At 69.0% G+C, this 57,142-nt stretch carries 51 protein-coding genes, 6 pseudogenes and 6 CRISPR repeat arrays (1 of these 63 cut by a window edge); of the genes and pseudogenes, 43 read left to right on the forward strand and 14 right to left on the reverse strand.

The window, feature by feature from the left end:
- The 3 genes and pseudogenes from ACFYW3_RS36920 to ACFYW3_RS36930 form a co-directional block, all read left to right on the forward strand.
- A pseudogene (locus tag ACFYW3_RS36920) lies at positions 1-93 on the forward strand (IS5/IS1182 family transposase); the annotation flags it as partial.
- 110 nt (positions 94-203) lie between these two features.
- A pseudogene (locus ACFYW3_RS36925) lies at positions 204-1,064 on the forward strand (IS5 family transposase).
- 367 nt (positions 1,065-1,431) lie between these two features.
- A complete protein-coding gene (locus ACFYW3_RS36930) occupies positions 1,432-2,031 on the forward strand; it encodes a hypothetical protein (protein ID WP_389388778.1) in 600 nt (199 codons plus the stop codon).
- Between the two features lie 413 nt (positions 2,032-2,444).
- On the opposite strand, the gene ACFYW3_RS36935 is transcribed toward ACFYW3_RS36930, so the two are convergent.
- Together ACFYW3_RS36935 and ACFYW3_RS36940 are read right to left on the reverse strand one after the other, a co-directional pair.
- Positions 2,445-2,702: a hypothetical protein gene (locus ACFYW3_RS36935; protein WP_389388727.1), complete on the reverse strand. Its 258-nt coding sequence runs from the start codon at positions 2,700-2,702 to the stop codon at positions 2,445-2,447.
- 267 nt (positions 2,703-2,969) lie between these two features.
- Positions 2,970-3,167, reverse strand: a complete 198-nt coding sequence (locus ACFYW3_RS36940; protein WP_389388728.1) for a hypothetical protein — start codon at positions 3,165-3,167, stop codon at positions 2,970-2,972.
- A gap of 604 nt (positions 3,168-3,771) precedes the next feature.
- On the opposite strand from ACFYW3_RS36940, the gene ACFYW3_RS36945 reads away from it, so the two are divergent.
- The 8 genes and pseudogenes from ACFYW3_RS36945 to ACFYW3_RS36980 all read left to right on the forward strand — a co-directional run bounded on the left by ACFYW3_RS36945 (position 3,772) and on the right by ACFYW3_RS36980 (position 13,477).
- Complete coding sequence (locus ACFYW3_RS36945) at positions 3,772-4,494, forward strand: hypothetical protein (protein WP_389388729.1); 723 nt, start codon at positions 3,772-3,774, stop codon at positions 4,492-4,494.
- The gene (locus tag ACFYW3_RS36950; protein WP_389388730.1) at positions 4,491-5,984 is read left to right on the forward strand and encodes a hypothetical protein; all 1,494 of its coding nucleotides are present in this window, start codon (positions 4,491-4,493) and stop codon (positions 5,982-5,984) included. The genes ACFYW3_RS36945 and ACFYW3_RS36950 overlap by 4 nt, the downstream gene beginning before the upstream one ends.
- Positions 5,985-6,077: 93 nt before the next feature.
- Positions 6,078-6,245, forward strand: a pseudogene (locus tag ACFYW3_RS36955) (IS256 family transposase); the annotation flags it as partial.
- Entirely contained in the window at positions 6,242-6,709 is a 468-nt protein-coding gene (locus ACFYW3_RS36960; RefSeq protein WP_389388731.1) for a GNAT family N-acetyltransferase, read from the forward strand. The pseudogene ACFYW3_RS36955 and the gene ACFYW3_RS36960, both read left to right, overlap by 4 nt.
- Positions 6,710-6,809: 100 nt before the next feature.
- Positions 6,810-8,242: direct repeats of the CRISPR family, unit length 24 nt; unit sequence CACCCCCGCATCGGCGGGGAGCAC.
- Between the two features lie 232 nt (positions 8,243-8,474).
- Positions 8,475-9,353 (forward strand): glycosyltransferase family 2 protein, encoded by an 879-nt coding sequence (locus ACFYW3_RS36965; protein WP_389388732.1) that lies wholly within the window; start codon positions 8,475-8,477, stop codon positions 9,351-9,353.
- 410 nt (positions 9,354-9,763) lie between these two features.
- Positions 9,764-10,271: a CRISPR direct-repeat array (repeat unit 29 nt; unit sequence CGGATCACCCCCGCGTCGGCGGGGAGCAC).
- A gap of 782 nt (positions 10,272-11,053) precedes the next feature.
- Positions 11,054-11,371 carry a hypothetical protein gene (locus tag ACFYW3_RS36970; protein WP_386936879.1) on the forward strand — a complete coding sequence of 106 codons (318 nt, stop codon included), beginning with the start codon at positions 11,054-11,056 and terminating at the stop codon, positions 11,369-11,371.
- Between the two features lie 112 nt (positions 11,372-11,483).
- A CRISPR array of direct repeats spans positions 11,484-12,548; the repeat unit is 29 nt; unit sequence CGGATCACCCCCGCGTCGGCGGGGAGCAC.
- Between the two features lie 264 nt (positions 12,549-12,812).
- On the forward strand, positions 12,813-13,079 hold the full coding sequence (locus tag ACFYW3_RS36975; protein ID WP_389388733.1) for a hypothetical protein: 267 nt from the start codon (positions 12,813-12,815) through the stop codon (positions 13,077-13,079).
- Complete coding sequence (locus ACFYW3_RS36980; RefSeq protein WP_389388734.1) at positions 13,079-13,477, forward strand: hypothetical protein; 399 nt, start codon at positions 13,079-13,081, stop codon at positions 13,475-13,477. The genes ACFYW3_RS36975 and ACFYW3_RS36980 overlap by 1 nt, the downstream gene beginning before the upstream one ends.
- An 87-nt stretch (positions 13,478-13,564) precedes the next feature.
- Positions 13,565-13,832: a CRISPR direct-repeat array (repeat unit 24 nt; unit sequence CACCCCCGCGTCGGCGGGGAGCAC).
- 22 nt (positions 13,833-13,854) lie between these two features.
- Here ACFYW3_RS36980 and ACFYW3_RS36985 read toward each other — a convergent pair.
- Positions 13,855-14,112: a hypothetical protein gene (locus ACFYW3_RS36985; RefSeq protein ID WP_389388735.1), complete on the reverse strand. Its 258-nt coding sequence runs from the start codon at positions 14,110-14,112 to the stop codon at positions 13,855-13,857.
- A 694-nt stretch (positions 14,113-14,806) separates the two neighbouring features.
- The gene (locus ACFYW3_RS36990) at positions 14,807-16,132 is read right to left on the reverse strand and encodes a helix-turn-helix transcriptional regulator (RefSeq protein ID WP_389388736.1); all 1,326 of its coding nucleotides are present in this window, start codon (positions 16,130-16,132) and stop codon (positions 14,807-14,809) included.
- A gap of 155 nt (positions 16,133-16,287) precedes the next feature.
- Between ACFYW3_RS36990 and ACFYW3_RS36995 the strand changes: the two genes are divergently transcribed.
- The 3 genes from ACFYW3_RS36995 to ACFYW3_RS37005 are packed head-to-tail and all read left to right on the forward strand — an operon-like array spanning position 16,288 to position 18,961.
- Positions 16,288-17,277: a Gfo/Idh/MocA family protein gene (locus ACFYW3_RS36995; protein WP_389388737.1), complete on the forward strand. Its 990-nt coding sequence runs from the start codon at positions 16,288-16,290 to the stop codon at positions 17,275-17,277.
- On the forward strand, positions 17,274-18,527 hold the full coding sequence (locus tag ACFYW3_RS37000; protein ID WP_389388738.1) for a DegT/DnrJ/EryC1/StrS family aminotransferase: 1,254 nt from the start codon (positions 17,274-17,276) through the stop codon (positions 18,525-18,527). The genes ACFYW3_RS36995 and ACFYW3_RS37000 overlap by 4 nt, the downstream gene beginning before the upstream one ends.
- Before the next feature lie 2 nt (positions 18,528-18,529).
- Positions 18,530-18,961 (forward strand): NUDIX hydrolase, encoded by a 432-nt coding sequence (locus ACFYW3_RS37005; protein ID WP_389388739.1) that lies wholly within the window; start codon positions 18,530-18,532, stop codon positions 18,959-18,961.
- Between the two features lie 325 nt (positions 18,962-19,286).
- Here the strand turns inward: ACFYW3_RS37005 and ACFYW3_RS37010 are convergent, their stop codons facing one another.
- A complete protein-coding gene (locus ACFYW3_RS37010; protein WP_389388740.1) occupies positions 19,287-19,811 on the reverse strand; it encodes a hypothetical protein in 525 nt (174 codons plus the stop codon).
- Between the two features lie 787 nt (positions 19,812-20,598).
- Positions 20,599-22,275: direct repeats of the CRISPR family, unit length 30 nt; unit sequence GCGGACCACCCCCGCGTCGGCGGGGAGAAC.
- 427 nt (positions 22,276-22,702) lie between these two features.
- Here ACFYW3_RS37010 and casA point away from each other — a divergent pair.
- From casA to cas2e, 10 genes and pseudogenes are all read left to right on the forward strand, one after another.
- Positions 22,703-24,199 carry a type I-E CRISPR-associated protein Cse1/CasA gene (gene casA, locus ACFYW3_RS37015; RefSeq protein WP_389388741.1) on the forward strand — a complete coding sequence of 499 codons (1,497 nt, stop codon included), beginning with the start codon at positions 22,703-22,705 and terminating at the stop codon, positions 24,197-24,199.
- The gene (gene casB, locus ACFYW3_RS37020) at positions 24,196-24,825 is read left to right on the forward strand and encodes a type I-E CRISPR-associated protein Cse2/CasB (RefSeq protein ID WP_389388742.1); all 630 of its coding nucleotides are present in this window, start codon (positions 24,196-24,198) and stop codon (positions 24,823-24,825) included. Before casA ends, casB begins: the two co-directional genes overlap by 4 nt.
- Complete coding sequence (locus ACFYW3_RS37025; RefSeq protein WP_389388743.1) at positions 24,822-26,075, forward strand: type I-E CRISPR-associated protein Cas7/Cse4/CasC; 1,254 nt, start codon at positions 24,822-24,824, stop codon at positions 26,073-26,075. The genes casB and ACFYW3_RS37025 overlap by 4 nt, the downstream gene beginning before the upstream one ends.
- Positions 26,072-26,821: a type I-E CRISPR-associated protein Cas5/CasD gene (cas5e, locus tag ACFYW3_RS37030; RefSeq protein ID WP_389388744.1), complete on the forward strand. Its 750-nt coding sequence runs from the start codon at positions 26,072-26,074 to the stop codon at positions 26,819-26,821. The genes ACFYW3_RS37025 and cas5e overlap by 4 nt, the downstream gene beginning before the upstream one ends.
- Complete coding sequence (gene cas6e, locus ACFYW3_RS37035) at positions 26,818-27,480, forward strand: type I-E CRISPR-associated protein Cas6/Cse3/CasE (RefSeq protein ID WP_389388745.1); 663 nt, start codon at positions 26,818-26,820, stop codon at positions 27,478-27,480. Before cas5e ends, cas6e (ACFYW3_RS37035) begins: the two co-directional genes overlap by 4 nt.
- An 84-nt stretch (positions 27,481-27,564) precedes the next feature.
- Positions 27,565-30,294 carry a CRISPR-associated helicase Cas3' gene (gene cas3 / locus ACFYW3_RS37040; RefSeq protein WP_389388746.1) on the forward strand — a complete coding sequence of 910 codons (2,730 nt, stop codon included), beginning with the start codon at positions 27,565-27,567 and terminating at the stop codon, positions 30,292-30,294.
- Positions 30,295-30,334: 40 nt separating this feature from the next.
- Positions 30,335-30,820, forward strand: coding sequence for a type I-E CRISPR-associated protein Cas5/CasD (locus ACFYW3_RS37045; RefSeq protein ID WP_389388747.1), 486 nt, complete (start codon positions 30,335-30,337; stop codon positions 30,818-30,820).
- Positions 30,817-31,464 carry a type I-E CRISPR-associated protein Cas6/Cse3/CasE gene (gene cas6e, locus ACFYW3_RS37050; protein WP_389388748.1) on the forward strand — a complete coding sequence of 216 codons (648 nt, stop codon included), beginning with the start codon at positions 30,817-30,819 and terminating at the stop codon, positions 31,462-31,464. The genes ACFYW3_RS37045 and cas6e (ACFYW3_RS37050) overlap by 4 nt, the downstream gene beginning before the upstream one ends.
- A gap of 59 nt (positions 31,465-31,523) precedes the next feature.
- Positions 31,524-32,457 (forward strand): annotated as a pseudogene (gene cas1e / locus ACFYW3_RS37055) (type I-E CRISPR-associated endonuclease Cas1e).
- Positions 32,458-32,528: 71 nt separating this feature from the next.
- Entirely contained in the window at positions 32,529-32,783 is a 255-nt protein-coding gene (gene cas2e / locus ACFYW3_RS37060) for a type I-E CRISPR-associated endoribonuclease Cas2e (RefSeq protein WP_389388780.1), read from the forward strand.
- A gap of 20 nt (positions 32,784-32,803) precedes the next feature.
- Positions 32,804-33,869: direct repeats of the CRISPR family, unit length 29 nt; unit sequence GTTCTCCCCGCCGACGCGGGGGTGGTTCG.
- Between the two features lie 274 nt (positions 33,870-34,143).
- On the opposite strand, the gene ACFYW3_RS37065 is transcribed toward cas2e, so the two are convergent.
- From ACFYW3_RS37065 to ACFYW3_RS37075, 3 genes are all read right to left on the reverse strand, one after another.
- The gene (locus ACFYW3_RS37065) at positions 34,144-34,305 is read right to left on the reverse strand and encodes a hypothetical protein (protein ID WP_389388749.1); all 162 of its coding nucleotides are present in this window, start codon (positions 34,303-34,305) and stop codon (positions 34,144-34,146) included.
- Positions 34,306-34,338: 33 nt separating this feature from the next.
- Positions 34,339-34,515, reverse strand: coding sequence for a hypothetical protein (locus ACFYW3_RS37070; protein WP_389388750.1), 177 nt, complete (start codon positions 34,513-34,515; stop codon positions 34,339-34,341).
- 566 nt (positions 34,516-35,081) lie between these two features.
- Positions 35,082-36,395, reverse strand: a complete 1,314-nt coding sequence (locus ACFYW3_RS37075; protein WP_389388751.1) for a hypothetical protein — start codon at positions 36,393-36,395, stop codon at positions 35,082-35,084.
- Positions 36,396-36,575: 180 nt separating this feature from the next.
- On the opposite strand from ACFYW3_RS37075, the gene ACFYW3_RS37080 reads away from it, so the two are divergent.
- Positions 36,576-36,863: a hypothetical protein gene (locus ACFYW3_RS37080; RefSeq protein ID WP_389388752.1), complete on the forward strand. Its 288-nt coding sequence runs from the start codon at positions 36,576-36,578 to the stop codon at positions 36,861-36,863.
- A gap of 84 nt (positions 36,864-36,947) precedes the next feature.
- On the opposite strand, the gene ACFYW3_RS37085 is transcribed toward ACFYW3_RS37080, so the two are convergent.
- Positions 36,948-37,670, reverse strand: coding sequence for a SpoIIE family protein phosphatase (locus tag ACFYW3_RS37085; RefSeq protein WP_389388753.1), 723 nt, complete (start codon positions 37,668-37,670; stop codon positions 36,948-36,950).
- 540 nt (positions 37,671-38,210) lie between these two features.
- On the opposite strand from ACFYW3_RS37085, the gene ACFYW3_RS37090 reads away from it, so the two are divergent.
- The 5 genes and pseudogenes from ACFYW3_RS37090 to ACFYW3_RS37110 all read left to right on the forward strand — a co-directional run.
- Positions 38,211-38,738: an RNA polymerase sigma factor gene (locus ACFYW3_RS37090; protein WP_389388754.1), complete on the forward strand. Its 528-nt coding sequence runs from the start codon at positions 38,211-38,213 to the stop codon at positions 38,736-38,738.
- Complete coding sequence (locus tag ACFYW3_RS37095; RefSeq protein ID WP_389388755.1) at positions 38,735-39,400, forward strand: hypothetical protein; 666 nt, start codon at positions 38,735-38,737, stop codon at positions 39,398-39,400. The genes ACFYW3_RS37090 and ACFYW3_RS37095 overlap by 4 nt, the downstream gene beginning before the upstream one ends.
- A gap of 94 nt (positions 39,401-39,494) precedes the next feature.
- Positions 39,495-39,665 (forward strand): hypothetical protein, encoded by a 171-nt coding sequence (locus ACFYW3_RS37100; protein ID WP_389388756.1) that lies wholly within the window; start codon positions 39,495-39,497, stop codon positions 39,663-39,665.
- A gap of 221 nt (positions 39,666-39,886) precedes the next feature.
- Positions 39,887-40,570 carry a hypothetical protein gene (locus ACFYW3_RS37105; RefSeq protein ID WP_389388757.1) on the forward strand — a complete coding sequence of 228 codons (684 nt, stop codon included), beginning with the start codon at positions 39,887-39,889 and terminating at the stop codon, positions 40,568-40,570.
- 272 nt (positions 40,571-40,842) lie between these two features.
- Positions 40,843-41,422: pseudogene (locus ACFYW3_RS37110) on the forward strand (Tn3 family transposase); the annotation flags it as partial.
- A 182-nt stretch (positions 41,423-41,604) separates the two neighbouring features.
- Here ACFYW3_RS37110 and ACFYW3_RS37115 read toward each other — a convergent pair.
- Positions 41,605-42,198 carry a TetR/AcrR family transcriptional regulator gene (locus ACFYW3_RS37115; protein WP_389388758.1) on the reverse strand — a complete coding sequence of 198 codons (594 nt, stop codon included), beginning with the start codon at positions 42,196-42,198 and terminating at the stop codon, positions 41,605-41,607.
- 155 nt (positions 42,199-42,353) lie between these two features.
- Here ACFYW3_RS37115 and ACFYW3_RS37120 point away from each other — a divergent pair, with 155 nt between their 5' ends.
- From ACFYW3_RS37120 to ACFYW3_RS37155, 8 genes and pseudogenes are all read left to right on the forward strand, one after another.
- A complete protein-coding gene (locus tag ACFYW3_RS37120; RefSeq protein WP_389388759.1) occupies positions 42,354-43,256 on the forward strand; it encodes an NADP-dependent oxidoreductase in 903 nt (300 codons plus the stop codon).
- A 91-nt stretch (positions 43,257-43,347) separates the two neighbouring features.
- Positions 43,348-43,536: pseudogene (locus ACFYW3_RS37125) on the forward strand (winged helix-turn-helix transcriptional regulator); the annotation flags it as partial.
- A gap of 88 nt (positions 43,537-43,624) precedes the next feature.
- On the forward strand, positions 43,625-44,416 hold the full coding sequence (locus ACFYW3_RS37130) for an alpha/beta fold hydrolase (protein ID WP_389388760.1): 792 nt from the start codon (positions 43,625-43,627) through the stop codon (positions 44,414-44,416).
- Positions 44,417-44,646: 230 nt separating this feature from the next.
- Positions 44,647-45,717 carry an alkene reductase gene (locus ACFYW3_RS37135; protein ID WP_389388781.1) on the forward strand — a complete coding sequence of 357 codons (1,071 nt, stop codon included), beginning with the start codon at positions 44,647-44,649 and terminating at the stop codon, positions 45,715-45,717.
- Positions 45,718-45,838: 121 nt separating this feature from the next.
- Complete coding sequence (locus ACFYW3_RS37140) at positions 45,839-46,189, forward strand: hypothetical protein (RefSeq protein ID WP_389388761.1); 351 nt, start codon at positions 45,839-45,841, stop codon at positions 46,187-46,189.
- 327 nt (positions 46,190-46,516) lie between these two features.
- Positions 46,517-46,774 carry a hypothetical protein gene (locus ACFYW3_RS37145; RefSeq protein WP_389388762.1) on the forward strand — a complete coding sequence of 86 codons (258 nt, stop codon included), beginning with the start codon at positions 46,517-46,519 and terminating at the stop codon, positions 46,772-46,774.
- Positions 46,775-46,963: 189 nt separating this feature from the next.
- Positions 46,964-47,434 (forward strand): hypothetical protein, encoded by a 471-nt coding sequence (locus ACFYW3_RS37150; protein ID WP_389388763.1) that lies wholly within the window; start codon positions 46,964-46,966, stop codon positions 47,432-47,434.
- 235 nt (positions 47,435-47,669) lie between these two features.
- Entirely contained in the window at positions 47,670-48,458 is a 789-nt protein-coding gene (locus ACFYW3_RS37155) for an SAM-dependent methyltransferase (protein WP_389388764.1), read from the forward strand.
- Here ACFYW3_RS37155 and ACFYW3_RS37160 read toward each other — a convergent pair.
- The 3 genes from ACFYW3_RS37160 to ACFYW3_RS37170 all read right to left on the reverse strand — a co-directional run bounded on the left by ACFYW3_RS37160 (position 48,455) and on the right by ACFYW3_RS37170 (position 50,784).
- Complete coding sequence (locus tag ACFYW3_RS37160) at positions 48,455-49,420, reverse strand: helix-turn-helix domain-containing protein (RefSeq protein ID WP_389388765.1); 966 nt, start codon at positions 49,418-49,420, stop codon at positions 48,455-48,457. The two genes, ACFYW3_RS37155 and ACFYW3_RS37160, sit on opposite strands and share 4 nt — an antisense overlap.
- An 82-nt stretch (positions 49,421-49,502) precedes the next feature.
- Positions 49,503-49,742 carry a DUF397 domain-containing protein gene (locus tag ACFYW3_RS37165; RefSeq protein WP_389388766.1) on the reverse strand — a complete coding sequence of 80 codons (240 nt, stop codon included), beginning with the start codon at positions 49,740-49,742 and terminating at the stop codon, positions 49,503-49,505.
- Positions 49,743-50,637: 895 nt separating this feature from the next.
- Positions 50,638-50,784 (reverse strand): hypothetical protein, encoded by a 147-nt coding sequence (locus ACFYW3_RS37170; RefSeq protein ID WP_389388767.1) that lies wholly within the window; start codon positions 50,782-50,784, stop codon positions 50,638-50,640.
- Positions 50,785-50,881: 97 nt separating this feature from the next.
- Between ACFYW3_RS37170 and ACFYW3_RS37175 the strand changes: the two genes are divergently transcribed.
- The 4 genes from ACFYW3_RS37175 (at position 50,882) to ACFYW3_RS37190 (ending at position 55,644) form a co-directional block, all read left to right on the forward strand.
- Positions 50,882-51,769, forward strand: a complete 888-nt coding sequence (locus ACFYW3_RS37175; protein WP_389388768.1) for a nucleic acid/nucleotide deaminase domain-containing protein — start codon at positions 50,882-50,884, stop codon at positions 51,767-51,769.
- Entirely contained in the window at positions 51,766-53,445 is a 1,680-nt protein-coding gene (locus tag ACFYW3_RS37180) for a hypothetical protein (RefSeq protein WP_389388769.1), read from the forward strand. The genes ACFYW3_RS37175 and ACFYW3_RS37180 overlap by 4 nt, the downstream gene beginning before the upstream one ends.
- Before the next feature lie 112 nt (positions 53,446-53,557).
- Entirely contained in the window at positions 53,558-55,072 is a 1,515-nt protein-coding gene (locus ACFYW3_RS37185) for a nucleic acid/nucleotide deaminase domain-containing protein (RefSeq protein WP_389388770.1), read from the forward strand.
- 17 nt (positions 55,073-55,089) lie between these two features.
- Positions 55,090-55,644, forward strand: coding sequence for an SUKH-4 family immunity protein (locus ACFYW3_RS37190; protein WP_389388771.1), 555 nt, complete (start codon positions 55,090-55,092; stop codon positions 55,642-55,644).
- 311 nt (positions 55,645-55,955) lie between these two features.
- Here ACFYW3_RS37190 and ACFYW3_RS37195 read toward each other — a convergent pair whose 3' ends face one another.
- Positions 55,956-56,264, reverse strand: a complete 309-nt coding sequence (locus ACFYW3_RS37195) for a hypothetical protein (protein WP_389388772.1) — start codon at positions 56,262-56,264, stop codon at positions 55,956-55,958.
- Between the two features lie 873 nt (positions 56,265-57,137).
- Here ACFYW3_RS37195 and ACFYW3_RS37200 point away from each other — a divergent pair.
- Positions 57,138-57,142: the 5' end (the start) of a helix-turn-helix transcriptional regulator gene (locus ACFYW3_RS37200; protein ID WP_389388773.1), read on the forward strand. Its footprint extends 259 nt past the window's final position; 5 of the gene's 264 nt are visible here — the first part of the coding sequence; it begins with the start codon at positions 57,138-57,140; its stop codon lies beyond the right edge, outside the window.

The raw sequence follows: 57,142 nt of genomic DNA on the forward strand, positions 1-57,142 counted from the left end.
AAGATCCTCCGCGACTGCCGCCTCAAAGGCGACGGCGTCCACCACGCCATGCTCGGCATCGCCCGACTGCACAACCTCGCCCTCGCCGGATAGACAAGAGGATCGCACCACGACTGAACCTGCCCACGGCGACTCAAAGATCATTTACGGGACAGCCCTTAGGTAGTGTCTTCAAAGGGTTCTGATGGGGGATCATGTGTTGCATGGTGCGTCGTCATGAGCTGTCGGATCTGGAGTGGGACGCGTTGTCCGCGTTGTTGCCGCGGTCGGCTTCGGGGCGGCCGCGGCTGGACGACCGGCGGGTGCTGAATGGGATCGTGTGGAAGCTGCGGACGGGGTCGGCGTGGCGTGATGTGCCGGAGCGGTACGGGTCCTGGCGGACTCTGTACACGCGTTTTCGCAGGTGGGCGCTGGACGGGACGTTCACGCGGATGCTGGCAGCGGTGCAGGCGGAGAAGGGCGCGTCCGGTGACATCGACTGGCTGGTGTCGGTCGACTCCACGGTCGCGCGGGCCCATCAGCATGCAGCGGGCGCCCGGAAAAAGGGGCGGAGCAGGGGGACGAAGTATGTGATCACGCCCTCGGACGATCCCGAGGCGGACTGACCACGAAAATCCACCTGGCCTGCGATGGTCGCGGCCGGCCTCTCGGCTTCGTCCTCACCGGCGGCAACGCAGCCGACTGCACCCACTTCGAGGAGGTCATGGACACCATCAGGGGCCTTCCGGGCCGGGCCCGGAAGGCCCCGAACCCGTCCGGACCACGTCCTGGGAGACAAGGGCTACAGCTCCCGCAAGATACGCGCCTACCTGCGCAAACGCGGGATCGGCCACACCATTCCCGAGCGCCGCGACCAGCGGGCCAACCGGTCCCGACGAGGCCGTGACGGAGGCAGACCGCGTGTCTTCGACAAGGAGCTCCACAAGAAGCGCAACGTCGTCGAACGCTGCTTCAACCGCCTCAAGCAGTACCGCGCGATCGCCACTCGCTACGACAAAACCCGCGAGTCCTACCAGGCAGCCGTCACCATCGCGTCCGTGTTCCTCTGGCTCAAACCCCTTTGAAGACACTGCCTAGTGGAGGGGTGGCGAGCACCACCCGGTAGGACGGTGATCATGTTGTCTCCTCTTGTACTGGCAACGGGAGGGATGGCTGCCCCTGTGGGCGTCTGCCACACCGGCCTGGTCCGCCTCAGGAGGCGGCTCGCGGGATGGTTCTCCTCCTGCGGCCACCGCTCTGGGAGCTGGCTCATCACTCGCTGACACGGCCTCGGCCTCCCCTGACAGGGTGCGTGACTTACGGGCAGTGGCGGGGCCAGAGCGTTCTCTTGCCTGCGACGCTGAGCCACGTTGGGTCGGCATCATGCCAGGTCACATGCCTTCAATACCCGCCTGACCTCAAGGGTTTCGGGAAGCTACTGTTCGAAGTGTGATGACCCCTGAGGGAATGAGACTGGGAGCAGAGGCCGCGCATCTGCTGGCCACCGCCGACTGCTGTGAGATAGCGCCCGGCCTGAGCGACGCCGAATTGCGGCGGATTGAAGAAGAGTACGGATTCGAGTTCGCCGACGACCACCGCGCCTTCCTGGCAGCCGGGTTGCCGGTGAGCCAGCCGCCCGAGGAAGGGGACACCTGGGGGAATCCGTGGCCTGACTGGCGTAGTGGCGATCCTGCGAAGCTGCGGGAGCAACTTGAATGGCCGGTCGAAGGCATCGTCGTGGCGGTCCAGCATGGCTACTGGCACCCAGGATGGGGACAGCGGCCAGCAGGTACAGATGATGCGGCCCGCGAGGCCAAGATGCTGCTGGCCCGGGTGCCCAAGCTCGTTCCCGTATACGCGCATCGATTCCTGCCCGCCGGCCACGGGTCCCACGGCCACCCAGTCCTGTCGATCTGGGGAACCGACATCATCTATTACGGTGCTGACCTGGGCGACTACATCAACCACGAATTCGACGACTTCAGCGCGCACACCCCTGACGATTGGAACCCGAGAGCGACTGTCGGGTTCTGGGAGGACTTCCTCTCATAACTCCTCCCAGCCGGCAGGCGCCGACCTGGGCAGACCCGTCATCGCGGTCTGGTGATGACGGGCATGCCCACGACGGTGCTGAGGAAACCGCCCTCTCAAGAGTCTGGCCCCGGCCGCGAGCAGACTGGGCACAAAGCAGGTACTCATCCAGACGCCCTCCGTGTCCTTCTTGTTGCCCAGGTTCGCGAACGGGCCATGGCGGTAGTCGGGTGGATTCGGGTCGCGACCTACGTGTCCATGGCGGCGAACACGCGTCCGCGAACCTGACGTTGCTCGACCATGAGGTGGGTCAAACGGAGTTGACCAGTCGCGGTGTTCCTGGCGAGTTTGCAGGTGTCCCAGAACGTTGTCATCCACTGCGGACGGCACCTGAGACGGCGGCGCGGCCTGGCGATGCGCCTCGATCACACGCCCTAGCCGTCCGGCGGCGTCCGGCGCTCCACCGGCACGACGGCCGGGGCCGGGGTCGGGGTGGCGGCCGCCGTGGCGGGGCTGCCCTTCACGGGCGCGGGCGCCTGGACGCGCAGGGTGCGTACGAGTCCGCCGGACACCGTGGCGTTGGCCGCCGCGATCAGCTTCGGCGCGCTCCAGCGCAGCTGCGTGCCGACGGCCGGAGCGTCGGGAACGACGTCCAGGCAGCCGCTCTCCACGTCGAAAGCCGTCGCCTTCACGCGTCCGGCGAGCTCGGGCGCGACGGCGGCGAGGATGGCGGCGAAACCGGGCGAGGACGCTTCCGCCGACGGCCGGGGCGACCATGCCGCGCTCGGTCATCACGATGCCGATCGCGTTGCCCAGCCCGAGCGGCGCGCGCCCATCCCGTCGTACGGCCGTGCCGGTACTCCGCTTCGGCTTCGGGCGGGTGGCACCCTCCTTCCTCGCCGCTTCCTGGGCCGCGAGCAGGGCCTGGCGCGCGAGGTCGACGCCGCTCAGCTCGGTGGTCATGCGATCACCATCCCGGCCGCGTCGCTACCGAGGGCGCGAGCGGCAAGTTCGAGCAACCGGTCCGACCACGGCGCGGCCGCGGCCTTCTCGGTGCACGCCGCCCGCTGCCCGCGCAGTTGCTCCAGCCGGGTCGCCAGCGGGCACTCGGCCACGCGTTTCCGGGCGGCGTCGGCGGCCTTCGTCCCGCCATCCACCGCTCCCTTTCCGCCGACCGCGTGTCCGCGCCCCGACCCTACGACGCGCCCCCGTCAGAGAGTTCAGCGGTTTCCCGGGCTCAGCGAACGAACCTCATGTCGACTCGGTGCGACGCACGATCTCCTCTCACAGCCCGTGTGTCCGTGAGCGGGGGCTTCTTGATCATTGAGGGACAGCCCTTAGGGGATATCACCGGCCTTTCCCGGATCGGCCGCATTTCGCCTCCACTCGGCGTCTCGGTTGCGGCACCATGGCGGTCCCCCGGGGTGCCGGGGCAAAAGGCTTGGGGGAGCCGTGACACGGATGCACAGCGAGCAGGAGCCCGAGAACAACCCCGGGAACGCAGCGGAGGCGGAAGCGGAGGCACTCGTCGCTGGCTCCGAACCGGAGCCTGCGCCCGAGGCCGGGGAGGAGTCCGGGGCCGGAGCAGGAGCTGAGGACGGGGCCGGCTCCGAACCGGAGCCTGCGCCCGAGGCCCCGGAGGATTCTGGGCCCGGGGCCGAGGCCGGGACCGGCTCGGAAACGGAGCCCGCCTTGGAGGCCGGAGGCGGCGGGGCGTTGAGCGGGCGGTGGTGGCGGGCTGTGGGGTTGGGAGCCGTCGGGATGGTGCTCAGTGCCGTGGTCGCCGCGGTCGTCTCGGCGTACCTCGACGTCTGGTCCGTACGCGAACCCCTCCCCGGAGCCCCGCGGATTACCGCCGGCTCCGAGGTCTGGTGGGACCTGATGCAGGACCGCCACCTGGTGCGGTCCGCGCCCGGCTCGGCGTACGACAAGGAGCCTGTGCCCCTCGGTGACGCCCAGGAGACCCTTGTCCGCATGGTCGACGAGGGTGGGACCGACGCCGGCATGATGCGGGTCCGTCTGATCCTCACCAACTTCACCCGTGCCCCCGCCACCATCACCTCCGTCCGGGCCCGCATCGAGCGCACGCGCCCCGCACCCGCCGGCCCGCTCTACTTCTGCGGTGGAGCCCAAGGGGGGTCCGAGGTCAGCCGGGTGCTCCTCGACCTGTCCACTCCGGAGCGGCCGGCCATGGAGCAGGACGCCGAGCGCCGCCTGACGGCGCAGTACCCGAGCACCAAGGTCCAGGTCGCGGCGCAGGGGGAGCCGGCCTACTTCGACATCGAGGTCAGGACGGGCAACGCGAAGGGCGCCTCCGCCTCCGCCCTCGCCTACGAGTTCGTACTCGACGTCACCTACACGCAGGGCGACCAGCTGCGGCACCTGCTCGTGGACAAGGCCGGGCGCCCGTTCGTCCTGGCCCAGGGGACCGACGACTGGAAGCAGGGATTCCACTGTGTCGGCTACAAGTGGAACGCTGCATGACGCCCGGGAGGGCGAGAGCCCGACGCCGCTCCACCGTCATCATGGCCGTCCTCGTCCTCGCCCTGTGTTCCGCCCTCACCGTCACGCTGCTGCGTTCGCCGGCCCCCGCCACCGGCCCGTTCGCGACCGGTGCCCCGCTGCTGGGGAACGAGGAGTCCTGGGTGGCCACGCTTCCGGAGCCCGGCCGGCGGCCTCCGGCCGAGCTGATGCGCGACGCGCTGGGGTGCGTCCCGCTGTTCCAGTGGGCCACCGGGGCCCGCGCCGTACCTCGCGGGCAGGTCACGCTTGCCTACTCCGTCGGGGCATCCCCGTCCCGCGCGGCCCTCGTCCGGGGGATCCGCGTGGTCAAGGGGCCGGACGTACCCCTCCCGCACGGCGACGACGTCGCGTGCGCGGGACAGGTCGTGGACGAGCGGCTGGCCGCCGTGGCCACGGCCCGCGGCAAGCCGGTCCAGCCGGTCCGTCTCTCCCTGGACGGCCTCGCCCCGGGCGAGGCCGGCTCCCGTCAGGAGGCCCCGCTCCCCGTCCGGGCGGGCGGCACGGCCACCGGGCTGGTCACCATCACGACGGCCGCCTGCTCCTGCGCGTGGTGGGTCGAACTGGACGTGGAGGAGAACGGCGGGCTGGTCACCGTACGGGTGGACGACGACGGCCGGCCCTTCACTCTCGCACCGCCGACAACCCCCCTCGCCACCTCCGCCGACCAGGAGCTCATGGCGCAACGACCCCTGTCCCGCGCCGCGGGCGACCCGCAGCCGCCGCAGGCCGGGATCTCCGCGGCGGCCACGCTGGTCCCGGCGTCCGAGAGCCGGCAGGCGGAGTCCGACGTGCCGCTGGACCCGGCGGCCGCCGTCGGAGGCGAGGCACGCCTCGGCCGCGTGGGCTGTCGCCGCATGTACGAATCCGTGGTCCGCGCCGGAGGCGTCCCGGCCGGTGATCACAAGATTCAGCTGGTGGTCACCGCCCCCGCAGGTCTGGAGGGGGCCGTGCTGGACGCGCGTGTACGGCTCGCGACGGTCCGTCTCGATGCCGAGCAGCGCTACCGCTACGCGTGCTCCCGCGCCGGCGTGAACCCGCACACCCACGCCGCCAGGCAGGCCGGTACGCCCGAACTGAGTCCCCACACCCTCATGCGCGGCCATCCCGGGCAGGGGGTCGGTCTCTCCGTGCCGCTCGCCACCGACGAGCCGTTCTCCTTCCGCCCGACGGGCCTGAACGGAGTGCCGCGCCCGGACGGCCGGGGTGCGTACGGCACCGCCGGTGTCATCGTGCCCCAAGTGGCCACCTTCGGCCTGACGGTGGAGGTGACCGTCCACCTGCCGACCGGCGAACGGGCCGACTTCACCCTGACCGACCACGGCGAACCGTTCCTGCTCGGGCCGGCCACGGACATGATGACCCCGGCGCACCGGGAGCAGTACCACGAGCCGAACTCAGGCCCGGGAGTGCACTACAACGAGGAGCTCATCTCCCGGCCGCATCCGGGGTGACGAACGCAGGCAGGCGCTTGCCGCCAGTACGCATCACGACATCGCCGTAGTAGCGAGTGCCGGTGACTGCGCCCGTCCTGTCGGGCTTCAGCTGGCGCCGGCTCTCGCGCCGCTGCCCTCGCGATGGTCTTCAAGCTGGTCGAGTCCGCCCAGAACCGGTGGCGCGCGGTCAACGCGCCCCACCTCGTCGCCCTGGTCAGGGCCGGCGCCCACTTCGAGCGCGGCATACTCGTCGAACGTCCCGACCAGGAGGCAGCGTGATCACCCTCAAGCCCGAAACCATCCACACCGACCGGCTGGCCTTACTTCCCCTGCAGGTCGACCACGCCGCCGAGATGGCCACGGTGCTGTCCGACCCCGGCCTGCACACCTTCACCGGCGGTACCCCGGACACCGCCCAAGACCTGCGTGCCCGCTACGAACGCTGGGTGGCCGGTTCACCTCGCCCCGGCGAATCCTGGTGCAACTGGGTCATTCAGCTCCGCGACGCGGCCTGTCTGACCGGCTATGTTCAGGCGACGATCACCGCTGACGACCGCGGAGCCGCTGCGGAGATCGCATGGGTGGTCGGAACTGCCTGGCAGCGGCGCGGTATCGCCACCGAGGCAGCCCAAGGACTCGTCGCCTGGCTCGGGAAACACCCCGTGCACACGGTCGTCGCCCACATCCACCCGGACCACCAGGCATCCACCACGGCCCGGGAGGAGCTTTGCCACGGTGCCTAGATCGGTCGGCGCCACGGCCTCGACCGCATGCGGGGTGGCATCGTTACGCCGTGTCCACGGCGGGCCGGGGGGTGATGTTCACGGCGCCCCTATCCCTCGTCGGATCACCCCCGCGTCGGCGGGGAGCACCCAACAGCATCGCGTTCAGCGAGGAGGACCTGCGGATCACCCTCGCGTCGGCGGGGAGCACGTCATCGAGGAGATCGACGCCGTCGGCGCCAGCGGATCACCCCCGCGTCGGCGGGGAACACTCGGCTTCAAGCTCGGCTTGACGCGCCTTCACCGGATCACCCCCGCGTCGGCGGGGAGCACTCCAGGAGCTCTTGGAGCTCAAGAGCGATGTCCGGACCACCCCCGCGTCGGCGGGGAGCACGAGTTCAGGAAGAAGCCGCCCGAGGTCGACATCGGACCACCCCCGCGTCGGCGGGGAGCACATCGCGTCCGTGGTACTCAGCGTCCACTATTGCGGACCACCCCCGCCGTCGGCGGGGAGCACACGGCGTCGCGGCAGGAACGGTCCAACGAGCTCGGATCACCCCCGCGTCGGCGGGGAGCACCTCACCGCGGGAACCGTCGCGCGTACGCGCACCGGATCACCCCCGCATCGGCGGGGAGCACCTGGACTGGCAGACCTATCAACATCACAAGGCCGGATCACCCCCGCATCGGCGGGGAGCACGGACTCGACGTTGGCTGCCGAGGACCGGGTGCCGGATCACCCCCGCATCGGCGGGGAGCACGTGAGCGGGACCGTGCGGAAGCCTGCGTCCGTCGGATCACCCCCGCATCGGCGGGGAACACCCGGACAGTACGAGTCGTCACGGCTCACCCCGCGGATCACCCCCGCATCGGCGGGGAGCACGCCCCGGGCACCCGGCGAATCGCGTTGATGTGCGGATCACCCCCGCATCGGCGGGGAGCACTCGCGCGCATACCCGAGGACCACCCAGGCCTCCGGATCACCCCCGCATCGGCGGGGAGCACGACCTCGCCGGATTCCGCGACGCGTTGCAGCACGGATCACCCCCGCATCGGCGGGGAGCACGACCTCGCCGGATTCCGCGACGCGTTGCAGCACGGATCACCCCCGCATCGGCGGGGAGCACGGCAAGGAGATCAGCAACGGGTTCGCCTCGATCGGATCACCCCCGCATCGGCGGGGAGCACCCATGAGCTACCGAGACTCGGTGAACGCCCCACGGATCACCCCCGCATCGGCGGGGAGCACGACGGCTACTCAGACGGCGTTCGACAGTTCGGCGGATCACCCCCGCATCGGCGGGGAGCACCCAGGGGACCCACCTGTCCCCTATGTGGGACACGGATCACCCCCGCATCGGCGGGGAGCACATCCGAGTTTCTCGCTCTTCATCAAGCCGGAGCGGATCACCCCCGCATCGGCGGGGAGCACCGCAGCCTCGACCCGGACTGGATCGCCGAGAACGGATCACCCCCGCATCGGCGGGGAGCACTCGCCCAACGAAATCTTCAACCAGATGAACGACGGATCACCCCCGCATCGGCGGGGAGCACACTTCGCGACCTGCCCTTTCTCAGGGCCTTTGCAATTCATTCACCGCTACTCGGTCACTCATGGCCGCAGTTTACGGGGCGTCGAGTTGGTGTGGGGCTGTTTGTCGGTCGCCTGTGTCGAGGCGGGCCGGAAGTGCCAGGGAAACCCTCGCCGCTTCTGCGACGTCGGAGCCAACCCGACCGGGCCCTAGGGTTGGGCCCTCCTGAAGCCTTTAGTTGAAGGGCACTTCCTGTGAGCAGTGACGCATCGCGTCCGACGGTCGGCGCCGTCGTCCTGACGATGAACGACCGTCCCGAGGACTTTCCCCAAGCCATGGAGTCACTCCTCGCCCAGACGGGCATCGACCTGGACGCCGTCGTGGTCGGCAACGGCTGCGTTCCCGAGCAAGTACCCGCAGGCGTACGCACCCTCGCCCTTCGCGAGAACGTCGGCATCCCGGAGGGACGCAACATCGGCGCCACCGAAGTCAAAGGCGACTACCTGTTCTTCTTCGACAACGACGCACGGCTCCCGGACACGGACACCCTGGCCCGCCTCGTCGCCGAGTTCTCCCACGACCCACACCTCGCCTACGCACAGCCGCGCATCTGCGATCCCGTTACCGGCGTGACCCTCCGCCGCTGGATCCCGCGCCTGCGCGCCTCAAAACCCACCCGCCCCGGCGTGGTCACCGTGATGGCCGAAGGCGTCGTGATGATCCGACGCGACGCCTACGACCGCGCTGGCGGCTGGCCCGGCCACTTCTTCCTCTTCCATGAAGGAGTAGAACTGGCCTGGAGACTCTGGGACCTCGGAACCCACGGCCGGTACGTCCCCGACATCGTCGTCCACCACCCGGCAACCGACCCCGCCAGGCACGACACCTTCTACCGCCTCAACGCACGCAACCGCGTCTGGGTCGCCCGACGCAACCTCCCCAGCCCCCTCGTGCCGTTCAACCTCGCGACCTGGATCCTCATCACCCTGTGGCGTGTACGTGACCGCAAGGCACTGCGCGTCACCCTCGCCGGACTCCGCGAGGGCCTCGCCGGGGGAGAGGGAGCGCGCCAACCCCTCGCCTGGAAGACGGTCGGGCGGCTCACCCGGGCAGGCCGACCCCCAATCTTCTGACGCCGCAGCCTCCCCACCCCAGGTCGCCCGATCTCCCTCGCACGTGCACACCAACGCCGACCGACTCGGATCCTGCTGGTCGGAGTGTGTCCAGCGGCGGAAAGACGTCGGCGGGGAGAACCTCTGGCACGGCTGGCAAAAGCCCATCCATGCGGACCACCCCCGCGTCGGCGGTATTTCGCCGGTGAGACGTGGAAAGCTACGGGATCATTCCGCGTCAGTGCGATCAACGGCGCGCCGCGACGTCCCCGCAAGGGAAGAGAAAGCTGTTCCGTTCAGTTCTCAAGGAGCCAGGAAGACTGTACTTCTGACGACGCGTCCACCTGACGCTCCTGACGGATGCACAGCGGACCCTACCCCCGCATCGCCGGCGAGCACTCGGTCTGGCCGGTAAGGCCCTGCCACCAGGTCGGAACACCCCTGCGTCGGCGGGGAAGACGCACCGGCCCCCAGGAACGAGGGGATGATCAACGGACCACCCCCGCGGCGGCGGGGAAAACCGGCGCCTGGCTCCCCTCGGCTGCTCGATCGCCCCGCGTCGGCGGGGAGCACAACGGCGCGTCGTCCGGGCCGGTGTCCCCGCGCGGATCACCCCCGCGCCGGCGGGGAGCACAACGTCGATTCGAAGCCAGGCCTTTCCCATCTCGGATCACCCCCGCGTCGGCGGGGAGCACACACGCGGCGTACTACCCGGCGTCCCCAACTTCGGATCACCCCCGCGTCGGCGGGGAGCACACCCAGGCTGGCGGCACAGCCAGTTCTGCGGCCGGATCACCCCCGCGTCGGCGGGGAGCACGGGGCCCCGATCGCGCGCCAGTTCTGGGCGTTCGGATCACCCCCGCGTCGGCGGGGAGCACCCCAGACCCGTACAAACAGCGGGGACCAGCACCGGATCACCCCCGCGTCGGCGGGGAGCACACTTCGCGACCTGCCCTTTCTCAGGGCCTTTGCAGTTTGTTTACCACTGTTCGGGAGTTCGGGCTTTGTTCATGGCCGGAGTTTACGCGCCTGGTTGGCGTGGGGATCGGTGTTCGGTCGGCATCGATGGATGCCCATGAGCGAGCGTGGAGTGGAGGGGCAAGCGGGTGCGGACGAACGACGTCGGGGCTGCTGTCTGGCTGCGGTGATAGTGCAGTCGGTGCGAGTGGCGACGACGAATGATCCACGCCAACTCAGGGACGCCGCCAACCACCGGCGTCCACGGCGGGTCGGGGGTGATGTTCACGGCGCCGCAGTTCCAACACTACGGAGCTGTGAGCAGGCAGAATTGGCCGTGTATGAATCCGACATCTCCTCCGGTGCTTCCGGCCACCTGTTCCACCGCCGCGAGTAAGAGCCGCAAGCAGCCGATCCGATCGCGTGTCCGGCATGGCAGCCCATCCTGCGCCGACTACGGCTGCTCACGCCCCGAGTGCATATCCGCAGCGCGCCGTGACCGTGCCCGACGTACCAGGGAGCTGCGGGCCGGCCGCCCCGCTCGGGTCCCGGCGGCCGAAGCCGCTGCCTATGCCTGCCAATTGCGGGAGACGGGTCTGTCGGCAGCGGATATCGCCGACATCTCGGGAGTCGCCGTCACTCTTGTGCGGCGCCTGCTTCGTCCCGGTGGGCAGCGGCCGGCGGCCATTCACCGAGTCACCTCGGAAGCCATCCTCGGCATCCCCCCGGACAGCGCCTTCAGACGGGAACGCCTTCTCCCTGGGTTGACTGGCGCGGACAAAGCCGCCACCACCCTTCAAGACCTCGCCGAACGAGGGTGGTCCACCAGTTTCCTGGCCGCCCGACTGGAAACCACACCGCACACGGTCGCCGCCATCCGGGGCCGGGAGCGCCGGCGCCTGGCCCTCGCGCTGGACCGCAGAATCCAACGCCTCGCCGCGCTTCTGCTCGCGAGCGAGCCGGCGGATCACGGCATCGCCGAACACAGAAGCCGCCGGACGAGAACTGCGGCCTTGCGACGACGAGCCGCACTGGCGCAGCTCGTGGCCCCCGTGCGGGAGCAGGCGGACCCAGTGCCGTGAACAGGGCACGCGAGGCGGCGAGGATCAAGTTCAGCAGGTGGGGATGAGGGCTTGGTGGCCGGAGCGGAGGTCGGCCAGGAGGCGGCCGGCGGCGGCTACGTCACCCCGGCCCCCGGATCACCCCCGCGTCGGCGGGGAGAACATCCCGCGTAGCTCCACGACGACCACGGGGAACGGAGCACCCCCGCGTCGGCGGGGAGCACTACTGCGCATCGGTCATCTGTCGGTGGCTGGCCGGATCACCCCCGCGTCGGCGGGGAGAACCAGGTCAAGGCTCCTGGCGACATGGGCCGAACCGGATCACCCCCGCGTCGGCGGGGAGAACTCAGCGGCGTCGAAGGTGCCGCCCGTCGTCGTCGGACCACCCCCGTCGGCGGGGAGAACAGCACCGCCCCAACCGTCACCGTCACCAACTACGGACCACCCCCGCGTCGGCGGGGAGCACCCGCCTGACGTACCCCACCTCTCGTGGTCCGACGGATCACCCCCGCGTCGGCGGGGAGCACCTCCGCCGCGTCGCCACCCGCAACCCCGGCTCCGGATCACCCCCGCGTCGGCGGGGAGCACAGGACACGACCGATGCGCAGGGCACGCAAGGACGGATCACCCCCGCGTCGGCGGGGAGCACCCGAGCCCGGGAGGGGCCGTCACCGTGGGGTTCGGATCACCCCCGCGTCGGCGGGGAGCACACGGCGCCCCGGGAATCGGTCTGCACCGCCAACGGATCACCCCCGCGTCGGCGGGGAGCACCGCTACAACCAACCCGTTGCCCTCGTGCTCGACGGATCACCCCCGCGTCGGCGGGGAGCACGCCAAGCGGTGGAACCTGCTGGAGCAGCACATCGGATCACCCCCGCGTCGGCGGGGAGCACCGGGAAGCCCCCTCGGCCGAACGTCCAAAGGACGGATCACCCCCGCGTCGGCGGGGAGCACCGACCCATGGCGGTGATGAAACGGCCGGCGGCCGGATCACCCCCGCGTCGGCGGGGAGCACCCATCGAGCAGGCGATCACCCTGATCGGGCAGCGGATCACCCCCGCGTCGGCGGGGAGCACTACCACTGGCGCGACGGCGCGGCCTGTCAGGGCGGATCACCCCCGCGTCGGCGGGGAGCACGGATGAGGCCGCGGCAGCCGGCGATCGGTGCGCGGATCACCCCCGCGTCGGCGGGGAGCACCCTTCGCGACCTGCCCTTTCTCAGGGGCTTTGCAATTCGATTACCATTGCTCGGTCGGTCATGGTCGGAGCTTACGGGGCGCCGAGCTGCCGTGGGGCCGCTTGTTGGTCACCAGTATCGAGTCGGCCGAGAGGGCCGGACACCGTGGCCGGGCCAGGGGCCCGCCGTCGTTGGCAAGCCCCGCCGCTTTGGGCGCGCGGCTTCGGGGTGCCGTGGGGCTCGGAACCCCTCGCACCCGTTCTCTACTCGCAGTAGAGTCGGGGTATGGCTGACGAAACGAGCATCAAGGTCAGTGTGGCCACCCGTGACCGGCTTGCCGCACTGGCAACCGAACACGGCACGACGATCAGGCAACTCGTCGAGGAACTCGCCGAGACCCGACCGACCCAAGCCGAATACGCGGTACGCGCCGAACAAGCCCGCGCCGAACTCGCCTCCATCCTGGGCGTCCTGCCCAGCGAAGAAGCAGAAGCGAAAGCCCGCGGACTGCTGGAACGCCTCGGCGCCAGCCAGGACACGGCGGCCGCGTAGTGGGGCCGATCGCGGTCGTCCTAGACCACACGGCCGCCACCGCCCTCCACAACCCGAAGGATCCCTACAACGAGGCGATCGCCGCGTTCTACGTCCAAGCCTCCGGCGGCCTGGGCATCCTCTCCGCACCCGTGCTCTGTCTGCTCGCCAGCGACACCGAACGACCCGGCCTGCTCGCCTACATCAACGGCCTGCGATTCATCCAAATCGAACCATTCGATACCCAAGCCGCGCTCGCCACCACCGAACTGCTCCACGCCGGGCACTCTTGGGCAGCCGCCCACGCCATCCACGCCGCCCGCCCCTCCGCCGACCACCCCACCGGCCGCTACCTCCTGACACTCACACCCGAGCAGTACGAAGGAACCGGCATCCAAGCCGTACACCCCGACCAATAACCCGCACCCAAGACAGCAACCCGCACGTTCGTAGCCGACGACACGAAACCAAATCCAGCCGAAGCAGCGACCGAAGCGACTCAGCCGGACCCCCGCATCGACGGGGAGAACCCCCAGCGGCCAGCCAGCGCAGCGCTCCGGTCGGACCACCCCCGCGTCGGCGGGGAGCACAGGGGGCACCGGAGCACCACGGCGCTCCCGACCGAACCACCCCCGCGTCGGCGGGGAGCACCCCCGAGGCCGGTGAGTCCCGTGGCTGATCTCCGGATCACCCCCGCATCGGCGGGGAGCACCCTGATCTCCTGCGCGAGCACGGCGTCCCGCGCCGGATCACCCCCGCGTCGGCGGGGAGCACGGCGTGTTCACGGACTACGGCGTCACGGAAGGGCCTCGCGATGCTCGTACACGAGGGCGGACCAGGCCACAACGAGAGCGGAGCGGTGCAGCACAGGGTCGAGCTCAGGGACGACCGCTGTCGACCCGAATACACCGATGCAGGCCACGGAGGGCAACACTTCAACAGGGCCGAAGGTGCCAACGCTCTGGTCCGGGTACTCGCGGGAGGGCGGGACAAGGTGGAACGGCGCGAAAGGGAAAGCACGTTCGGCCTGCCGCTGGAGGCCACAGACCTTCATGTCGTTGACGCGCTGACACGGCGCGAGGCCAGCGGATCGTCCCCACAGCGGCGGTAACTACAGCCCCAGTGATTACTGGGTAATCACTGGGACCACCTCCGCGTTGGCGGGGAGCACCTCATCCACATGCCGGTGCCGGCCTCGATCCCCGGGCCACCCCCGCGTCGGCGGGGAGCACACGATCGCGTCTCGTCCGTCCACGATGGCTCTCGGACCACCCCCGCGTCGGCGGGGAGCACGGCCAGTACCCGGGCTGCGACGTGAACCAGGGCGGATCACCCCCGCGCCAGCGGGGAGCACGAGCGGATCGCTCCGACCGGGAACATCGTCGACGGGCCACCCTGCGTCGGCGGGAAGCTCACTTTCCCCGGCGAGGCGAGGAAGAAGGCCTACCGTGTCATTCCTGGGGTGCTGCGATCAACGGCGAGCCATGAAGTCCCGCACGGGAAAGGAAGGCCGTTCCGTTCAGTTCTCAAGGAGCCAGAAAGGACTGTACTGCTGACGACGCGTGCACCTGGCGCTCACGATGGATGGACAGCGGACCCCTTTTGAACGGAGCACCCCGCGTTGGGGGAAATCGAGTCTCACCCTGCGTCGGTGGCGAGCACGCACCACACTGCCCTGGCGCCGGGTTACCCCGAAAGGGGCCGGACACTGCGGCGGTGTCGGGGTGAGCGTGGGCCTCGGGTGGCCCTCAGGCTGTTCGGAGTCGTTCGAGGAATTCGCGGACGCCGTTTACCTTTTGGTAGGGCTTGAAGGCGGGGGCGAGTTCGCGGACGAGGGTGACGCATCGGTCTGCGCCGATGCGGGTGGCGAGGTCGAGTGACTCGGTGCTGACGAGGAGGGCCTGTTCGACTTCGCGGGCTTGGAGGAGGCTGCGTGCCTCGTAGGTGCGGAAGACCCCGCGTGTCTTGTCCCGGGCCCGTGGCAGCAGGGTCAGGCCCTCGTCGATGCGGGCTCGGGCCGCGTCGGTACGGCCGAGGTCGAGGAGGCACTGGCCGGAGTCCACTGCCAGGTCCGCGGTGCTCATCCACCGGCACCAGCCCGGTGCGGGGTCGGCCGCGTTGGTCAACAAGGCGGTCTCGGCAGCGGCCAGGTCACGGTGGCACTCGGCCGCGGCTCCCAGGGCGGCGTGGGCTCGGGCCCTGCGCAGGTGCAGCAGCGACCGGGCGGTGGGGTGCCTCGTGTGGATCAGGGCCTGACTCAACGGCTCCACTGCGGATCCGGGCTGGCCGAGCCAGATCGACTGATAGGCGAAGTCCGACAGGACCCCGGCCCCCTGGTCCCGGTCGTGGGCGGTGTGAGCGTTGGTCAGCGCGGCGTTCCACAGCTTGCCGGCCGCGTAGTGCTGGCCTTGGTCGAAGCGGTACCAGCCGCACGTGCTGGACAGGGATGCGGCCAGTAGGTGCAGGCGCCGGCCGGTGGCCTCGCTGTAGCGGGCGCCTTCGAGGAGGTCGGTGACGGTGGTGAGGTGGGCGTCCATCAGCTTGATGGTGTGCTGGCGCTGCTCGGTCGGCAGGGTGGTCAGCTGGGTGCTGGTGTTCTCCAGCCAGTCCACGAGCTCGTCATCGACGCGGCGCCCGCCGAGGGCGGTGGTGAGATGGTCGGGTTCGAGCGAGGCCCACTGGGAGGCCAGCCCTGCCAGGGCGAGCGCGCTGTAGGTCAGGAAGGTACGGCGTTCGCGGTTCATCGCGGCTCTCTGTGCGTCTCGAAGTGCTTGGACGGTGTATGCCGCCCCGAGGGGAGCCGGGTCGTCCCGGCCGGGGAGCCAGTGGGGCCACGGATACCGCTCCAGGTCGGAGATCGGCACGTCGAAGGCGTCCGCGATCAGTAGTTGGGATTCGATGCTCGGCGTCTTGCGGCCGTTCTCCCACCTGCTGACGGCCGCCTTGTCAATGCCGGAGCGGAGACCTTCCGGCCGCAGGGCGGCAGCGAGGTGCAGGCGCGCCACGAGGTCGCGCTGGGACCAGCCGCGTAAGAAGCGGGCGTAGGCGAGAGGGTGTCGGATCAGGTCGTCCACGGGAGCAATCCCATCATCGACGGTGACGGCAAGGCTACCGCGTGTGCGGGCGGGACAACCCCGGGACTACAGCCAACACCTATGGCCGGGTACCAAGTTGGGGCTGTACTCGTCTTCCCCTGTCAGGTTTTCCCCGAAGTGGATGGAGAACGCGCATGAAACGACGTGCTGCGGTCATCGGTCTGGGCCATCAAGCCGCTGCCGATCACCTGCCTGGTCTGCTCGGCTCCAGCCGGGCCGAACTCGTCGCGGTCTGCGACAGCGACCCGAACAGCCTGCGTGAGCGGGCGGACGCACTGTCAGTACCCGGGTTCACCCGGGTGGGTGATCTCCTGGCCGAGACGGCCCCGGACTTCGTGATCGTCGCCGTCCCGCACCACGCCGGGCGTGCCGTGATCGAGGAGTGCGCCGCCGCCGGCGTCCATGTCCTCAAGGAGAAGCCTTTCGCCACCTCCGTCGCCGAGGCCCGCGAGTTGGCCGAGATCTGCCACAAGGGCCAGGTGGAGCTGATGGTGACGCTCCAGCGCCGGTTCAACCCGATCTACTCCAGCGTGGCCGGGATGCTCGACCAGATCGGCACCCCGTTCCTGTTGGGCGGGCACTACTCGTTCCACACCCCCAATCCCGGCGCCGGGTGGCGCGGGAACCTCAAGCAGGCCGGTGGCGGCTGCATCCTCGACATGGGCTACCACCTCATCGACCTGCTGCTGTGGTACTTCGGGCTGCCCAGCCGGGTCATCGCGGAGTTCTCCACCGCGGCTCTGCCTGACGGCGGATACGACGCGGAGGACACCGCCGTTGTCCAGCTCGGCTACGAATCCGGCCTCTACGGATCGCTCGTGCTGTCGCGGTGGATGGCGCCGAAGACGGAATTCATGCGGGTCGTCGGCACGGCCGGCTCGGTGGTGCTGACGAAGAGCGCCGTCCAGCGGCTCTCCCTGGACGGCACGGTCGTGGAGGAGCTGACCCGCCCGCACGCCCCCAGCGTCGCCGCCGCCCAGATCGACTACTTCTGCCGGGTCCTGGACGGAGAGCGCCCCAACGTCTCCGGCCCCGAACAGCACCTGGCCCACGCCGCGTTCATCGCGTCCTGCTACGAGTCCAAGAGGGCCGGCCGCTACATCAACCCCAAGGAGATGCTGTGACCAGCCCCCTCGCTCTGCTCGGGGGCACCCCGGCCGTCGCCATCGACGGCCCCCACTTCACCTGGCCGCCGATCGACGACGTCACCCGCGCGAAGGTGCTCGCCCAGCTGGACTCGGCTGTCTCCATCCCGGGTCGGTCCGGGATCGTCGCGGACCTGGAGGACGCCCTCCAGGACTACTTCGGCGCCCGGCACGCCATCACCACCAGCTCCGGCACCGCCGCCCTGCACGCCGCCTACTGGGCCGCCCGCATCCAGCCCGGCCACGAGGTCATCGTCCCCGCCTGGACCTTCCACGCCACCGCCTCCCCGCTCTTCCAGCTCGGTGCGGTCCCGGTCCTGTGCGAGACGCTCCCCGACGGCAACATCGACCCCTACCGGGTGGCCGAGCTGATCACCCCCCGCACCCGCGCGATCATGGTCACCCACCTGTGGGGCAAGCCCGCCGACATGACAGACCTGGCCGCCATCGCCAAGGACCGGGACCTGGACCTCCTGGAAGACGGCTCACACGCCCACGGGGCCGGCCACGGCGGCCAGAAGGTCGGCACGTTCGGCCTGGCCGGAGCCTTCTCCCTCAACGGACCCAAGCCCCTGTCCGGCGGTGAGGGCGGCTTCGTCCTCACCGACGACGACGATACCTACTACCGGATCCTGACCTTCGCGCACTACAACAAGCGGGCCAGGAACGAGATCCCGGAAGACCATCCGCTCGCCCGGTACGCGGTCACCGGGGCAGGACTCAAGCTCCGCATCCACCCCCTGGCCGCCGCCCTCGCCCACGACCAGCTCGCCCACCTGGACACCTACCTTCTCGGCCGCGAGGAGATCGCCAGCTACCTGACACGCGAACTCGGCCGGATACCCGGACTGGAGGTCACCCCGATGCCCGACGGGGTGAAATCGTCCTGGTACGCGTTGACGGCCACCTACCGGCCCGACCAACTCGGCGGCCTGCGCATCGACCGTTTCCACCAGGCCCTCGCCGCGGAGGGGGCAACCGAGTTCGACCTGCCCGGCTCCACCCGCCCCCTCAACCAGCTCCCGCTCTACCAGCACCCCTCACACCTGTTCCCCAGCTACCCGAACATCCGCAACCGCTACCGGCCCGGCGACTTCCCCATCGCCGAGAAAGCGCACACGCACACGATCAAGCTGCCGGTCTGGCACCGTGAACAGGATCTGGAACTGGCCGAGCAGTACGTCAACGCGGCCAGGAAGGTCAGCGAACACCACAAGGAGCTTCTGTGACCGTGACCTCCGATCTCGCCCTGTCCCTGGCCAAAGAGGCCGAAGCCGAGGGCATCACCAGCCTCGTGGCCGCCGCCGTGGTCACCGACACCGGCCGCGTCCTTTTGCTCCGGCGCAAGGCGGACGACTACATGGGCGGCCACTGGGAAATCCCCTCGGGAAAAGTCGACCCGGGCGAGACCATCCTGGACGCAGCCAGCCGCGAAACAGGAGAGGAGACCGGCCTGACCGTCTCCTCCGTGGACCGCTACCTCGGCCACTTCGACTACGAGAACAGCCGCGGCACCACCACCCGCCAGTTCAACTTCGCCGTCACCGTCACCGAAACCGGCCCGATCCTCCTCACCGAACACGACCTGCACCAATGGGCCACCCTCACCGGCGACCTGCCGGACGTCACCGACGCCGTACGGAAGGTCCTGACCAGCGCATAGGCCCAGAACAGCCGAACGGAGCCGCGTGGTGCGCGGCTCCGGTCGGCCCACCGGCCCCGAGCTACTCCTCTGAGGCGTTCGACAGAGTCGCGGCCGTCTGGACGTCACCGTCCCGCGCCCCACTGTCAGGAGCCGCCTGACCGAAGCCCATGCACGCCGGTGGTCCCACACCTTCACCGTGTCACGCACGCGAAAAGGTTTCTCGGCCAGGCCCTAATGATCCATTCCTCGTGTGTGCGTTGGCGGGGACACCAGGACCGGCGGGGCAAGGTGCTTCCGCCGCGGATCACCCCCGCGTCGGCGGGGAGCACACAGCGATCGGTGCCTACGGCACTTCGGCCGCGGCTTTCTCATAGTCGCCGGCTTGTGCGGGAGTCAGGAGGCGGCTGACGCGGATGAGCGTCGCGCCATGGAGGTAGTCGTACTCGGCGAGAGCGGGCATGGTGCTGGTGGCGGCTCGTAGGTAGTCGCGGCGGGCCTTGGCCTCGGCTGCGGTGCAGAAGGTTTCGATGCTGCCACCGCGGGCGAGGTCGTCGGCTTCCAGACCTTCGGTCTGGTTGGCGGGGATCCGGCCGTCGGTGAAAGTGACCTTGGAGGTGTAGCCGTTGGGCCGTCCGAGCATGTGGTTGGCGTCGTTCTCCGCTGTGACGGTAGTGCCGGGTTTGGCGGCGGGTACGGTGGCGGAGATCGTCTTGAAGGTGCTGGTGGCGTCGGTGGCCTTTGCCGGTGCGGGCTGGGCGGCCGGGCCACCTCCAACTGCGGTCTCGGGGTTGGTATTGCTGGTGGCGCTGCAACCGGCGAGCAGGATGGCGGTGATGGCAGCTGCGGCGGTGTGGGTGGCTCGGTTCACGGGATCCCCAGAGGTTGGCGAGGGGACCCATCTGATCGGCTGCCGGGACCGACGTCACAGGTGTTGCCGGATCGTGACCGGTGGACCAACTGTCAGCTACAAGGGCCGCCGTACCTGGCGGATACCGGCCCTTCAGCGCGCCACTGCCGGGGGTAGCTGATGCGGATGCAGACGGCAGCACCCGGACCCGGTCGAACTCCAGGAACCTGACGATCCAACAACCTGACGTCGCCGGGGAACACCGGCAGTGCCTCGCGATGCTCGTACACGTGGGCGGATCATCCCCGCGTCGGCGGGGAGCAGTTGTGCATGCGCGCGTAGTCCTCCACGGCGGTCGGATCACCCCCGCGTCGGCGGGGAGCACCGCTGGTGTCCATCGGATCCCCCCCCGTCGGCGGGGAACACTGGTCGTCCGTCTTGGGGACGGCCCCTGTCCACGGATCACCCCCGCGTCGGCGGGGAGAACGGGCCGAAGTCGTAGACCAGCGCGCCGACGGCCGGATCACCCCCGCGTCGGCGGGGAGAACGGGCCGAAGTCGTAGACCAGCGCGCCGACGGCCGGACCACCCCCGCGTCGGCGGGGAGAACTCCGGTCCGCAAGGATCGGGCCTCCCGGACGCCGGACCACCCCCGCGTTGGCGGGGAGAACGTGGACGAGGGGCTGGTCGATGAGTCCGAGGCTGGACCACCCCCGCGTCGGCGGGGAGAACCCAGGACTGCCCCTGCCGCTCCCGGGGAGGCTGGGACCACCCCCGCCACCACCAGTGGCAGCGGCGCCTGCTCCGGCGCGGACCACCCCCGCGTCGGCGGGGAGAACTCGTACAGGATCGCCCCGACCGCGCGGCGGCCCGGACCACCCCCGCGTCGGCGGGGAGAACGACGAGCAGTCGGAGTAGCCGGCGGCCCAGCGCGGACCACCCCCGCGTCGGCGGGGAGAACCCGGTGAAGACCCGCGACATGGCCCCGCCCGGCGGACCACCCCCGCGTCGGCGGGAAGAACTGACTCGTGGCGGCGGCGTGGCCGGCTGGGCGCGGACCACCCCCGCGTCGGCGGGGAGAACCACCCCACGAGGGGCTGGCTCTACGACACGAGCGGACCACCCCCGCGTCGGCGGGGAGAACTTCGACTGGTCCGCGATCTGGAGCTCCACCGGCGGACCACCCCCGCGTCGGCGGGGAGCACCCAACAGCATCGCGTTCAGCGAGGAGGACCTGCGGATCACCCTCGCGTCGGCGGGGAGCACGTCATCGAGGAGATCGACGCCGTCGGCGCCAGCGGATCACCCCCGCGTCGGCGGGGAACACTCGGCTTCAAGCTCGGCTTGACGCGCCTTCACCGGATCACCCCCGCGTCGGCGGGGAGCACGGAGCACCTCATCATCACCGCCCCCGGGAGCCCGGACCACCCCCGCGTCGGCGGGGAGCACAAAGCGAGGATGCCGGCCTTGTCCCGGTCCAACGGACCACCCCCGCGTCGGCGGGGAGCACGACGAGGCGCACCACCTGACCGGGCGACCCGACGGACCACCCCCGCGTCGGCGGGGAGCACCTCGGCATGGTCTGGGACCTCCACGAGGCCCGCGGACCACCCCCGCGTCGGCGGGGAGCACGGGCATTTGGGATTCGACCTGCGGCGGAGCACCGGACCACCCCCGCGTCGGCGGGGAGCACTCCGGGCCCCAGCGCCAGGCGCGGGCCGCGGTCGGACCACCCCCGCGTCGGCGGGGAGCACAAGGATGATGGACGCATGGACGCGCCCTCCGACGGATCACCCCCGCGTCGGCGGGGAGCACCGGACCGTCCTGAAACGCTCGCGCCGGCTGAACGGATCACCCCTGCGTCGGCGGGGAGCACGCGTTTGCGCCAGTCACAGGGGTGACGTACAGCGGATCACCCCCGCGTCGGCGGGGAGCACGACTGGCTGGACATGCTGTGGGAGGACGAGGACGGATCACCCCTGCGTCGGCGGGGAGCACCAACGAGTCCACGACGCCGCACCGCCGGTGTTCGGATCACCTCCGCGTCGGCGGGGAGAACTCTCGAACACAACGTGCCTCCGGTGTGGTGTGCGGACCACCCCCGCGTCGGCGGGGAGCACCGGATCCTGGAACCGGGCTGCGGTGCGGGTACCGGATCACCCCCGCGTCGGCGGGGAGAACGACAGGGTCTCCTGTACGTAGACCCCCGGCCGCGGACCACCCCCGCGTCGGCGGGGAGCACGGCCCCCTCACCTCCGGGGAGGAGTGATGGGGCGGATCACCCCCGCGTCGGCGGGGAGCACTCGAAATTCGAACCCGGCCCGTACGCCTCGCCCGGACCACCCCCGCGTTGGCGGGGAGAACGCCGAGCTGCGCGGTCATGACGGCTGTCCTTTCGGACCACCCCCGCGTCGGCGGGGAGCACAACATCGTCCCGAGCGACCGCCACGTCATCGTCGGATCACCCCCGCGTCGGCGGAGGAGTTGCACCTGAGCTGTCAGCCACAAGCGCATATCGCTCTGGTTCGGCGGAGGCCATTGCGTTCAGTTCTCAAAGAGCCAGGATGGACTGTACTGCCGGCGGGCCCCATCTGAGATGTCTTGGTACCTAGTGCTGTTGACGCTAGGCAGCAGGGATTCAGCGATACCGTTATGTCGCACTTTTAATGGTTTGCGCGATCGGATCGCGGCGTGGCCAGAGTGCCTGCGTTCGGACTGTATCGGGTGCCTCTGACAGTCTGACTGGGTTGTCGGGTTCAGGTTGCCGACTGCGGGTTTGTACTCCTAACGTCACTGACCACAGGTGATGCCGCTCGGCGTCAACTTACCTGTTGGTGAGCCCTGTTCATGATGTGCTGGGGGTGTGTTTTGCCTGCCTGGAATGTGGCTGAGCGGCCCTGTTTAAGGGTGGCCGTGCGTGAGGATGCCCCGCTCGGCGAGCTGGAGAAGGTCCTGCCGGGGGCTCAGCCCGGGGAAAGGGTCTGGCTCGGGTTACGCAGCGCCTTATCGGCTGCGCATCTGATCGCGGATCTTGAGGTGGCGAATCCTGCGGCGGAGTCGATGCTGCGACGGCTGCTGACCGCGTTGGCCGTACGGGTCGGCGGTCTGGATGTGCTGGGCCGGGAGGATTGGGAAGAGCGGTTCGATGCTCTTCTGGCCGGGGGCAGGTTCGATCCGGTGGCGGTGGGTGCCTACTTTGACCGGTGGCTCCAGCGGTTCGATCTTTTTGATGGTCGGCGGCCGTTCATGCAGGATCCGCGGTTGGCGGAGGAGTGTTCCAAGCAGGCCCCGCCGGGCCGTTTGGTGATGCCTCGGCCGTCGGGTGCGAACCAGCCGTGGCTCGACCGGACGCCCCAGGGTGAGCCTGTACCGGCCGGTGAGGCTCTGGGATGGCTGTTGGCGTGGCGTGGCTACGGGCCTTCGGGGCTGGGTGCGCAGCGTCGACACGCGAGTGTGAATTCGAAGAACATGAAGGCTGCCCCCTTGCGGGCGTTGGTGTCGTTTCATCCGTTGGGCGAGAGTCTGTTCGCGTCGCTGGTCTTGTCGTGTCCGCCGCCGTCGGGTTTCGAGGGTGCGGGGGCTGATTTGGCGCCTTGGGAGCGGGACGATCTCGAGGATCCGCTGGCTCCCGCGGCGGTGTCCGGTCCGATGGGCTTGCTCACGGGGCGGTCCACCCATCATGTGCTTCTCGCTCGGTCTGTGGACGGGGTGGAGGTGACCGGTTGCTGGGTGGCGTGGGGGAGTCGGGTCGATCTGCCGGCAGCGCGGGATCCGTTTGTGATCGACAGGATCAAGGGCGGTCCGGTGCGGGCCAGTTGGCGGCGTCAGTTACTGCGTGACTTCGATGCCTTCGTCCACGCTCGGGACCCTGCGGCGGCCGGCATCAAGGGGCAGATTCTGCCCGTCTGGTTGTCGGTGTTCGCGGACTTGCCGCCCGACGTCCTGAAGGTGTTGGCCGGGGTGCGGGTGCGAGCACTGGGCTGTCATCAGGAGAAGCAGGACCGGGACGAGCACTGGTACGCGGCTACGACGCCCGCGAGTATCGCGCCGTTTCTGCCGTCGCAGCATCCTCAGCGTGCGGCACGGGTCGCGCGAACGCGGCTGGCGGCCGAGCTCGCGGCGGCGGACATGGCCAAGGTGCTGCGCTCGGCGTGGAAAGAGATGGCTCCGGGGGACAAGGGCTGTGCGTGGGCGGATGCGGCCACCTCGGAGTTCTGGGACCGGGCCGATCCCTTGTTCTGGTCGGCCATCGCGCATGACGAGGCCGAGGTGCCGCAGTTTCGGGGGCTGGGTCTGGAGATTTTCGATTCGACGACGCGTGAGGCCGCGGCTTCTCCGCAGGGGCTTTTGCCGGTGGCGCGTGCCCGGTCGTCGTTCACCCATCCGCGCTCTGGAAGGAAGAAGTCGTGACCGCTGAAACGCCGCCGTCGGCGGCGATGGTGCCGGGGCGGGCGTCTGGACCACCGGATCGCTACGAGCAGTTCATGCGAACGGTCCGCAGGGCCTGTGTCACCTCGGGTGGGCGTGCCGAGCTGCGCCAGGGCTTGGCCGATGGGCTGGTGTCTCCGTGGCAGATGTATGTTCACCTGCTGCTGGCGGGTGGTATTCCCGCCCACTCCCAGACCCGGGAGGCGGAGTTCCCCTTCCTGCTGGTGGCGAGCCTGTACGCGGTGCATGACGCGCCGAATCCGCGGACGGCGCGTACGAAGCCGCAGCCGGTGCCTCCGCGGGCCGACCGTCGCAAGAACATGGGTTGGTCCTACGCCCGGGCGGCGTCCGGCGGGGCGATGAAGCAGAAGGCCGCCGGGGATGCTCTGTCGTATCTCGCGCAGCTGGACCTGGAGGACCTGTACCGGGATCTGCCGGGTGCCATCTCGCTGTTGCGTTCGCAGCGGGTGCCGGTGCATTGGCCGGTGTTGCTGCGTGACCTGACTCGCTGGCCGCGGTGGGCCGAGGACGTTCGTATCGAATGGGCCCGCGCCTTCTACGCTCCCGCACCCGCTTCCGTTCGTACCACTGAGGAGACTTCGTCGTGACTCTTACCCCCGGCAGCCTGTACCTGGATGTCCACCTCGTTCAGTCCTACCCGTATTCCAATCTGAACCGCGATAGGCAGGGGGCTCCGAAATCGGCACGTTATGGCGGCGTGACGCGTGCACGTCAATCGTCGCAGAACGGGAAGCGTCACACCCGGCGCGCGGTGGAGAACGCGACCGGGATCCGTGCGGTGCGGACCCGGGGTGTGCCGAAGGCTGTCGCGGAGCGGCTGGAGCGGCTCGGCTGGGAGGCGGATGTCGCTCTGATGGCCGGGCAGATGCTCATCTTGGCGGCCGGGGTGAAGGGGCTGGGCATCGCCGACAGTCAGGGCACGAATGCCTTGCTGTTCCTGCCGGAGAGCGCCCTGGACGCGCTGGCGGAGCTGGCGAACGAGCATCGTGGTGAGATCACGCAGGCCGCGGCCGATGTGACGGCCGAGATGGAGAAGGCCGCGAAGAAGACGACGCGCAAGCTCAGCGACGCGGACCAGGCCGCGGACGGTGACGGGGAGGACGAGCCGGCGGTCGGGGAGAGCAGCGTCCTGGCGAAGTACGCGGCGAAGGTCCTTCCGAAGGTCGAGGTCCTGGGCATTCTGCAGTCGCGGAACGCCTCGGTCGCGGCGTTCGGGCGGATGCTCGCCAATGAGGCCGGCTCCACGGTGGATGGTGCCGTGCAGATGGCGCACGGGTTGAGCACGCATGCCGCCGGGACGCAGTTGGACTACTTCACCGCGGTCGATGACCTGCTGCAAGACGAGGGTACGGAGACCGGTGCAGGTCACATGGGTGACAACCGGTACACCTCGGCGACGTTCTACCGGTACGCGTCGTTGAACGTGAGTGAGCTCGTCGGGAACCTCGACGGGGACACGAATACGGGTCTGCAGGTGACGGCCGAGTTCGTGAAGGCCTTCGTAACCACCGTGTTGCCGGCGAAGTCGTCGGGTACCGCGCCGTTCACGGTGCCGCACCTGGTGTACGTGGCGTTGCGGTCTGATCGTCCCGTGAGCCTGGTCGGAGCCTATGAGAGCGCGGTTCCCGACAGTACGCAGGGTTACGTGCCCGCGTCGCTGGCCCGGCTGGACGAGCACGCGGCGGCGCATCACCGCTTCCTGGGTACCGGCGGTTTGGTCACCCACGCACACAGTGGTCTCGCCGCTGAGACGTTCGAGGCGCTGGGGGAGCGGGTCGAGGGCTTGGAGGAGCTTGTCTCGCGGATGGTCGACACGATCAGCAAGGTGCAGGCGTGAGCGGGCTGCTCCTGCACCTGTCCGGGCCGGTGCAGTCCTGGGGCAGCGAGGCCGAGTTCGAGGTCCGTACGACGCATCGCTGGCCCACCCGGTCGGGTCTCACGGGTCTGTTCGCGTGCGCGCTGGGACGACCGCGGGGAAGCGCCAACCATGATCTGGGGGAGCTGCGGTACACGATCAGGGTGGATCGGCCAGGTCAGCGGGAGATGGACTTTCATACGATCGGTGGTGGCTATCCCCGGCATCTGACGCCTCCGACCGCGGAGGGCAAGTTCCGCAAGGCCGGTGAGGGAACCATTTTGACGGAGCGTTGGTATCTGACGGATGCCGCGTTCACGGTCGCGGTCACCGGGCCGGCCCGTACCACCGAACTCGTGGGCAGCGCGCTGAGTCGTCCGGTGTTCTCCCTGTTCCTGGGTCGCCGTTCCTGCACCCCGGATACACCGATCCTCCTGTTCGACCAGGTAGCGGATCCCGTGGCCGAACTGGATCGGCTCCCGATCCACCGTGGCGCGCTAAGGCGGGGGCCTGGGCAGCCGGTGACGTTCGTCTACGACACCGCCCCCGAGCCCGGCGCCCTCCCCGACGGGGAAGTCCGAGACACCCCGGCCCCCGGCGCGCGAAGGGGCTTCACCCGCCGCCCGGTATGGGAGCGGCAGCGTGAACTGCCGCACGCCCCGGACAGTGGGTCGGGAACGCAGTGGATCAACGCTCTGACCGCATACAGGCAGGAGGTGACCGTGTGAGTACGGTGCCCGAAACGCTGACCCGGACCGTGCAGCTGGCCCAGCTGAGGCTCGAGGAACGCAGCCGAGACGTTCACCGGGACCTGACGGACGCGACCAGCCTCCACAACCGGGTCCAGGCACTGTTTCCCGACAACCTCGGCCCTCAACCGCGTGCCGCGACGAACACCCTGTTCCGTGTGGAACGAGAGGCGGCCGGACCTGTCCTGTTGATCCAGTCGACGCTGCCCATCAACCGCAACGGCCTTCCCGCCGGATACGCGCGGGACATCGCCTACCGCGATCTCAATCCGCTCCTGGACTGGGCCGCCGAAGGGCGCGTGGTCAGGTACCGCGTCGATGCCCATCCCTCGATGAGTCAGTCGCTGCCGGGACAGCGAGGCAAGCGCGTTCCCCTGCGCGGTGAGGAAGCGCTCCAGTGGTGGGAGCGGCAAGCCGGCAAGGCAGGCTTGGACAACCAACTCGCTCTCGACATCCCGCAGCCCGACGTGCGGGCCCGGCGCGGTTCGGCCAAACCGGTCCGCTACTCCGTCATCCGGTTCGAAGGCGTGGCGCGCGTCATCGACCCGATCGCGTTGAGGGAGACGATCACGACCGGCATCGGCCGGGGGAGGGCCTACGGCCTGGGGCTGCTGTCAATCGCCCCATACCGGCCCTGAACCGAACATCGCAGTCCGTCTTCGGTGGCCTCGCACCGGTCAGGCGCGAGGCCACCACCCGTCTCGGAAACCGGAGATAGCCGAGTGTCGGCGCCATTCGAAGCAAAGCTCTGGGCCAAGGACCGCGGCCTACCAAGCCCCTATCCCGCCGGCTGCCACGCCATCGACGCCGCCGTCATGGCCGATGCTCTGTGGAAGCGCTACCTGACCCCCAGACAGCGCCACGTGATCGCCGACGGCTGGGGCCTGACCCAGCAAGAAGCCCGACTGTTCATCGTCACTCTCGCCGGCCTCCACGACCTCGGGAAGATCACGCCCGGCTTCCAAACCTGCGCTCCCGGGGCAGACCAGGTGACCGGACTGCCCGGCTACGAACCGGCCCCCGCCGAAACCAGAACACCCACCCACCAGCGGGCAGCCCACCTCGCCCTCCCGGAGTTGCTGCACCGCCTCCACGGCATGCCCCTGAGCGGCCGCCCCACCCTCCAGGCCGCCCACCAGATCGGGCAACTCATCAGCGGACACCACGGCACCTACGCCCCCGCACTCTCCCACCAGGGCAACGAACTCACCTGCCCCCTCGGCGCCGTACCCGCCCTGGGCGACAAGGCATGGGACGAGCAGCGCGAAAGCCTCATCCATCTCATCCACACCCTGTTCGGAACGCCAGCCCTACCCAAGCGGACCGCCCGCGGGCCTGCCGCAGTCGTCACCACAGGACTGATCATCCTCGCCGACTGGCTCGCATCCCAGATCCCCTGGATTCAAGCCCGCCAACGACGCTGGCCCCGAAACGGCACCGCAGACTGGGAAGGACACGCCCGCCGCGCCCGGCGGGCAGCACCCGCCGCCCTGCGCGACGCGCAGCTCAGCCCCCCGTCCTGGCGCCGAACCCGCGCTTTCACGGAGCTGTTCCCGCACCTGCGCGGCCAGAGGCTGCACCCCGTGCAGGAAAGCCTGACCCAGCACCTGCCAGGCCTCGCCCGGTCCGGCGCCGGCCTCCTTCTGATCACCGCCCCACCGGGCGAGGGCAAAACCGAAGCGGCTCTCTACGCAGAAAGGGTCATGGGACCTGCCGCCGGCACCAAAGGTCTCGCTTTCCTCCTGCCGACCATGGCCACCACCGATGCCATGTGGGCTCGCGTCCGCGACCACGCCCGCGCCAACTGCCGCACCCCGCCGCCCGTCACGCTCCTGCACTCGATGGCCTGGCTCGACGCCTCCTACACCCCCGACGACCTCAACACCGCCACCTGCGAACCCGGCACCGTCGCCGAATGGCTCCGCGGCCGCCACCGAGGCCTCCTCGCCGGCATCACCGTAGGCACCTGGGACCAAGCCGCCCTCGCCGTACTCCCACACCGCCACATGATGCTCCGCTGGCTGGGCCTGTCCGGCAAAACCGTCATCATCGACGAAGTACACGCCTACGACGCCCACGGCCACGCACTCACCCTCAGGCTCCTCCAGTGGCTCGGCGCCCTCGGCGTACCCGTCGTCCTCCTCTCCGCCACCGTCACCGGCGACAGCGCCGCCTCCCTCGTCCACGCCTACCGCCACGGCGCCGGCCACCACGACACCCCCACCCTCACACCCAGCTACCCCGGCTGGACCTACACCGACCACACCACCGGCACCGTCACCACCAGCGATTCCCTCGGCTCACACCGCGCCCACCAACTCACCATCGACCTCCACCACAGCCGCCACACCCACGACCCCGACCTCCCCGAAGGCCGCGCGGGCGCCATCCTCAAACTCCTCACCCCCCTCCGAGAGACACACAGCGGCTGCGCCCTCATCGTCTGCAACACCGTCGCCGACGCCCAAGCCACCCACGACCTCCTCACCACCACATGGAACAGACCAGGGCAGAAACCTCTCGTGCGACTCCTGCACGCCCGCATGCCCGCACGCCAACGCACCGCGGTCACACGACGGCTCCAACGCTGGACCGGACCCCGAGGCACACGACCGGCCCGCCCCTTCGTCATCATCAGCACCCAGGTCGCCGAACAATCCCTCGACGTGGACTTCGACCTCGTCATCAGCGACCTCGCCCCCCTCGCGCTACTCCTCCAGCGAGCAGGACGCGGACACCGCCACCATCGAACCGACCGACCCACCTGGGCCCCCACCGGAAGCCCCCGCCTCGCCGTCCTCACCCCCACCGGCCAACTCCCACCCCGACACTGGGGCAACGTCTACCCAGCCTCGATCCTGCGCCGAACCCGAGACCTGCTCACCACCCGCGACACCCCCACCATCGACGTACCAGGCGACGTTCAGAACCTCATCGACCAGGTCTATGGACCCGAATTCTCGGCAGCGGACGACATCATCCGCATCGCCGACGACGCCCAGCGCACAGCGACCGCGGAACTCACCGCCATCGCCCCACCCGCGTCAGTACGAGACCTCCACCCCCTCACCAACACCGACGCACACCCCGACGAAATCGCCACACGCATCGGATCCGACAGCACCAGAGTCCTCCCCACCTACCTCACCCCCGACGGCCGCCACTGGCTCCACCCCACGCAACACACCCCGCGCACCGCACTGCCACAACACGTCGACCCTGCGGACCGCCCAACCCTGCGCCGCATCATGAACGCCACCATTCCCATCAACAGCCAGTGGCTCAACGCAGCAGACCCCACGACCAGACCGCCCGCCGACTGGTCCAACGTCCCAGGCCTACGCGACCTGGCTCTCCTACCTCAGCCCACTACACGCACAGCCATCAAGCCCTACCTGCACAAGGGCAAGGCAACGCTCTTGGACCCGCAGAGAGGACTCGTCCAAGCCTGACAGCGCCAATGGCAGGGGAGGACCGGTTCGATTGGTCGACTTGCCCCAGCACGTCGCGGTCACCGGCCCCGGCGACCAGATCACGGAACTCGCCGCAGCGTTGACGCATCCCCATTGGGCGCCCTACCTCGGCCGGCGTTCCTGTCCCCCTGACGAGCCGTTCCTGCTGCGATCCGACGTCGTGGACCCGGTCGCCGAACTCCTCACCACCGTCCCCCTGACCAGCCCCCACACCGACGACCGCCGCACCAGAGCCCCCGTCTCACGACCAGACACGAGCGTGGACTTCCTGTGGGAACGGCCACCAGCCGGGCAGTCGACGACCGCGACCCCCCTGACCGTGCAAGACAGGCCCGTCACGTTCGCCCAGCACGGCCGAAGCCACGGCAAACGCCACCTGTACCGGACCACGGAGCAACTGCCCGCCGGCCTGCTGCCCAGGGGCGACCGCACCCTGCACGACCGCCTGATCGACTACGCCGCCGCAGGCGCCGAGCGCCCGCAGAGCACGGAGTACACCGCATGATGCCAACCGCCAAGCTCGCCCGAATCCGCCTGAACCCACAAAGCCGCGCCGTCGCACGCGACCTGCGCGACGCGACCCAGATGCACCGCACCCTGATGCGGCTCGTCCCCGACGACCTCGGCGACAGCCCGCGCTCGCGCAGTGGCCTCCTCTTCCGTGTCGAGAGCGCACCGGAAGCCACCACCGTCTTCCTCCAGGCGACGGCCGACCTGGACGAGCGGGCCCTACCCCCCGCCTACGGCCACGTGCAGATCAAAGATCTGTCCCCGATGTTCGCCGCGCTGCGCCCCGACCTCCCCGTTCGCTACCGGATCACGCTCAACCCCTGCCGACGCGAACGCCTTCCCCTGACGCAAAAGAACCAACGCGGCAAGATCATTCCCCTCACCGGAGCCAACGCCGACCAGTGGTGGGCACGCCGAGCCGAAAGCGCCGGGCTCCGGCTCACTACCCTGCTGCCCACCCCGGCAGCACCCGCCCGCCGACCCGACAACGAAGCCCCCCTCCGCCACAGCCTCATCCGCTACGACGGCACCGCCACCGTCACCGATCCACACGCCCTCACCAACGCCCTCCTCAGCGGCATCGGAAAGGGAAAACCCTACGGCGCGGGACTGCTGACCCTGGCACCCGCAACCGCATGAACAACCAAGAGCCCCGGGGCGGTCAGGCACGACGCCGCCTGGCCGCCCCCACACTCGCCATGCTCCCGCGCATCGCCGACTCGCTCAGCTTCCTCTACCTCGACATGGTCCGCGTCGTGCAGGACGACACCGGCGTCTGCGCGCAGATCCGGGTCAATGAGCAGCGCACCGACACCGTCTACATCCCCACCGCCGCCCTGTCCTGCCTGCTCCTCGGCCCAGGCGTCTCCATCACCACACGGGCCATGAGCACCCTCGCCCGGCACGGAACCAGCGTCGTCGTCACAGGATCCGGCGGAGTACGCGCGTACGCCGCCGTCCTGCCCGACTCCCTCACCACCACCTGGCTCGAGCACCAGGTCCACGCCTACGCGGAACCCCAGCGACGACTCACGATCGCCCAGCGCATGTACCAGATGCGCTTCGGCGTTGAGGTCCCACCGGAAACCACCCTGGACACCCTCAGGGGCATGGAAGGCCAGCGTATGAGGGCCTTCTACCAACTGCTCACCAAGCAACACGGCATCGGACGCTTCCGCCGGAACTACGACCCCAAGCAGTGGCAGGAGCAGGACCCGGTAAACCTGGCCCTGTCTGCCGGCAACACCTGCCTGTACGGCATCGTGCACGCGGCACTTCTCGCCCTGGGATGCTCACCCGCCCTCGGCTTCGTTCACACGGGCAAACAACACTCATTCGTCTACGACATAGCCGACCTGTACAAGACCGACACGACACTGCCGATCGCGTTCTCACTCCACGACTCCAACGATCCGGAACGTGACGCACGCCGCAAGTTCCGAGACGACCTGCGCCTTCTCAAACTGCTGCCACGCATAGTCCGGGACATCCAGGCGCTACTCGCCCCTCAAGGCGACGGACACGATGACGACGAGGAAGAGCGCGAGCCGCGCGCCGTGAAGCTGGTCCACCTCTGGGATCCCAAAGGGCACACTACCGGCCGGCCGCAACTACGGCAGGGAGGACAACTAACGGTGCCCTCCATGGCAGTCATCGCCACTACCGCCGTGCCCGACCATCTCAGAGGTGCGCTCAGCCGCTGGATGATGGAAGTCGTTCCAGGAATCTTCGTCGGAACGCTCTCCGCCCGAGTCCGCGACGAACTGTGGACGTCCGTGGCCGAGACGGTCCACGATGGCCAAGCTGTCTTGATCCATCCAGCAACCAATGAACAGGGATACACACTTCGCACCGCAGGCACACGACGCCGCTTACCGGTGGATTTTGACGGCCTCACGCTCATCCGGATGACAGGCATCGTCCAACCGGAAAGAGTAATGGATTTGCAAACCCCCTAAAAAATGCCAGGTCAGAAAGAGTTCTCCCCGCCGACGCGGGGGTGGTTCGCCGCGGTGTCTGGCCGTCCCAGTCCGCCGGGTGTTCTCCCCGCCGACGCGGGGGTGGTTCGTTCGAGCTCGACGCGGCTGGCGTCCGCGAAGTGTTCTCCCCGCCGACGCGGGGGTGGTTCGCCTCCGGTTCCTGATACGGAGGCACTCCCGCGGTTCTCCCCGCCGACGCGGGGGTGGTTCGGGAACTGGCGGCCGGAATGGCGACGGCACCCTGTTCTCCCCGCCGACGCGGGGGTGGTTCGCGGTGCACCGAGGTCACCGGAGTCCGCGGCTAGTTCTCCCCGCCGACGCGGGGGTGGTTCGGGGCCAGGGTAGACGTGGTGGAGGTACTCCGGGTTCTCCCCGCCGACGCGGGGGTGGTTCGCCCACCACCCCGCCCAAGCCCAGCACCACCCCGTTCTCCCCGCCGACGCGGGGGTGGTTCGTTGCGCGGGTACGGGCCGAACCTGATCTACGCGTTCTCCCCGCCGACGCGGGGGTGGTTCGCCGTCTGGAATGCCCCACAAAACGCGGCTCTGGTTCTCCCCGCCGACGCGGGGGTGGTTCGCTGATTCAGGAGCGCTGGTTGGCGCTTGCCTACGTTCTCCCCGCCGACGCGGGGGTGGTTCCAGCACGTCGGACGAGAGCGCGAGCCCCTCGTCGTTCTCCCCGCCGACGCGGGGGTGGTTCGCAGGTCCGGCACGGGCTCTGACCGGCCACGTGGTTCTCCCCGCCGACGCGGGGGTGGTTCGTCGGGGTGGCACTGGGTCCTGCAGATTCGGCCGTTCTCCCCGCCGACGCAGGGGTGGTTCGCTGGCGTACATCTGCACGCCGGACAGTCCGAGGTTCTCCCCGCCGACGCGGGGGTGGTTCGCAAACGACCCGCACTACGGGCTGACCAGCGACGTTCTCCCTGCAGACGCGGGGGTGGTTCGACGGCCGCGTCGGAGACCGAGAGCTGGACGAGTTCTCCCCGCCGACGCGGGGGTGGTTCAGTGCCCAGGTGGGCATCAGCGGATCGGCCGCGCTTCTCTCCGCCGACGCGGGGTGGTCCGGCGTACCGGCGCGCGGTCATGCACCGCGCCCGCGCCGAGCGCGCCCAGCGGTCCGGGACCGCAGTCATCCTTCCGCGGTCCGCTCCGTTGCGGTCCACGGCGTGACCGGGAACCGCTGCGGCTGCATCCCTCCGGGCGCGCGGGCACGGCCGGGAAGAGCTTTACTACGGTGCCTGGAGCAGACGACTGACGGCCGATCCCGTCAACGGCGTCGGGCATGAACCTTGTCGCCCGGGATCCCTGTGTCACGGCCCCGCCGGGGGCTGGGGACATCGTTACGCCGGCGTCCACGGAGGTTCGGGGGTGATGTTCACGGCGCCGCAGTTCCAGCACTCCCACTCGTCCGGCAGCCTGTACAGCTCACTCCAGAACCCGGTCGGCTTCCCCCACACGGTGCAGTCGGACTCGCAGTCCCAGCACTCGAACACGAAATCCACAAGATCCTCCCCTGAGCGTGCGCCCCGGACGGTCTACTCGTCCTCGTCGCCGACCTCGAACCTGATCTGTTTGACCTTCCCGCTCGTGCTCAGCTCCGCGTACACGTAACGATGTCCGCGGGCGCCGACGTTGCGCGCGCTCTCCAAAGCCGCCTCCAGCTCGTCGAGCGTCATGTCCTTGTCAGCACCGCTGAATGAGATGAACGACATGACGGCATTCTCATGGTCGACCTGCCGTCTCGGAGGCGAAATCAGCGAAATCCACCCTCGTCGGCCACCCCACCGACGAGTCAGGAGAGCCGCGGGTCGCGGGCGCGTTGACCAGGAAGTCGAGGAACCCGCCGACGGTGGGCTTCGCTTCCTCGTACTCGAAGGTTATGGCGGCGGCGAGCGCCTCCCACCGGCCGGTGCTGCGCCCGCAGTGCTCCAGTATGACCTTCAGCGTGATCTACGGTGCGGGGCTGCAGGAGGATTCTGCGGGGCCGCGGCGGTGTCCCCCGGCCGCAGTGTCCACGGCACGGACTCGATCTCGGCGAGCCACCTGTTGGCCAGGAGCTGATGAACCAGAGCGAGCTCGTCATCGGCTCGTACCGGTTCGGCGAAGGAGACGGCGAGGGCAGGAATCTGCCACCAGGCACTTAACCGCGGCCTTGCGCCCTGCGCCCGCTGCGCGGCCCGGATGCGCCGGAGCCGGAAGGGCCTGGCCGCCGGCTTCGGTGAGGGGATGGTGCGCGGTGCGGCATCCGGACTGTGGTGCCGGGTGCCGCACCGGGTTCTCACGCAGCGGCGGGGCCGGCCTCTTCGTCGGGGTTCTTGTCCGGGGATTCGGGCGGGGTGTCGGTGTTCTTCGGTTCGTCGTGGGGTTCGATGGCTGGGGTGGCGGCGGTGGTTTGCGGGGCGGGTGTGGTGCGGTCGTCGAGGGTGATGTTGACCGCTTGGCCGGTGGGGGTGAGGCTGGTCAGGCTTTCCGCGATCCGCTCGTACAGGGTGGCGGCGAGTTCCTGGTCGCCGTCCCCGTCGTTGGCGGTGCGCTTGATGGAGTGCAGGCTGATCAGTAGAGCGATCAGCGAGCGGCCGGACAGGGCGGCGCGAATCCGCTCGTCTCCCTCTCCGGCTACCTGTGGTGGAACGCGGAAGTGCGGGTGCCGTCCGGCATGAGCGGTGATGAACTCCCAGATGTCGCGGTGACACAGCAGGCCGGCGGAGGAAACGCGGGCCGCCATCTTGAGCAGCGCACTGTGTTCCTGGCTCACTTCTGCGGCTGCGGCTGCGGCTGCGGCCGCGGCCTCGACGGCGGGGGCGGGCTGGGGCCGCAGTTCCTCCATGGTGGTGCGCAGGTCAGCGATTTCCTGCTGCAGGGAGGCGAGTGCGGACCGGGTTTCCTCCAGGGCGGTGTCGGGTTCCCCGTGGGTCTTCCCGGGCGTTGCACGCGGTACCTCGGATACGTCTTGCAGGTCGCTGGTCGGGGCGCCGGCGAGGTGGTCCGGGGTGGTGAGCCTGGAGAGCAGGGGAGCGAGTTCCTCGGCGAGGGCTTCGCGGACGGTCTCGCGGATGGCGTGGCGGGTCGCGTCGAGTGACAGGAGCGAGTCGGGCGAGGTTTCATCGGTTGTGCGTTGCACCGGGATCAGGACGCGAGCGGTTGCTTCCCGGACCTCTTCGGGTTCGGTGACGGTGGTGACCGGCGCTGAGGAGAGTTCGGCCGTGCCGGTCGTCTCTTGGCGTGCCAAGTCGGGGTAGGGGGAACGTGGGGCAGCGGGTGGTGGTGGCGCGGCGGGGGTGAGGTCTGCGAGCGCGACGCGGACTTCGCGCAATTCGGTGCGTAGTTGGGCAACAACGTCGTGGGCAGCGGTGTTGAGCCCTTCTCCTGTGGAGTTCAGCTTGTTGTAGACGTCGCGGAAGTTCGCGCGCATCCTGCCGAGCTCGTCGACGACCTCCTTGGTCGTCTGGTCGTGCGCAGTCCGTCCTGCCGACTCCAGTGTCTCGACGCTCTTGTCGAGCGCGTCCCGGATGTTCTTGTCCGTGTGTAGGACGGCGGTGTGCAGCATCGTCAGGGTGTTGGTGAGGTCCGGATTCGGCTGGCGGGCCATCATCTCTCGTTTCGTCGCATTGCGTAATGGATCAAGTTCGTTGCGTATGCTCCCTCGGTTCGCGCCTTCCCGATGGAGGATTCAGGCCAACTGGCCGAAGCGTGGGGGCACTCAGGCCGAAACCGGCCAAATTGGCAGCGTTTGCGCTGACCAATCCCGCCCAACCAGGAAAGGTAAAACATCATGATCACCATTACTCGGGTGGCGCTCGCCACCCCGGCCACGATGACCGCTGACGCCTACCGGGAGCTGTGCTGGGGTGCCGGCCTGGACCTCACGGCCACCGGCTACGGACTGTTGCTCGCGTACGACGACGGCAGCGGCGACGTGGTGACCGCGGTTGTCGACGACATCGAGTACGCGCGGCTCCTGGCGGAGAGCACCGGCGTCACGGTGCCCGCCCACAAGATCATCCGCAGTTTGCCCGACTGGCCGGATCTTCGCCCTGAAGCCGTCACCGTCTGGCCCTGATGGGACTCGCGGGGCGCCGGAGATTGCGACAGCACCGCCCACCGGCCGCGCCGCCGGCCGCGAGACGGTGCCGTACGCGGGGCGTCAGCTGTTCGACGGGGTACGGGGCGGGCGGATGATCAGGGCGGTGGCGTCGTCGCGGTAGCCGGTGCCGTCGGGCCGGGCGGCCGCCACGAGGGCGGCGGCGAGGTGCCGGGGGTCGTCCTGATGCGTACGGACCAGGGCTTCCAGGGCCTTGGGAGTGATCTGGTCGTGCACTCCGTCCGAGGTCAGGATGATCGTGTGCCCGGCGGGGACGACCGCTTCATGGACGGAGCCCGGCACTACCTCGGAGAGCACCTGGCGCAGCCGCCCGCTGTGCTGCCGCGCGGTTTCGGGATCGACGCCGTGCGCGGCCAGGTATGCGGCGGCGGTGGCGTCGACGGTGTACCGGGTGAGGACTTGAGCGTCGGGGTCCCAGCCGTAGCCGCGGCAGTCGCCGGCCCACGCGATCCAGGACCGGCTCCCCGGTCGGACGCAGGCGGCGATGCCGACGGCGTCGGGGGCGCTGCCATCGTGCCCGGGGTCGCAGAGCATGCGTCCGGCGGTGAGCAGTCCGGCGGGCGGCCAGGACAGGGCGGCGAGTCGTGCGGCCGTCACGGCGAGGACCGGGACCAGCGCGTGCAGTTCCTCGGAGTGGCCGATGCCGTCGATGACGGCGGCCCCGGTGGCCGGGGTCGAGGCTGTCCAGGCGTGGGCGGCATCGGCGTTGGTGCCGACGGTGCCGGCGCGGGAGGCGATGCCGACGACGGCCGGGTGAGTGGGCACAGGATTCCTCCGGACAACAAAGTGCTGGCCGGCGAGACGGCCGGCCCGGGTCCTGTAGAGCATCCCGTTCGCGGTCGGCGCCGGCGCGGGTCCGGTGTGAGCCGGGCGTGAGGTGGGCGTGAGGTGAGCGAGCCTTGCCGGCCGGCCGTGTCGGCCCCTCGTGGATCCGGGGGTTCCGGCTCGGGCCGGCGGTCGGCTGGCCGGGCCGGGGCGGATGAGGAGCGGCTCGCGTGGGGGCGGCTTGGCCGGTTTCACCCCGCTCGCGGCGGGAAACGCTCCGTCAACCCTTGCCCTCAGTCTGTGACTTGCACCACTCGGCCTGAGGATTCTGTCGATGCCATGCCACGGGGCGCCCCCCAAAACAGCAGGTCACCTTCCGGTTGGCGCCCCATTGATCATCACGGTGCGCACCGAACGTATGTCCGTGCGTGACATTGGTGGGGGCGTGTATGCGTGTCCGGGTCGAACCGCCGGTTGAGTGAACGCACACCGGCGCACTCGCGCGCCGCATCACCCGCTCGCCCTCAGCGAAGAGGACTCATGATCGACGATGTACGTGAGGAGGACGGCCGCAGCCCTGTGGCCGAAGCCCCGCTCCCGCTCCCGCTGGAGTTCGAGGCGCACTATCTCACCAACCAGGAAGCGTTCCACGCGTACGCCCTCGCCTTCCTCGGCACCAACGACGCGGCCGAGAAAGCGGTGCACCGCGCCTTCCTGGAGATCCTGCGGCACTGGAACGCCCTCCTGGCGGAGAGTGACCTGCAGGAGCAGACCTGGGCGATCATGCGGCGCACCGTGATAGCCGAGTCCCTGCTCGACTTCCGTGGGCAGCTCGCGGCGATGGACAGCGGGCTCGGCCTCTACAAGGCCCTGGGAAACCTGCCCCCGCGTCAGTTCGATGTGATCGTCCTGCGGTACATCACCAAGTACGACACCAAGCACATCAGCTGGTACATGGGCGTCACACCCAGCACCGTCGACTACCACTGCCGCAAGGCACGCGAGCGCCTCGCCCCGATCCACCGCCGCGCCACGAAGCAGAAGCAGAAGCAGGAGGACACCCTGTGAGCACCTGGGAGACACGCCTGGCCGGCGCGGGCAACGGCGAGCCACGACGTGCTTTCGACGTCGCCGCCGGACTGCGGGCCCTGGCCGAGGAAGCCGGCTACGTCCAACCCACCGCGGAAGTACGCCGTGCGTCCCGCGCCCGCCGGCAGCTGGAGGTCTTCGCCCGCCTGACGCTGAACCAGGTCGGTGCGAGCACACACGTCAGGGACCTCACCGCGATCATCGGCGACCCGGTCGCCCCCGGCTTCGACGGCTGGACCGACGACGTCGACATCGACGGCGTCCAGGTGTTCGCCTGCGCGCTCTACCTGGCCCAGCATCCCGAGAGCGCGCGGTTCTGGTGGCAGTTGGCCGCCGGCGCCGGCCACAGCGGCGCCGCGTACTGCCTGCACCTGCACCACCTCGGCGGCGGTGACCTGCGCGAGGCCCGCTTCTGGAGACGGCAGATGAACAGGCTGTTCGACGACAGCTCCTCGGAGAAGTTCATCGAGGTCCTGGAGGTGTTCACCGGCTCCTCCCGGCACCGGCACATCGCCCCCGTGCCCACCGGGTCCCTGGCCGCCGAGATCGAGCGCCTCGCCGAACAGCACGACGGGGGCCTCATCTGCCGCCCCGACAGCCAGCTCGCCGACCGCATCCACGACCTCGCCGGCCGACGCTGACCCCACGGACGAAGCCCGGCGGGAGCAGATGGTTCCTACGCCTCCAGGCCCCGCCGGGCTTCCCACGACACCCACCTGCGAAAGGGAGCATCCCTTGAAGAGTAACCACCGCCCCCGCCCACAAAACCGGCGAATCCATCGCATCCGACGCTGGGTCACCCGCCGCCGCAACCTGATGCTGACCAGCGCCCTGCGCGGCACCTGCTACGGCATCGGAGCAGGCACCGTCGGCCTGCTCTTCTGGTGGTGCGAACAGGGCCTGTAACCGCCTCCGACCCCTTCCCCGTGGCCCGGTGCGGTGGAGCGCGCCATCCCTTCGTCCCTCGTCGGACAGGGAAGCGAGTCTCACCGGCCGGGCCGCGGGGGTCAGCCAGCGGACTCGGTCGGCCCGGGTCGCGCCTGAAGTGGGAAGGTGACGGATTCCGCCCTGACAGGTGCCTTCTTCTCGCTAGCGTGTGAGGGGCGCGGCGGAGGGAGACAGGTCTGATGGCGACGCTGGTCGTGGGGTTCCGGCTGGGCAACGACACCGCTGGTCGGCAGGTGACGGTCCTGGTGACCGAGACCGGGGTCACGCACCGCGCCCAGGGCCTCTACGGGAAGCTCGCCAGGGTGTCCCGACCGGAGCCGTCGGTGGTGCTGACCACGACGAACCCCTGTTTCGCCGGTGAGAATCCCTTGGCCCGCCCCATCGCCGACTTGCGAGAGCAGCACGCCTCCTACACGAGGAAGGGCTTCACCCGCGCGCTCATCCCTCCGGCCGCCGTACGCCAGGACGTCGACGAGCAGCCGTTGAAGGCCCTGGCGCCGCACCGCGAGCTGATCCAGGCGTTCCTCGGCACGGCCCCGAACACGCCCCAGCCCCTCGATGAAGCCATCAGGGAGTTCCGAGGTGCCCTCGGCCTGCCCACCCGGCCGACGAACGTCACCCGGGTACCCCGCGACCGGCCCATCCCGCCGCGGGTCGAAGCGATGCTGCGCACCCTCGCCCACGGCTCCCCGATCACCTCGCCGCCGCGGCTTCCCGTCGGGTGGACCGTCACCGGCCAAGGCGTGAGGCTGCACGTCGGCCAGGCGGGCGAGGTCCTCGACCGGCAGGCCGTGGTGGAACTGCAGACGGCGCTGAGCGCGTGGCTGCATTTCACGAAGAAGCCCGGCAAGGCGCCCCGTTGAACAGCGGAGCCGTCGGATGCCCTGCCGACGCTGCCGTGATCGTCTAGCGCTTTCTCGCCGGCCGGTTGGCCCTGCCCCTCGGCGACGAGGCGACACTCGACATCTTCGACGAGCCGCGCGCACCCTGGTCCTGGCCTGCGGCCCCGAAGGCGCCGCCGACGTGATCACCGTCCTCAGTGTCGGCATCAGTAGCGAAGGCACGGACAGTGGCGACACCGTGGGCGATCGGGAACGAGCCGCGATTCCGGGCCGGCCCAGGGCCGTGTGGGGGCGACCGGGTGCTGTTGCCGGGCGTCTCGGTGCTGGCCCGGCAGGTGTCGGAGGTGCGGAAGGTCGCGGACAAGCGGCTGCACGCCACCGTCGTGGGCGCCGCCCGCCGCGCGGACCCGGCACTGCCCGGGGATCTGGTGGCGACGCTGAAGACGCCGGAGGGATCGCGGTTCCGGAGCTGGAGCGGCTGCGCCGGCCGCCGACGCGGACGACGGGTACGGCGTTCGCCCGTGCGCTGGAGATCGGCGCGTACCGGCTCGGTCGGCGGAGGTTGTCGCAGATCCCGCCGAACCGGATGGCCGCTTTGGCCCGGTGCGAGCTGGGGTCGAAGGCGCCGCTGCTGGAGCGGGCGGCGGAGCCGAAGCGCACGGCGATGCTCACCGCGGTGATGCGGCACCTGGAGCGAAGGCGATCGACGAGGCCCTGGACCTGTTCCAGGGCCTGATGGCCACCCGGCTGCTGAACACGGCGAAGCGCAAGACGGAGAAGGAACGGCTGTCCACGCTGCCGCAGCTGGAGAAGGCGTCACGGCTGGTGGCCCGCGCCTGGGAGGTGAAGGTCGCGGAACTGGAGCTGGTCGAGGCGGCGAAGACGTGGAAGACGAGCCGGCCGCCGGGGGGGGTGTCCAGGTTCTCGTGCAGTGAGGTGAGGCCGATCCCGCGCTCGCGCGGCTCGGCGACCATGTTGATGAGGTCCGGCAGCAAACAAGTCAGAAGCCAGCCCCTCCAGCCCGGCTGACGCTTCCTTCGCGGCTGTGCCGTGTCTCAGGACAGCCCGGGTGTGTGGCCGACGGTGGTGAGCCACTGGGTGACGAGGGTGTCGAGGAATTCGTCGGTGGCTTCGGCCCGGTCGAAGAAGACGCGGGCGAGGAGAGGGCCGTAGAGCAGGGTGTACTGCTCCGCGGTGATCTGCAGGCCGGATGGCGCCAAGAGCTTGTTCAGCGCCGTGCGGCGGTCCTCCACGATCCGTGCCATGCCCTTGGCGCTGTCCGGGTCGTGGTCGGCTTCGGCGGCGATGGCCAGTGCGGCGGTGCGGGTGGCGGGGACGGCGATGCCAGCACGCAGGCTGACCAGCCACGCGGTGGCGACGGCGCGCACATCCGTGCCGGGTTCGGGGTAACCGACGTCGGGGCCCTGCAGGGTGAGGTCGGCGAGCAGGGCCGCGCGGTTGGGCCAGTGCCGGTACAGGGTCTGGCGCGTGACGCCGGCCCGATCGGCCAGGAACGCGGTGGTCAAACCGGTCAGCCCGACCTCGGGCAGCAGCTCGCGGGCGACGGCCAGGATGCGGGCGCGGGTGCGCTGGACGCGGGGATTGCTCGGATTCGGCGGGCGGCGGTGGACGGGTGGCTTGGACGGCATGGAGCCCATCCTACCCATAAATCATACACATCGTGTGACATGCGTAACCGCCCTCTGCCTTCGCGTTTCACACGATCTGTGTGATACACCGGAAGGGCAATCACACGAACTGAGTGATTCAGTGTGTGTCCCGCTTCTCTTGCCTGGAGTTCTCGATGTCCACCGCGATCACCTTCTCCCGCTACGGCGGCCCCGACGTGCTCACCCGTGCCGAGGTCGACATGCCCGAGCCGGGCCCGGGCCAGGTCCGCCTCCGGGTGCGGGCCGCCTCCGTGAACCCGCTCGACCTCAAGATCCGGTCGGGCCTGATGGCCGACGCGTTCCCGGTCCGCTTTCCGATGATCCCCGGGCTGGACGCGGCCGGCGTCGTCGACGCCGTCGGCGAGGGGGCCGACATGGCCGTGGGGGACGAGGTCCTCGGTGCCACGGCAGGCGGCAGCTACGGCGAGTACGCCCTGCTCGACCAGCCGGTGGCCAAGCCCCGGGAGCTGTCCTGGGAGGTCGCCGCCTCCCTGGTCACGGTCGGCCAGACCGCATTCCGCATCCTCGGGCAGCTGGACGTGCGGGCGGGGCAGACCCTGCTCGTCCACGGCGCCGGCGGCAGCGTCGGCACCGTCGCGGTGCAGCTGGCCGCAGCGCGCGGCGTCACCGTCATCGGGACGGTCGGCGAGCACGACGTCGAGCGCGTCACCGCACTGGGAGCCACGGCGGTCCGTTACGGCGACGGCTGGAAGGAGCGCGTGCAGACCGCGGCTCCGCAGGGAGTCGATGTCGTCCTCGACGCCTCCGGTGCCGGCGTGCTCGCCGAGTCCGTCGCCCTGGCCGGTGACAGCGCGCGCGTGATCACCATCGCCGACATGTCCGCCGCCCAGCACGGCGTCCGCTTCAGCGCCGGCAGTGCCGAGGACGGCCAAGCCCTGCCGGAGCTGGTGCGGCTGGCCGCCACCGGCAAGCTCACCGTGCCCGTCTGGCGCGCCTACCCGCTCGACCAGGCAGCCACTGCCCACGCCGACATCGAGGCCCGGCGTAACAAGGGCAAGGTCGTTCTTCTGCCCTGACGGACCGCACACCGATGGCATCCCGCCCCGTCCACCTGCCGCTGACGGACGATGCGGATCTCGCCGCCGCGTTCGAGGTCCTCGGCCAGAAGTGAAACGACATCACCCTCCACACCTGGCCACCCGCCCCGCCCACTACGGCGAACTGCACACCGCCATCGGCTCGATCAGCACCAAGATGCTCGCCGACCGGCTGCGCGAACTCATCGCGGCCGGGCTCCTCACCCACGACCGGCTCCCGCCCGGGCCTGCGACCTACATCCTCACGGCCGACGGCCGGAGCCTGCTGCCGCCCTGGAACACCTCCGCTTCTGGGCCCGGCACCGCACCACCTGATCCCGCTACCCCGCAAAGAGAGGGAACTCCCCATGTCCGCACACCCCCTGCCCGAAGCCACGTTCGCCCGTACCGTCCTGGGCTCCGGCCCCGGTCTTGCTCTGGCCCACGGCGCCGGCAGCAGCATCGCCGACACCTACGGCCCGGTCCTGGAAGCCCTGGCTGCCGGGCACAAGGTCGTCGGCATCGACTACCCCGGCAGCGGCGCCACCCCCCGCTCCACCACTCCGCTGTCGCTGGACGACCTGGCCGACCAACTCGTCGCCGCCGGCGTCGCCGAGGGCCTGGACACCTTCGCCCTGCACGGCTACTCCCTCGGCGGCCCGGTCGCCATCCGCGCGGCAGCCCGTCACCCCGAGCGCGTCACCGCCCTCGTCCTGACCGCGACCCTGCCCTACCACGACAACCGGCTCGCTCTGGCCACTCCGATCTGGCGCAAGCTCGCCGAGACCGACCAGGAACTGCTGTCCCAGTTCATGGTCATGATGGCCATGGGCGCCGATGCCCTGGAGGCGATGTCGGACGAGCAGCTCCAGCAGGTCGTCGAATTCTCCGCCGCCAACATCGCCGACGGCACCCCCGAGCACGCCGAACTCGCCGGCCGCCTCGACGTCCGCGACGACCTGCCGCACATCAAGGCGCCCACCCTGGTCATCTCCACCACCCAGGACTGGTTCACCTCCACCCGCCTGCACCACCAGCTCGCCGACAACATCCCCGGCGCCCAGCTCGTAGCGATCCCCACCGGCCACCTGCCCATGGTCGAACGGCCCGAGCAGTGGCAGAAGCTCATCACCGACTTCGTCGACCAGCACCACGCCTGAGCAACACACCCGCGGGCCGGCCCCGGCCACGGCGGCACGGCCCCGCGGACAGCGTCCCCCACTCCCGGCCTGGTTGCTGTCGCAGCGGCCGACCCGCTTCAGCGAGAACCGCTGCGCAGCGTCCAGCACCAGCATCAGGTGTCGGCTCCGCCCTCTGCGCGCACTCCGGCAGACAGTGCGCTCCACGTGTGCGGCAGAGCGCCACCACCCCGAGGAAGAGACACAAACCCATGACCACTGCTTTCGATCCGATCGCCCTGAGCGGCAAGCACCTGGCGAACCGCGTCGTGATGGCGCCGATGGCCCGCAGCCGCGCCTACGGACCGGGCGCCGAGCCGACGGAGCTGATGGCGACGTACTACGCGCAGCGCGCCAGTGCCGGGCTGATCGTCAGCGAGAGCATCCAGCCCTCGCCGGTCGGCCAGGGCTACCCCGACACCCCCGGCCTGCACACCACCGGCCAGGTCCAGGCGTGGCGGACGGTGACCGACGCCGTGCACCGCGAGGGCGGCGTGATCTTCGCCCAGCTCATGCACGCCGGCCGCATCAGCCACCCGAACCTGCTGCCCGACGGGATGGAGCCGGTGGGTCCGTCGGCGGTGGCCGCCAACGGGCAGATCTACACCCACCAGGGGCGCAAGGACCTCGCCGCGCCGAAGGAGCTGACCGAGGCGGAGATCCGACAGACGATCGCCGACTTCGCCGTCTCGGCCCGCAATGCCATCGAGGCCGGATTCGACGGCGTGGAACTCCACGGCGCCAACGGCTACCTGATCCACCAGTTCCTCGGCCCCCACTCCAACCGGCGCACCGACGCCTGGGGCGGCGACACCGAGGGCCGGATGCGCTTCGCCGTCGAGGCCGTCACGGCCGTGACCGAGGCCATCGGCAGCGCTCGCGTGGGCCTGCGGATCTCGCCCGGAAACCCGTTCAACGACATGTCCGAGGACAACCTGGGCGAGGTCTACGGGGCACTGCTGGAGCGGCTCGCCGGCCTGGACCTGGCCTACCTGCACCTGATGGAGGGCCCGGACCGCGACCTGACCGCACACCTGCGCAAGGCATGGCCCGGCACGTTCATCCTCAACCCCTTCACCCACCCCGACCCCACCGGACCCGACGCGCTGAGGCTGATCGAGGACGGCAGCGCGGACATGCTCGCCTACGGCGCCCTGTTCCTCGCCAACCCCGACCTGCCCCGGCGCCTCGCCTCCGGCGGCCCGTTCAACACCCCCGACCCGGCCACCTTCTACGGCGGCGACCACCACGGATACACCGACTACCCCACCCTCACCGCCTGAGTGACGCCCGCCCCCGTAGCCCGTCCTGACCGTGGGGCCGGGACGGGCAACTACAGGGCGGGATGCTGCGTTGGGCTCACGCTGGGCGTGGGTCAGCTCTTGGGGTCGCGCCAGCAAGTACATGGACACGGTTCTCATCGGCAGCCCGGAGCCGCCGCGCCCCAGCGTCGCCACCGAGGAGATCATCCGCGCCGCGCGCGATCTGCTGTCGGGCCCGGGCCCCTCGATCACCTCGATCGCCAAGCTGCTGGGTGTCTTCCCGGGCACCCTCTACAACCACATCCCCGACCTGCGCGAGCTGCGAGCCAGCGCCGTCTTCTCCCGGGCGTCGCGCAGCGGGTGGTCGCGGGCGGAGAACTCGCGATGTGCACCGATCCGGCGGCCTGGGTCTGGCTGGGCAGCAGAAGCACCGTCGCCGGTCCATGAAATTGCGCACGCCGCGCCATCTGACTGGCTGCATGTAACTCGTTAGGGTGCATGCTGCATCCCTCCCGAGTGGGCTCCTTGAACTCCCACAGCCCCGCTAGTGCCATCATCCGACCAACCGGTTGATGAATTTGTCATTTATGTGCTCTAAATGCACTCTGCCGGGGTGAGCGCAGGGGATGTGGCGCCCAAGACCGGAAGTTGCGGATTCCGGTTTCACGGCTGCGGTGTTCGTGGTGTGGGCGGCCCGGCGTGGCTACGGTTCGAGTTCCTGGCCCGGACGCGAACCCCAGACATGGAGACGGGTCCCGAGGGGTGCAACCCTCGGGACCCGGTGCGTCCGATCAGCCGCCTCTGCCTAAGGAGAACAGCGATGATTGAACGCACGTACCGGAAAGCCATGGCACGCACTCCGCTATCGCCAGAAAGTACCATTCCGTCTTACCGGCTGCCTCAAACAGATATTTTGAGCATCCTTTCGGTGGTGCTTCGCTTCGGCTCCGCCCTGACCGCGGCCGCGGCTGTGGCGGTGTTTCAGGGGGCGGCGTCTCCTGAGGTACTGCTGATGGTCGCGCCCGCGGCGCTGGCCGACCGCAGCGCGGTCGTCCTCACGCGTATCCGGCGTTCCTGAGCCGGAAGGGCGGCGCCGGGCCCTCCGCCGGCGCCTCCTTCGCGAGTGTCCGCCTCGCAGCAGCCTCTTCAACGCCTTGTGCGATGTGAGGACCTTGCCCTCGGCGCTGCCCGGACGGGCGGGATCCGGACATCTATCTGGCGCTTCCTCCTGCCCGCACCCGCCGATGACACCCGGCTGAGGACCCCGATGCCTGACACCCCGTCCCTGAACAGCCGCCGACCCGCCCCGTCGCCGGCTTGCGAACGCGGCCCGGAGGCGACGAGGTGCGCACGAGACCCGGCGAGCGTCGCCTACGAGGCGTTCTGCACCACCCACCGACCCGTGTACTCCCGCTACGCGGCAGCCCGCCTGGGAGAGGACGCAGCCAGGGTTGCGCTCCGCGCGCTCGCCCCCCTGTGGGCATCCGCCCTGACCGGCCCCGCACCGGCGGCGGTGTCCTGGCTCCTGCTCACCGGTGTCGTCAACGCCCAGGCCCGGGCAGGGCGCGAGCCGGCGCGGGGCCTGTTGCGGATCCACGCCGATGCCGTGATCCTCCACGACCACCTGGGGCTGCCGCGGCGAACCGCCGCCGCTGCCATGGGCCTGCCGCCGCAACAGTTCGACATGGTCCACAACGCTGCGCTCCGCGCCACACGAACAAACGAAGAAAAGATCTAGAGCATATTCGGGAATGCATTTATGCGCGCCCTGGCATGCCATAGCCGCCCTCATCGGTGCACGCCGGGGAGCGCAATGGGATGCGGGAGCGGCCGGTATGCGCCCCCGTGAATCACTCCGACAGGCGAGGGGCTCTAGTCGGCACCAGGATGCGCTCCTAGCATGGGCCGACCACTGTCGCAGACCGGAGCCGTAGCAGTACGGACCGGCGCCATCCTGGGGGCCGACCTACTCAATGATCGATGTGAGCAAACCCAGCGTCGCCCGAATGTATGACTACCTCATCGACGGGACGGACAACTACCCGTCCGACCGGGAAGCCTGCGCCCAGCTCCTCGAGATGGCCCCCTCAACAAGAGAACTCGCCCGGGTCAACCGGGCCTTCCTCGTACGAGCCGTCCGCTACCTGGCCCAAGAAGCCGGGATCCGCCGCTTCCTCGACCACGGCTCAGGACTCCCCACCCGCCCCAACGTCCACCAGGTCGCCCGCGAGACCCACCCGCAGGCCCGCGTCGTCTACATCGACAACGACCCCCTGGTCCTGGCCCACGGGCGGGTGATGCTGGAAGAAGACCTGGCCACCACCGCGGTGATAGAGGCCGACTTCCGCCACACCGACAAGATCTTCGCGGCGCCGGAAGTCGGCAGCCTGCTGGACGGCGAGCCCGTCGCGGCCCTCTTCGTATCCGTCCTGCACTGCATCCCCGACAGCGACGACCCGTGGGACCTGGTGAAGGACGTCGCGCGACGCCTCCCGTCGGGCAGCTACATGGTCATCTCCCAGCTCGCGAGCGACAACCCGGCCCTGCGCGACGAGGTCACCGCGTTCATGAGCGAGATCACAGGCAACCAGTGGGGCCGCGTCCGCAGCACGCAAGAGGTGCGGCGCCTCTTCGACGGCCTCGAACTCGTCGAGCACTCCCAACCGGTGGAAGTCTCCACCTGGCGCCCGGATGCCGACCTCTTCCCGCGCCAGCGGACCCAGGAGTGGATCGAGTTCGGGGGTGTCGCCCGCATCCCCTAATGCGGTTCGGCCAGCTCGTCGATCCTGGCCTGCAGGAACCTCATCGTGTTCGCCTTGGTGAGGGAGTGCTTGAACACTCCCTCCAGGGAGGCCTTGTGCTCAATGAGGCGGACCGGGTCCTCCACCCACATCGCACTGACGTTCATGGCCTCCACATAGAGCATCTCCGGCGGACCTTCCGGCTCGGGAAGTTTCAGCAAGGTCATGGCCGTCGTCAGCGGCGGGCAGTCGGCCCAAGCCGCGGTCGGGAACACCCGCACGTGGACGTTCCCACCCCTCTCGCACCGGCCGTAGATGCGCCGCAGCTGCTCCAGCATCACCGCCCGCCCGCCGATGGGTCGGCGCAGCGCCGCCTCATCGATGATCGCCGTGAACTCCGGCGCCGAGTCACCCTCCAGGATCTGCTGCCGCTGCGTGCGCACTTGCCTGCGTAGCTCCAGCAGGCTGTTGTGGTCCGTGGTGGCCCGGCCGAGGTACGGCACCGCGAACACCGCGTTCATGTACGCCGTGGTCTGCAACAGACCGGGGACATTGTTCGCCTCGAAGCTGATGATCTTCGAAGCGATGGCCTCCACGTAGCGCAGCTCGTTGAACGCCGCCGCCACGCCCTTGCTGCCCGGCAGTCGCGGGTTGCCGATGGCCAGGATCTGGTGCACGCGAGAGATCACACTCTCGCGCTCCTCGCCGGCCGGCACCCCGTAGAGGTCCAGGAGCTCGGTGATGTCCTTCTCGTCGAACCGGACGTTCGTCGCCCCATTCTCGATCCGACACAACTTGGGCGCCGACGAGATGCCCCCCAGCGCCACGACCTGAGGCTGGGTAAGACAAGCCGCCGCCCGGTGGCGTTGCAGCGCCGCCCCCAACAGGTTCCGCAGGATGGGAGGGGCGGAAGAAGCCGGCTCCAGTATCGGATCCGGCCCCTTCCCTCCCACGATCTCGAACGGCCTGGGCCGAGCGCCCACATCATCTCCTTGATCCCAGAAAACTCAATGCCGAGATCCTGGAGCTCTGCAAGCACGCCACGCAACCCGGGGCCACACCATTTCAGACAGTCATGGAATCGAACTCCCCGGCCCGCGCACCCGCAATAAAAGCGATCATCTCCGACCGCGTGAACACGAGAGCGGGACCGTCCGGGAAACGCGAGTTCCGTAACGCGACCTCGCCTCCCGCAATGCGTGCAATTTCAACGCAGTTGTTGGTGGCATCGCTCGCGCGCGCCTTCGCCCATGCCGCGCCGCTGATGGAACTGGCCCGCGTCCCGTTGCTGTACCTGCGTTCCACATGACCTCCATATAGCTCTTACCAGCGGAAATGCCGGCCTGCCACTGCCAGACGCCCGCTCTCGACACACCCCGCGTGCACTCCGTGAAATTTCCATGGAGTTCCATACGGCGACGAGCCTAACTGCCCCGAACGACAACCGCCGTCCCCCGAAAGGGCGTTCCTCTAGGTACTGCGCGCCATCGCCGACCACGACCTGCGGCGCGTCCTGGTTTTCCACAACCGGATCGCCGCCGCCCACGCCTTCGCCAAAGCCCTTCCCGGCACCGCCGGCCAGGTGACCGGCGACCTGAACATCCCCGACCTGTGGTCCCACGCCGTCGACAGCACGCAGAGGCCCTGGCAACGCCGTCGACTGCCGGTGTGTCCCGCCCGGCTATGAGCGGGGCGGGACACACCCCGTTTCCGGAGGGTTGGCATCGTGTCAGAGTCTGCCTCCCGCCTCCGTAGACGCCGGTCCCGGGGCCCGGCTAAGGACATGGCCAGGTGCGGAGAAGTCCACGCTCTGGCCTCGCGCACCGTGCATCCCTGCGCTGGCATGTCTGCTGCCGTCACATCTCGACCACGCGCGCGGGGCTTCCATGGGTGTGTACCACCGTCGACTGCGCGGGGTGGCTCCGGCGCAAGAAGAGGACGTCTCGTTGGCCCAGGTCAGCAGCAGACGGCCGCTGAGTCTCGCGAGACCGGGATACGAGGAGACCCTCTCGGGGCGGCTCGATGGTATGCCCTGTTAATTCGCGAACCGGAGCAGCGGCAGCTTGCCTCGGTACGACGTGCCTGCTTCCCGCTGTTCATCTGTCGACGCGACGCGACGCGACGCGACGCGACGCTACGCGACACGCACGGCACCGGGCAGGCCGGGCAGCCATTGCCGCAGCCCGCCCGGTGGTACAGCTCAGCTCTCCAGAGTCGGGGCGTGGTCGAAGAAGCGGTCGGCCTCGCGGATGGGGGTCTCGCGGACACCGGGATAGGCGTGGGGGAGAGGGGCATTGGTGGCTGCGATGACCTGGCAGGCGTAGCCGTCGGCTGTTGGCAGCCCCAATCGCACTGCTCCGGAACGGCCGACACCGTGCGTGATCTCGTGGCGCCCACCGGCTAGGGTCGGTGTGATCCATTGCCTTCCGCTAAGCGAGGTCGACATGCCCTCTGATGCCTCTGACCGCCCTAATGAGCTGCTTCAGCACTTCGGGCGAGATGGCCTGAGGCTCTTCGACAGGGCAAGCCTGATCGGAACACGTCTCCCGGCAGCGGCACAGGCTTTGCTCGAGGAGACAGGCGTGCCAAGAGCCGTGGCGCCCTACTTCACGGCGACAGCCGAGGGCAGGCGCGTTCGCCTGGACGCCGTGGCGGCACAGTCCTCAGAACCGCGACCGCATGAAGCGATGGAGGCCTGGCCGCGCGTCGGGTTCGATGGGCTCGCTCACTTGTGTGTCCGCACCGATGGAGCCGTCCAGGGCGTCGTGCTCGGCACGGGGGCGGACGACATGTTCGTCAACACCGATGTGTCCACCTTCGGGGCTTCGTTGATGATGCTGGACCGCGCGCTACCGCTCATCGCATCCGCAACAGCACTTCCCCAGGCCGCTGGGGTATTTCGAGACCTCAACGCGCAGTTGCGGCAGGTCGACGCGGCTGCCTTCGCTGAGCGGGAGTCGTGGTGGCCACGAGTCCTCGACGACATCCGCCACACCCTGAACTTCCCGTTCTCCGCTGCCTTCGAGTACATCGACGCGACTGGCGCCAAGCAGGTGGAAACGGCGGCCACAGGCCCGGGGTCCCCCCACCCGGAGGAGATCGTCTGGCAGCGGCTCGCACAGGACGGGGTAGAGCCACGCCAGGTTACCCGGGTCTACTGCGAATTGGAGCCCTGCACCATGCCGGGCCACTACTGCGCGGTATGGCTGCAGAGGACGTTCCCCGAGGCGAAGTTCACCCACAGCTTCGACTACGGAGACACGGCAGAGTCCCGCGAGGAAGGACTCAAAGCGCTGATCACGCACGCCGCCAAGGAATCGAGGCGCGGGTGAAACGCTGGGAGCGGCCCGCGGCCGGCCGCGAACCAGCGGCAGCGGCTCTCCTCGGCTGGCTGGCAGACCCGGTCGCTCCGAGGCTGTGCCTCGTCTCCGGCAGTGAAGGATGCGGCAAATCCTCACTGCTGGCATGGCTCGTTCACCACGGCACCCGGCCCGGAACCCCGACAGAGAGAACCGTGCACGCCGTCGTCCCGTTCGCCGGACGGAGCCTGTGGGGAACGGTCTGGTCCATATCCGAGCAGCTCGGCGTCGTGACGCGCTCTCCAGAAGAGCTCGTCGCAACCCTGAAGGCAGATGGCCGGCGCACCGTGATGGCGCTGCCCGACCTCCACGACGACGCAGTGGTCGGCCTGGTGGGCGACCTCCTGGAGCTGCCGAACATCCGACTCATCGTCGAGGCCCGCACAGGGAGTGCTGCGCACCGCCGGCTGTCCGCAAGCGCATGCGCGGAACTCGACCTGAATCTGGATCAGTGGAGAGACCAAGCGCGATTTATGCAGTGGGAGGCCTCGCTCCCCGCGGCCCGTTCCGGCGCCGAGCCGTCGGCAGGCGACATCACGCTGGATCTTTCGGATCCAGCGACTGTCTGCGCAGCCGATCCGTGGTTGGTCACCGCAGGGTTCGAGGCCGCTGGCCACGAGGAGCACGGAGGGCTGCGGGCAGCCTGGCGCAGAGCAGGCCAGTCGCTCGTGCGCGACCAGTCCTCAGGGTCTCGGGCGTTGTCCCTCCTCAGTGTCCTGGGGGACGGCGCCGACCCCAGGCTGGCTCCTGCACTCGAGCAACTCGCAGACGGAGAACCGTGGCAGGTGGCATGGAGCCGGGTCCGGGGGGATGTGAAGCCACCGTGGCCGGGTCCCGTGAAAGTCATGGTCAACGGGCAGGGCAGGTTCGCCGGCTCTGTCCTGCTCGCCGACCACACCGGCACGGTCCGAGCAGTCAATGCAACGGATGCCACGGCCAGAGGCCGTATGCAACTCGCCGAGATCCGGCCGGACTCGGTGTCCGCAATGGCAGACGGCACCATGCTCATGGCGGATGGAAAAGGCCGCGTTCATCTGGACTCCACGTGGACGACCAGGGCTCGCCCATCTGGGATCGCTGAGCTGCTCGATGGCGCGCCCACCGCGGCCGACCGTCTGAAGACGGCCCTGCAGGACGCCAGCGGCACCGCAATCGCGTGGGGGCCAGGGCCGGACATCGGATTGGTGGCACTCGGCGACGGAAGCGGCACTGTGTACACCGTCGGAGACATCACCAGCTCTGCTGCACTGCACGATGCCGCCGTGACCGATCTCGCCGTGCTGAGCCTTCCGCTGGACGACGAGGTCTCCCTTCCCATCGTCTACAGCGGTGGCGCGGACGGCACCGTGCGAGCCTGGGCACCCGGCCATGACCCGATGCCCGGCTCTGTTGCAAAGAGAGCCTGTCCTGTCGTGTCCGTGGACGCTGCTCTCTCTGCCAGCGGGCCTGTACTCGCTGTCGCGTGGACCGACGGGGCATTGAGCTGGGTGCACTGCAACACAGGGGCACAGGTGCTCTTCAGGCCTGGGCCCCCCATTCGGAGCGTTGCCCTTGCCGCGGCTGACCGTGTCGTCATCGGAATGGACGAGGCCGTGACATGCCTGACGCTCAAAGCACCGGATCACCTCAGTGGCGACACAGCACTGTGAACCCGCTGCTTTACAGCATGAACAGCGAACGAAAAAAAGCTGAAATGACGCTCAATCGGTGAATCTGACGATGACCGAAGAGAGTCGAAGATGACGGGGGTGCAACGTGGGAATGACGCTGCCTGATGACCTGGTGGAGGTCCTGGACCTCATAGGCGTCGACTGGCCGCAGATAGACGAGGACGAGGTCAAGGGGTCCGCCAAAGCATTCCGGAACCTGGGCGAAGGCATCCGTGACGCGGTCAAGGAAGGCAACAACGCCTGCTCCCACATCGTCGCAGGCAAGAGCAAGGGCCAGACCGTCGACGCGATCGACCAACGGTGGGGCAGGCTCACCACCCGGGACCTCGCCACCTTCGCCAAGGGATGCGACGAACTCGCCGGCGCCCTCGACAAGTGCGCAGGCATCATCATCGGCTGCAAAGTAGCAATGATCGCCAAGCTGACCGCGACCGCCGCAACCGCGACGGCCGGAGTTGTCGGCATGTTCTTCACCGTCGGGCTCAGCGGCCTCCTGTCCGCAGCGGCCATCGCCGCTGCCCGGCTGCTCATCCAGGAAGCCATCGACTACGCCGTGGACGAGATCACCTCGATCGTCACGGACGAAATCGAAGCGAAGATCCTCGCAGAGCTCGGCAAGTTGTTTACCGGGCAGCTCGGCGGCGGAACCTACGACGTAATGGCGGCAGGGAACGCCGCCACAGCGATGGACTTGGTCATCGAGTTCGAAGAATTCGAGGCGGCCGCGGGCGACTATCAGAAAACAGCCAAGAACTTTGGGGACAAGAAAGGAGAGTTTTCAGGGGGCGGAATCGGCCGCAAGTCCTCTGTAAAGAAAGACAGCCGGTTCCACAAGCTTGCCAAGGTCATGGATACGGCCGAGGATACGGTCGAGAAGAAGGCCGACGAAATGGTCAAGATTCTCGAAGAGCACGGCGGTAAGATCGACAAAAGCAAGAAGGATCACAAGAATAACGACCACGATCAGAAGGATAAGTACAAGAAGTGCGGCGACGGTGACGACGACGAAGACGTACCGACGTACCTGCTCAACGCAGACGGAAGCGTTCAACGTCTGAGTCTGGATGGCGGCCTCGACTCCCTTAACGACAGCGACAAAGCCAGACTCGACAGTATCCTCAACGACGGTAAAGCCTGGGTTCCTAAAACCGACAAAGAGAAGGCCGAGTGGCACACTCCGCAAGGGCATACCGATCGGGTCAAATCCGAGAAGGTCAGCACCGACGGATATGACCTCGCTGCAGCCACGCAGTCCGCACGAAAGGCCCGGGATGATTACGGCGGAACGAATTACGCCGCAGGTCGATACGTAGGACCTGACGGCCAGGAGTCAATCCTCGTGGCCTACAGCAGCAAGGCAGGCCATTCCGAGCGCATGATGGGGCGCCCGCTTCTCCACAACGGGCAGGAGGGTGGACTCAAAGAACTGTTCACCGAGCGTGAGCCGTGCAAGAAGAATCCCGAGTGCGCAAGATGGCTCAACGCATATTTTGACAAGGATTTGAAAGTCACGCACGTTGCCGACTACTATACCGAGGAGGGCAAGACAACCAACAAACAGCACAACGCCTACGTGAACAACCTCAAAAAAGCGCACGGAAAATAGACAAGTGGGGGCCGGAAGTGAGCTTCACCGTAACGTCAGAGAATCTGATCAATATGTACGGCCTCAGTGCTGTCAGCTATTTTCCTCACCAGGGCGCCGCAGGAGTTGAATCCCGTACCGCCGACTTCCTGAGCTCGGTCGGACTCCCCACGTCCGACGTCTTCACCTCCCGCATGGACGTCGAAGATCCGTATGGCCCGGAGGTCGACGCGATCACCATCGGAAGTCGATTCGACCACTACGGACTCCAGTGCCCTGATGAAAGCCGGTCATGGTGGAGCCTGGGCTATTTGTTCACATCGCTGCTCGCCCTGGATCCGGCATCCGGAAAGGTCTATGCGTTCCCGGAAGGGGCCATCGAATACATCGAGCTGCACCGTGACGTCGAATCCCTCGTATTCGCGCTGATCGAGCTGCGTAAAGTCGAGATCGATCACGACAATGGCGCGGACCCGGAGGAGCTGGCCGCCCGATTCCGGGAGTCCGTCGAGGCGTTCGATCCGACAGCGTTCGCAGATGAAGAGTCCCAGTGGAGCCTTTCCATGGAGGAGCTCGAGCAGGGCATCTGGTGAAGCGCCGAGGAGTCGAAGCCCGAGCGGCGCCGCGTCTTGCCTCCATCTGCGCGGCGGGCACCATCTCTGGACGAGACACTGAAGAGTGCCTGGGAGAGTGAGCGGGTAGTCCCGGAACGACGATCCACCCAGGATTCGCTGGGATGGCCGAAGTCTCAGCGGGGCGCGCGGCGGACGCGTGCCCCGCGTCCGGTCAGTTCCTCTGTTCCAGGGCAGCCCTGAGTGACCGAATCCCCGGCCCGTTCACACAGGCGTGCACGAGACTGTCCGGCCGAGCCGGCCCGCCCCCTTCCGCTGCTGGCCAGAAACGCTTACGCGTCGGTCGAGGCCGTACGCCAGTACAGCTCCCCGGCCGAGAGCGTCAGCGACCAGGTAGACAGCGCACCGGCGTTGCCCAGTCGCTGCATGGCCGTGGTGACTTGCTCCTCGGACAACGCGCAGACGTGGGCGAAGTCTGACAGGTCGAAACTTCCGCTGGCCGGGGCGAGGTGCGAGGTCAGCGCGACGGCCGTCAGTTGCACCCAGGCTGGCTGCGCGCGGGTGCCGGGGGAGTGCGACCAACGCAGGGCCAGTCCGGCTGCCTGTGCCCGCCGAGCGCGCCCCGGTACCTGGGTGAGCACGGTTGCATCCAGCAGCTGCGCCTGGTGCCCTCCCGAAGGCACCCGTTCCTGCCGTAGCCAGCAGGCTTCCTCCAACTCGCTCCACGCCCCGACCTCCGGGCCACTCAGAAGTATCCCGCGCAGGAGACCCGCAGGCAGTCGCACGCGCCCGTACCGGTCCGCGCGCAGCGCACCTGCAAAGCGAGCAGGCGAGCCTGGGGCCCGACGGACGGTGGGAGCGCAGCCGCGAGGTACGAGAGCATGTCGCGGATCCGCTCCTGTGGACTGAGGCGGCCTGTTGTGACACCGATGCGCCGCCGTCGCTGTACAGGCGGGGTGCCAGCCGGTGTTTCAGGAACGACGGCGACATCATGGGTGGCGGCGGCGCAGTTGGTGCAGACGTCGGCCAGCCGCCACAGACGGCCGCCGCGTTCGCGGGCCAACGCCAGGACGATTGGGCCGCCGCAGCCGCGATGGCGGGGGTGCCAGCGGCAGCCCCGTTCGTGGCACTGGCATGTCCGCAGATGCTGCGGCAGAGCGTCGAGCCTGGCATGCCCGGCCAGGTGGGCGAGTGCGGCCGAGCGGGCTGTCGCACCATGCACCTGTGCGGTCGCCGGACCGCACTGGGGGCAGGCGAGTTGAGGGCCATGGGGCTGCGGGCGCAGTTCCACGGTCCACGTGCGCCGCACCACCAGGTGGGGCGTCCAGAGCCTCATCGGCCAGCCTTCCTCATCGACCGCCAGGCCTGAGCTGTAGACGGGACACCACCGGGGACTTGAGGTGACGGCCGCAGCGTAGTGCAGACCTCTGCCCTGCGCGAGACCGGTGTCACCTGCGGAAATAGGGCAGAGGTCTGCACTGACAGGGCAGGGGTCTGCACCGTCCGATGGTGGGGTGAC

Origin of the sequence: Streptomyces sp. NPDC002602, from assembly GCF_042889445.1 — a bacterium.
Taxonomy (GTDB): domain Bacteria; phylum Actinomycetota; class Actinomycetes; order Streptomycetales; family Streptomycetaceae; genus Streptomyces.

What these genes read in the sequence shown, in the direction of transcription:
- cas6e (WP_389388748.1), top strand. Translation starts at nt 30,817, where the DNA reads ATGATGCCAACCGCCAAGCTCGCCCGAATCCGCCTGAACCCACAAAGC.
- ACFYW3_RS37145 (WP_389388762.1), top strand. Translation starts at nt 46,517, where the DNA reads ATGATTGAACGCACGTACCGGAAAGCCATGGCACGCACTCCGCTATCG.
- ACFYW3_RS36995 (WP_389388737.1), top strand. Translation starts at nt 16,288, where the DNA reads ATGAAACGACGTGCTGCGGTCATCGGTCTGGGCCATCAAGCCGCTGCC.
- ACFYW3_RS36975 (WP_389388733.1), top strand. Translation starts at nt 12,813, where the DNA reads ATGGCTGACGAAACGAGCATCAAGGTCAGTGTGGCCACCCGTGACCGG.
- ACFYW3_RS37185 (WP_389388770.1), top strand. Translation starts at nt 53,558, where the DNA reads ATGACGCTGCCTGATGACCTGGTGGAGGTCCTGGACCTCATAGGCGTC.
- ACFYW3_RS37175 (WP_389388768.1), top strand. Translation starts at nt 50,882, where the DNA reads ATGCCCTCTGATGCCTCTGACCGCCCTAATGAGCTGCTTCAGCACTTC.
- ACFYW3_RS37080 (WP_389388752.1), top strand. Translation starts at nt 36,576, where the DNA reads ATGATCACCATTACTCGGGTGGCGCTCGCCACCCCGGCCACGATGACC.
- ACFYW3_RS37130 (WP_389388760.1), top strand. Translation starts at nt 43,625, where the DNA reads ATGTCCGCACACCCCCTGCCCGAAGCCACGTTCGCCCGTACCGTCCTG.
- ACFYW3_RS37120 (WP_389388759.1), top strand. Translation starts at nt 42,354, where the DNA reads ATGTCCACCGCGATCACCTTCTCCCGCTACGGCGGCCCCGACGTGCTC.
- ACFYW3_RS36950 (WP_389388730.1), top strand. Translation starts at nt 4,491, where the DNA reads ATGACGCCCGGGAGGGCGAGAGCCCGACGCCGCTCCACCGTCATCATG.
- ACFYW3_RS37075 (WP_389388751.1), bottom strand. Translation starts at nt 36,395, where the DNA reads ATGATGGCCCGCCAGCCGAATCCGGACCTCACCAACACCCTGACGATG.
- ACFYW3_RS37135 (WP_389388781.1), top strand. Translation starts at nt 44,647, where the DNA reads ATGACCACTGCTTTCGATCCGATCGCCCTGAGCGGCAAGCACCTGGCG.
- ACFYW3_RS37070 (WP_389388750.1), bottom strand. Translation starts at nt 34,515, where the DNA reads ATGTCGTTCATCTCATTCAGCGGTGCTGACAAGGACATGACGCTCGAC.
- ACFYW3_RS37105 (WP_389388757.1), top strand. Translation starts at nt 39,887, where the DNA reads ATGGCGACGCTGGTCGTGGGGTTCCGGCTGGGCAACGACACCGCTGGT.
- ACFYW3_RS36945 (WP_389388729.1), top strand. Translation starts at nt 3,772, where the DNA reads ATGGTGCTCAGTGCCGTGGTCGCCGCGGTCGTCTCGGCGTACCTCGAC.
- ACFYW3_RS37140 (WP_389388761.1), top strand. Translation starts at nt 45,839, where the DNA reads ATGGACACGGTTCTCATCGGCAGCCCGGAGCCGCCGCGCCCCAGCGTC.
- ACFYW3_RS36985 (WP_389388735.1), bottom strand. Translation starts at nt 14,112, where the DNA reads ATGAAGGTCTGTGGCCTCCAGCGGCAGGCCGAACGTGCTTTCCCTTTC.
- ACFYW3_RS36930 (WP_389388778.1), top strand. Translation starts at nt 1,432, where the DNA reads ATGACCCCTGAGGGAATGAGACTGGGAGCAGAGGCCGCGCATCTGCTG.
- cas2e (WP_389388780.1), top strand. Translation starts at nt 32,529, where the DNA reads ATGATGGAAGTCGTTCCAGGAATCTTCGTCGGAACGCTCTCCGCCCGA.
- ACFYW3_RS37090 (WP_389388754.1), top strand. Translation starts at nt 38,211, where the DNA reads ATGATCGACGATGTACGTGAGGAGGACGGCCGCAGCCCTGTGGCCGAA.
- ACFYW3_RS37150 (WP_389388763.1), top strand. Translation starts at nt 46,964, where the DNA reads ATGCCTGACACCCCGTCCCTGAACAGCCGCCGACCCGCCCCGTCGCCG.
- ACFYW3_RS37115 (WP_389388758.1), bottom strand. Translation starts at nt 42,198, where the DNA reads ATGCCGTCCAAGCCACCCGTCCACCGCCGCCCGCCGAATCCGAGCAAT.
- ACFYW3_RS37155 (WP_389388764.1), top strand. Translation starts at nt 47,670, where the DNA reads ATGATCGATGTGAGCAAACCCAGCGTCGCCCGAATGTATGACTACCTC.